The organism is Variovorax sp. Root318D1, assembly GCF_001424835.1.
Classification (GTDB): Bacteria; Pseudomonadota; Gammaproteobacteria; order Burkholderiales; family Burkholderiaceae_C; genus Variovorax.
Genome location: NZ_LMCQ01000011.1, coordinates 1 through 54840 on the forward strand (window position 1 = coordinate 1; position 54840 = coordinate 54840).

At 66.2% G+C, this 54840-nt stretch carries 48 protein-coding genes, 1 tRNA gene and 1 pseudogene; 30 read left to right on the top strand and 20 right to left on the bottom strand.

All coding sequences use genetic code 11. The features are described from left to right. The coding region (locus ASC78_RS10030) for a hypothetical protein (protein WP_235505044.1) at positions 1–565 on the top strand (565 nt) is incomplete at its 5' end. Between the two features lie 341 nt (positions 566–906). Here the strand turns inward: ASC78_RS10030 and ASC78_RS10035 are convergent. Continuing rightward, a complete protein-coding gene (locus ASC78_RS10035; protein ID WP_055800167.1) occupies positions 907–1779 on the bottom strand; it encodes a class I SAM-dependent methyltransferase in 873 nt (290 codons plus the stop codon). A gap of 109 nt (positions 1780–1888) precedes the next feature. On the opposite strand from ASC78_RS10035, the gene ASC78_RS10040 reads away from it, so the two are divergent. Continuing rightward, positions 1889–2578: a winged helix-turn-helix transcriptional regulator gene (locus ASC78_RS10040; RefSeq protein WP_200934291.1), complete on the top strand. Its 690-nt coding sequence runs from the start codon at positions 1889–1891 to the stop codon at positions 2576–2578. 30 nt (positions 2579–2608) lie between these two features. On the opposite strand, the gene ASC78_RS10045 is transcribed toward ASC78_RS10040, so the two are convergent. The 6 genes from ASC78_RS10045 to ASC78_RS10070 form a co-directional block, all read right to left on the bottom strand. Then, complete coding sequence (locus ASC78_RS10045; protein WP_235505045.1) at positions 2609–3226, bottom strand: SCO family protein; 618 nt, start codon at positions 3224–3226, stop codon at positions 2609–2611. After that, positions 3223–3666, bottom strand: coding sequence for a hypothetical protein (locus ASC78_RS10050; RefSeq protein WP_235505046.1), 444 nt, complete (start codon positions 3664–3666; stop codon positions 3223–3225). Before ASC78_RS10050 ends, ASC78_RS10045 begins: the two co-directional genes overlap by 4 nt. A 36-nt stretch (positions 3667–3702) precedes the next feature. Beyond that, positions 3703–5616, bottom strand: coding sequence for a galactose oxidase-like domain-containing protein (locus tag ASC78_RS10055; protein WP_055800173.1), 1914 nt, complete (start codon positions 5614–5616; stop codon positions 3703–3705). 80 nt (positions 5617–5696) lie between these two features. Beyond that, positions 5697–6935 (bottom strand): TIGR03862 family flavoprotein, encoded by a 1239-nt coding sequence (locus tag ASC78_RS10060; protein ID WP_055800176.1) that lies wholly within the window; start codon positions 6933–6935, stop codon positions 5697–5699. Beyond that, positions 6932–10195 (bottom strand): UvrD-helicase domain-containing protein, encoded by a 3264-nt coding sequence (locus ASC78_RS10065; protein WP_055800179.1) that lies wholly within the window; start codon positions 10193–10195, stop codon positions 6932–6934. Before ASC78_RS10065 ends, ASC78_RS10060 begins: the two co-directional genes overlap by 4 nt. Further along, entirely contained in the window at positions 10192–12783 is a 2592-nt protein-coding gene (locus ASC78_RS10070; protein ID WP_055800181.1) for a PD-(D/E)XK nuclease family protein, read from the bottom strand. The genes ASC78_RS10065 and ASC78_RS10070 overlap by 4 nt, the downstream gene beginning before the upstream one ends. A gap of 158 nt (positions 12784–12941) precedes the next feature. Here ASC78_RS10070 and trxA point away from each other — a divergent pair, with 158 nt between their 5' ends. Both trxA and rho read left to right on the top strand, forming a co-directional pair. Continuing rightward, positions 12942–13274 (top strand): thioredoxin TrxA, encoded by a 333-nt coding sequence (gene trxA, locus ASC78_RS10075; RefSeq protein WP_055800184.1) that lies wholly within the window; start codon positions 12942–12944, stop codon positions 13272–13274. Between the two features lie 182 nt (positions 13275–13456). Next, entirely contained in the window at positions 13457–14722 is a 1266-nt protein-coding gene (gene rho / locus ASC78_RS10080; RefSeq protein WP_012747432.1) for a transcription termination factor Rho, read from the top strand. Between the two features lie 58 nt (positions 14723–14780). Here the strand turns inward: rho and ASC78_RS10085 are convergent, their stop codons facing one another. Further along, a complete protein-coding gene (locus ASC78_RS10085; protein WP_055800188.1) occupies positions 14781–15839 on the bottom strand; it encodes an oxidoreductase in 1059 nt (352 codons plus the stop codon). A gap of 158 nt (positions 15840–15997) precedes the next feature. Between ASC78_RS10085 and ASC78_RS10090 the strand changes: the two genes are divergently transcribed. The 3 genes from ASC78_RS10090 (at position 15998) to ASC78_RS10100 (ending at position 19435) form a co-directional block, all read left to right on the top strand. Further along, positions 15998–16267, top strand: coding sequence for a type B 50S ribosomal protein L31 (locus tag ASC78_RS10090; protein ID WP_055800191.1), 270 nt, complete (start codon positions 15998–16000; stop codon positions 16265–16267). A gap of 81 nt (positions 16268–16348) precedes the next feature. Next, positions 16349–18088 (top strand): hypothetical protein, encoded by a 1740-nt coding sequence (locus ASC78_RS10095; RefSeq protein ID WP_055800194.1) that lies wholly within the window; start codon positions 16349–16351, stop codon positions 18086–18088. A 3-nt stretch (positions 18089–18091) separates the two neighbouring features. Next, complete coding sequence (locus ASC78_RS10100; RefSeq protein WP_055800198.1) at positions 18092–19435, top strand: MATE family efflux transporter; 1344 nt, start codon at positions 18092–18094, stop codon at positions 19433–19435. Here ASC78_RS10100 and phoR read toward each other — a convergent pair. From phoR to pstS, 7 genes are read right to left on the bottom strand one after another with little or no spacing between them, the layout of a single operon-like run. Beyond that, positions 19424–20761 carry a phosphate regulon sensor histidine kinase PhoR gene (gene phoR, locus ASC78_RS10105; protein WP_082517493.1) on the bottom strand — a complete coding sequence of 446 codons (1338 nt, stop codon included), beginning with the start codon at positions 20759–20761 and terminating at the stop codon, positions 19424–19426. The two genes, ASC78_RS10100 and phoR, sit on opposite strands and share 12 nt — an antisense overlap. Before the next feature lie 44 nt (positions 20762–20805). Beyond that, positions 20806–21498: a phosphate regulon transcriptional regulator PhoB gene (gene phoB, locus ASC78_RS10110; protein WP_055800201.1), complete on the bottom strand. Its 693-nt coding sequence runs from the start codon at positions 21496–21498 to the stop codon at positions 20806–20808. A gap of 27 nt (positions 21499–21525) precedes the next feature. Then, the gene (gene phoU, locus ASC78_RS10115; protein WP_055800204.1) at positions 21526–22227 is read right to left on the bottom strand and encodes a phosphate signaling complex protein PhoU; all 702 of its coding nucleotides are present in this window, start codon (positions 22225–22227) and stop codon (positions 21526–21528) included. Positions 22228–22243: 16 nt separating this feature from the next. Continuing rightward, entirely contained in the window at positions 22244–23023 is a 780-nt protein-coding gene (gene pstB / locus ASC78_RS10120; protein ID WP_055800207.1) for a phosphate ABC transporter ATP-binding protein PstB, read from the bottom strand. 14 nt (positions 23024–23037) lie between these two features. Next, positions 23038–23922, bottom strand: coding sequence for a phosphate ABC transporter permease PstA (gene pstA, locus ASC78_RS10125; RefSeq protein ID WP_082517494.1), 885 nt, complete (start codon positions 23920–23922; stop codon positions 23038–23040). Further along, complete coding sequence (pstC, locus tag ASC78_RS10130) at positions 23919–24998, bottom strand: phosphate ABC transporter permease subunit PstC (protein WP_157634426.1); 1080 nt, start codon at positions 24996–24998, stop codon at positions 23919–23921. The genes pstA and pstC overlap by 4 nt, the downstream gene beginning before the upstream one ends. A gap of 34 nt (positions 24999–25032) precedes the next feature. Continuing rightward, positions 25033–26070 (bottom strand): phosphate ABC transporter substrate-binding protein PstS, encoded by a 1038-nt coding sequence (gene pstS, locus ASC78_RS10135; RefSeq protein ID WP_055800211.1) that lies wholly within the window; start codon positions 26068–26070, stop codon positions 25033–25035. A 253-nt stretch (positions 26071–26323) separates the two neighbouring features. Here pstS and ASC78_RS10140 point away from each other — a divergent pair, with 253 nt between their 5' ends. Next, positions 26324–27844, top strand: coding sequence for a Ppx/GppA phosphatase family protein (locus ASC78_RS10140; RefSeq protein ID WP_055800213.1), 1521 nt, complete (start codon positions 26324–26326; stop codon positions 27842–27844). A gap of 6 nt (positions 27845–27850) precedes the next feature. Here the strand turns inward: ASC78_RS10140 and ASC78_RS10145 are convergent, their stop codons facing one another. The 5 genes from ASC78_RS10145 to ASC78_RS10165 form a co-directional block, all read right to left on the bottom strand. Further along, the gene (locus ASC78_RS10145) at positions 27851–28654 is read right to left on the bottom strand and encodes a hypothetical protein (RefSeq protein WP_235505047.1); all 804 of its coding nucleotides are present in this window, start codon (positions 28652–28654) and stop codon (positions 27851–27853) included. Between the two features lie 194 nt (positions 28655–28848). After that, the gene (locus tag ASC78_RS10150; RefSeq protein WP_055800216.1) at positions 28849–29715 is read right to left on the bottom strand and encodes a hypothetical protein; all 867 of its coding nucleotides are present in this window, start codon (positions 29713–29715) and stop codon (positions 28849–28851) included. Between the two features lie 223 nt (positions 29716–29938). Beyond that, positions 29939–30400, bottom strand: coding sequence for a SixA phosphatase family protein (locus ASC78_RS10155; RefSeq protein ID WP_055800219.1), 462 nt, complete (start codon positions 30398–30400; stop codon positions 29939–29941). A gap of 19 nt (positions 30401–30419) precedes the next feature. Then, positions 30420–32738 (bottom strand): polyphosphate kinase 1, encoded by a 2319-nt coding sequence (gene ppk1 / locus ASC78_RS10160; RefSeq protein ID WP_055800222.1) that lies wholly within the window; start codon positions 32736–32738, stop codon positions 30420–30422. Continuing rightward, positions 32735–33604, bottom strand: coding sequence for a GNAT family N-acetyltransferase (locus tag ASC78_RS10165; protein ID WP_055800225.1), 870 nt, complete (start codon positions 33602–33604; stop codon positions 32735–32737). Before ASC78_RS10165 ends, ppk1 begins: the two co-directional genes overlap by 4 nt. 164 nt (positions 33605–33768) lie before the next feature. On the opposite strand from ASC78_RS10165, the gene ASC78_RS10170 reads away from it, so the two are divergent. The 22 genes and pseudogenes from ASC78_RS10170 to ASC78_RS10275 all read left to right on the top strand — a co-directional run. Beyond that, on the top strand, positions 33769–35448 hold the full coding sequence (locus ASC78_RS10170) for an FAD-dependent oxidoreductase (protein WP_200934292.1): 1680 nt from the start codon (positions 33769–33771) through the stop codon (positions 35446–35448). Between the two features lie 115 nt (positions 35449–35563). After that, positions 35564–36268: a glutathione binding-like protein gene (locus tag ASC78_RS10175; RefSeq protein WP_055800228.1), complete on the top strand. Its 705-nt coding sequence runs from the start codon at positions 35564–35566 to the stop codon at positions 36266–36268. A 35-nt stretch (positions 36269–36303) separates the two neighbouring features. Continuing rightward, a tRNA-Pro gene (locus ASC78_RS10180) sits at positions 36304–36380 on the top strand. Positions 36381–36616: 236 nt separating this feature from the next. Continuing rightward, positions 36617–37858: a tyrosine-type recombinase/integrase gene (locus ASC78_RS10185; protein ID WP_055800231.1), complete on the top strand. Its 1242-nt coding sequence runs from the start codon at positions 36617–36619 to the stop codon at positions 37856–37858. A 189-nt stretch (positions 37859–38047) separates the two neighbouring features. Further along, on the top strand, positions 38048–38587 hold the full coding sequence (locus tag ASC78_RS10190; protein ID WP_055800234.1) for a hypothetical protein: 540 nt from the start codon (positions 38048–38050) through the stop codon (positions 38585–38587). A gap of 99 nt (positions 38588–38686) precedes the next feature. Then, positions 38687–38932 carry a helix-turn-helix transcriptional regulator gene (locus ASC78_RS10195; protein ID WP_055800236.1) on the top strand — a complete coding sequence of 82 codons (246 nt, stop codon included), beginning with the start codon at positions 38687–38689 and terminating at the stop codon, positions 38930–38932. A 9-nt stretch (positions 38933–38941) separates the two neighbouring features. Beyond that, positions 38942–39304 (top strand): hypothetical protein, encoded by a 363-nt coding sequence (locus tag ASC78_RS10200; protein WP_157634427.1) that lies wholly within the window; start codon positions 38942–38944, stop codon positions 39302–39304. Beyond that, positions 39291–39701 (top strand): hypothetical protein, encoded by a 411-nt coding sequence (locus ASC78_RS10205; protein WP_055800241.1) that lies wholly within the window; start codon positions 39291–39293, stop codon positions 39699–39701. The genes ASC78_RS10200 and ASC78_RS10205 overlap by 14 nt, the downstream gene beginning before the upstream one ends. Next, complete coding sequence (locus ASC78_RS10210; protein WP_055800242.1) at positions 39698–41221, top strand: YfjI family protein; 1524 nt, start codon at positions 39698–39700, stop codon at positions 41219–41221. Before ASC78_RS10205 ends, ASC78_RS10210 begins: the two co-directional genes overlap by 4 nt. Further along, entirely contained in the window at positions 41218–41712 is a 495-nt protein-coding gene (locus tag ASC78_RS10215) for a hypothetical protein (protein WP_055800245.1), read from the top strand. Before ASC78_RS10210 ends, ASC78_RS10215 begins: the two co-directional genes overlap by 4 nt. A gap of 977 nt (positions 41713–42689) precedes the next feature. After that, positions 42690–43046 carry a hypothetical protein gene (locus tag ASC78_RS10220; protein WP_235505049.1) on the top strand — a complete coding sequence of 119 codons (357 nt, stop codon included), beginning with the start codon at positions 42690–42692 and terminating at the stop codon, positions 43044–43046. A gap of 79 nt (positions 43047–43125) precedes the next feature. Next, complete coding sequence (locus ASC78_RS10225; protein WP_055800286.1) at positions 43126–44358, top strand: TolC family protein; 1233 nt, start codon at positions 43126–43128, stop codon at positions 44356–44358. Beyond that, complete coding sequence (locus tag ASC78_RS10230) at positions 44355–45866, top strand: efflux RND transporter periplasmic adaptor subunit (protein ID WP_055800248.1); 1512 nt, start codon at positions 44355–44357, stop codon at positions 45864–45866. Before ASC78_RS10225 ends, ASC78_RS10230 begins: the two co-directional genes overlap by 4 nt. Next, positions 45863–49039 carry an efflux RND transporter permease subunit gene (locus ASC78_RS10235; protein WP_055800250.1) on the top strand — a complete coding sequence of 1059 codons (3177 nt, stop codon included), beginning with the start codon at positions 45863–45865 and terminating at the stop codon, positions 49037–49039. Before ASC78_RS10230 ends, ASC78_RS10235 begins: the two co-directional genes overlap by 4 nt. After that, the gene (locus ASC78_RS10240) at positions 49036–49383 is read left to right on the top strand and encodes a copper-binding protein (RefSeq protein ID WP_055800252.1); all 348 of its coding nucleotides are present in this window, start codon (positions 49036–49038) and stop codon (positions 49381–49383) included. The genes ASC78_RS10235 and ASC78_RS10240 overlap by 4 nt, the downstream gene beginning before the upstream one ends. A gap of 335 nt (positions 49384–49718) precedes the next feature. Further along, positions 49719–50123: a hypothetical protein gene (locus tag ASC78_RS10245; protein WP_235505050.1), complete on the top strand. Its 405-nt coding sequence runs from the start codon at positions 49719–49721 to the stop codon at positions 50121–50123. A gap of 121 nt (positions 50124–50244) precedes the next feature. Continuing rightward, on the top strand, positions 50245–50565 hold the full coding sequence (locus ASC78_RS10250; protein ID WP_055800258.1) for a hypothetical protein: 321 nt from the start codon (positions 50245–50247) through the stop codon (positions 50563–50565). Then, a complete protein-coding gene (locus ASC78_RS10255; RefSeq protein ID WP_055800261.1) occupies positions 50562–51986 on the top strand; it encodes a TolC family protein in 1425 nt (474 codons plus the stop codon). Before ASC78_RS10250 ends, ASC78_RS10255 begins: the two co-directional genes overlap by 4 nt. Before the next feature lie 35 nt (positions 51987–52021). Further along, positions 52022–53437, top strand: a complete 1416-nt coding sequence (locus ASC78_RS10260; protein ID WP_055800289.1) for a multicopper oxidase family protein — start codon at positions 52022–52024, stop codon at positions 53435–53437. Positions 53438–53478: 41 nt separating this feature from the next. After that, on the top strand, positions 53479–53970 hold the full coding sequence (locus tag ASC78_RS10265) for a cupredoxin domain-containing protein (protein ID WP_055800264.1): 492 nt from the start codon (positions 53479–53481) through the stop codon (positions 53968–53970). A gap of 68 nt (positions 53971–54038) precedes the next feature. Further along, positions 54039–54410, top strand: coding sequence for a copper-binding protein (locus ASC78_RS10270; protein ID WP_055800266.1), 372 nt, complete (start codon positions 54039–54041; stop codon positions 54408–54410). Positions 54411–54461: 51 nt separating this feature from the next. Continuing rightward, positions 54462–54840: pseudogene (locus ASC78_RS10275) on the top strand (hypothetical protein); the annotation flags it as partial.

Here is a 54840-nt window from a genome sequence, read left to right on the forward strand (position 1 = left end):
GAAGCTGAGGCAAACTATTACCGGCAACTCGCCAGTCAGATCGCCACGGTGGTGGCATGACTTAAACCAACCGGCCTCCATGAAAGCCGGGGCGATTCAAACTGCATCTCCAACGCATCGGTTTATCGAAGCGATTGTCACGCTCAAGAACGCGGGCAACACCCAGATCGAGATGGATCTGAAGGAGCAAACGCTGTTCATAGCCGAGGTCAACATATTTGGGAGCAACTTGGTCGCCGACGAGACCCTTCTCCGCCTCTCGCACCTCACTACACTCAATTACAAATTCTCTACGCTTCCGCCGGGAAATACGATCCGGATCCCCTACCTCGCCAAAGTGGAAAAGCCGGGTCTGTACTTTGTCGAATTCAGACTGCCGTGGGAAAAAAGTTCCGATGCACTTGGAGGCGCAGTTAACCGAGTGGGCAGCGACTTCGAGCGCCGCCACTCTGTCACCTCTGCGTTCGTAAATGTTGAGGATCCAGCACGATCAGCCACTTCCACCGGCGCCAGATCCTCCACGTCTGTTGCCGCACAGCCTGCTTCAAGGCAGGTTCGGAAATAAATGCTCGCCTCCGACTTCGATCCTGGTGTGTGGCTCTCGCCGCCTCATCGTGCTCCCGCTGCGGCACCTTAGGATTCATCGAGTCGGATTACGCCGCGCTGGAACGCGCTCCCCGTGCGCCCCGCTTCCAAATCAACCCCTCGGTGTGCTGCCGATGCCCCGCATGTAGCCTGGAAGCAGAGTATCGGGGTGAGTCGAAGATTGCGTAAGTGCTTGATTAATTCTTGTCGTTCGACGGGCGGCGGTAAGGCTCGTCAACGTCAACCTAACATCAAAAAATCGCGAATTCTCAAGACAAGAACTTGCGCGTTGAAAGGGGGCTCCAGGCCCCTCTCCCACCCTCACGTGCTTCCCGCGCCAACGAGCATTTCGCACGGCCCGACGAAGCCATCGCTCCCTTCGAACTGGCGCAGCGCCTCTTCAATGGCATCCCAGGTGCTCGCACGCTCGACCTCGTCGAGCCCGACCATCATCTGGTGCAGCGCGCCGAAGGACTCGCGTTCGAAGCGCACGCATTCGGCCGCGCTCGCCAGCCGCACAGGCGACGGCACCCGGCGCACCTCGATGTCGTGCAAGCCGGCCTTGGCAAACGCGGCCTCGAGCGCGCCCTCGGCACCGAGCGAAAACGGTCCGGGCTGTCCTGGCAGCGGCGCGGGAAGCCTCGCGCGTTCGCGAATGATCTTCACGGGGATCGAGAAGAACGCATTGCGCTCGGGGGTCGAGTAGACGACCGCCGACACCCGCCCGCCCGGACGCAAGGCGCGCCGCATGCCGGCGAGCGCGCGCTGCTGGTCGGGGAAGTAGATCAGGCCCACGCGGCTGATTGCCGCGTCGAAACTGCCGGCGGGCAGCGTGTCGAGCGCCTCGCCGTCGAGTTCAAGGGTCTCGAGGTTCGACAGTCCCACGGCCTTGGCATCCGCCGCCGCGCGCTCGAGCAAGGCAGGCGCGATGTCGGTGGCAAGCACGTGGCCGCTGGCGCCTGCGCGCCGCGCGGCTCCGATCGACTGCTCTCCCGCGCCAGCCGCGACGTCGAGCACCCGGCTGCCGGGCCCGATGCGAGCCAGGTCGAACATCGTTTCCGTTGCGTCGCCCAGCCAGCGGCCGAGAAACGGCCCCCAGCGATGCCAGGCCTCGGCGGCAGCCTGCCACTGAGCGCGGGTGGTGGTCTTGAAGGCGGCGGCATTGAATGCCGGCGGGGCTGTGACGGTGGTCATGATGGGTCTCCATCGAGTGAGGGAGTCTCAAGAATGGCAGCGCGGCCCGAGGTTCGCCAGTCCAGAATTTGTACTGGCCTCGGCTCGCCTCAAGGACTAAATTGGCACCATGATCGACTACGGCCAGTTTTGTACCGTGGCGCGCGGCGCCGAGGTGCTGTGCGAGCGCTGGACGCCCCTGGTCGTGCGCGAGCTGCTGTGCGGCAGCACGCGCTTCAACGACATCCGGCGCGGCGTGCCGCGCATGTCGGGCTCGTTGTTGGCACAGCGCCTGCGCAAGCTGGAGGAAGTGGGTGTCGTCAAGCGGGTTCAGGGCGACGGCAGCACGGCCGAATATCACCTGACTGCGGCGGGTGAGGAGTTGCGCCCAATCGTGATGGCGCTGGGCCATTGGGGTGCGCGCTGGATCGGCAGCCGGCTCAAGCGCGACCAGCTGGACGCCGGCTTCCTGATGTGGGACGTCCGCCGCTTCGTGCGGATCGACGAGTGCCCGCGCGCGCGCTGCATCGTGATCCACTTCCGCTTCACCGACGCAGCCGAGGGCGAGCGGCGCTGGTGGCTGGTCGTCGACCAGGGCAGCGCCGACCTCTGCCGCGACAACCCCGGCGACGAACCGACGCTGATTGTCGAATCGACCGTGCGAACCCTGACCGAGATCTGGACCGGCGATCTCGATGCGGAGGCTGCGTTGCTCGAGCGGCGCCTGCGCGTCATCGGCACGGAATCCGATACCCGCGACCTCTGGCGCTGGCTCGGGCGCAGCGTTTTCGCCGACACCCGGGTCGCAGCGCGGCTCTGAGGCGTTCCCCGCCGCAGCCGCTGCATCCAACTAACCAATCTGCCGTAGTCCGGCCATGACCTCTTCGGTCGGCGGCAACTCGCTGGTTCGCCAGACCAGCCGGGCGTGACGATCGAACAGATAAACCTGGCCGGTATGGCGGTCGCCCGCTGCCGCGCCTCCCGTGAACAGCGAGAGCATCGACTCAAGTGCCTCGGGGGCGGGCGCCGCCGCGCTCCACGTTGGCCTTGCGCCGAAGCGCCGCAACCAGGCGCTCAGTGCAACAGGGTCGTCAGACAGCGGGTCGATGCTCAGCGACAGCAGGCGCACCGCCGTGTAGCGCTCCGACAGCAATGCCGCCTGCAGCGTCGAGAACAAGGCCCCCTGGATCGGGCAGACCGTGCTGCATCCGGTAAACATCAATTGAACGGCGGTTGGGGCGCCTCGCAACTGCGCCGCGAGCATCGGTGTGACGCCGTCGTGGCGCCGCAGCGGCAGGGCGGGAGCCGACACCGCCGGCAGCACCGGGCCGATGCTGGTGTTTGCGCGGGCCGGAGGCACACCCAGCCACGCCAGTGCTCCGGCGGCAAGCAGGCGCCGACGCCCGCGGGATGCAACCCGCGAGGGTATGAAGGGGCCCCGTGCGTTCATTGGGTTCATTGAGTTCATTGAGAAAGGGCTTGCGTCAGGTAGTCCCACAACGCCGCGCACTGCCCTTCGTCGGCATCGAAGCGCGGCATGGCTCGGGGCAGCGCGACATGGGCCGGGTCGATGCCGGTGCGCAGCGTGCGGCAAAAGGATGCGCGCTCGTACGCGACGGGCGGGCCGCCGCGGCGCGGGAGGACTTCGCGCAATTGGCGCCGGTCGAGCGGCGGCGCGAAACCGGAGACAGCGTCAGTGGATTTGCTGGGGCCCGCGTGGCACTGGATGCAGCGCGTCGCTGCGCCCGGCAGCGGCGCGCTGTGGCCGGACAGCGTGCCGGCGAGTGGCTCGGTGCCATCGAACAGGCGCGCGCCACGCGCCACCGAGGAAGGCACGGCGGCTTCAGGCTTTTCGGACCACGCCGGGCCAACGGCCAGTGCGGTTCCGAGCGCAAGCGCCAGCATCATCATCGAAAGCCTTGGCTTCGCGAAGCGCGCCGGCCGCTACCGGATGTTGATGGTGCGCGCCACGCTCGGCACGCCGCTGCTGTCGAGTGCGAACAGCATGTAGTTGCCCGGCAGCACCGTCCCCCGATCGGTCGGAATGCCCAACTGGTAGCTGCCTGCCGTGCCCGTGAATGACAGCGGGATGCGGCGCTGATCGGTGTTGACCGAGTGAGTGGCCGATGCCATGCGCACCAGCGCAAAGCGGGCCGCCGCGCGGTCGGTCGCCACGGCGATCTGGCTCCCCCATGTGGCGCTGGCCGGCGCGGCCGTGATGGCCGGGCGGGACGCCGGCGAACCGTCGCTCGTCAGCAGGTACGGTGGCGTGTAGATCTCCGCATCCGGGTGGTCGGCCGCACAGTCGCACAGCCCACCGCCGCCCGCCAGCACGCGTCCGTCCGGCAGCAGCAGGGCCACGCTGTGATAGTTGCGCGGTTTCTGCATTGGCGGCACCGTGATGAAGCTCTCCAGCTCCGGGCTCCACAGCTCGGCCGCCAGCACACTGTAGGAGTCGGAAAACGGAACGGGCTGCGTCTGTCCGCCTATCACGAACACCTCGCCGTTAGGCAGCACCACGCTGTTGACAAAGGTTCGGCCATAGGCCATCGGCGAAAGCTTGCGCACCGTGGGCGCCGTCGGCGCGCCCGCGCTGATGTCGATGATGTAGGCGGTCTTGAAGGCGTTGCCGCTGTCGTGGTTGGGCGCGCCGCCGAGCTTGAGGATCTTGCCGATGTCGTACATCACGGCGCTGGCGGTCATGGCATAGGGGTCGTCGCTGCGTAGCCCGGCCTGCAGGATGGCGCCGCTGCCGCGCGTGTCGATCCAATGCATTGCGGCAGCAGGCCCGGCGTGGAATACCCAGCCGTTGGCGGCGCCGAACAGCCACATGTGGTTGTCGCCCCGGTAGACCCCGGCCGCGTCCGGGCCGGCCAGCGGCGGGTTCGAGACATTGCTCGCATCGGGCATGTTGGCCGGTACGCCGGACAGCGTGCGCCAGGTCTTGGTGGCGGCCGACCACACCTCGCCGTACTTGCCGCCCTGCCCGCCGTTCCACGACCCGCCGACTGTGAACACGGAGCCGTCGGACATCGTCGTGCTCGACTGGTAGGCACGTGCAATGCCGAGTTGCGCACCCGTCACCCAGCCGCCCAGCGCCGGGTCGTAGATCGAGGTCTTCGTCGCATCGCTGCCGCCGCTGACCAGCACGCTGCCATCGGCCAGCATGCTCAGCCCAGGGCAGAACATCTGATGGCCGGTGGCCGTGACCACCAGCGGGCTGGAGCTTCGCGTGACGGGATCGAACACCGAGGTGTAGGTGTACGCCTCGCTGCTGCTCGTGCTGAAGCTGGTGGGCGAGCGGGCTGCCCACAGCAGCAGCTTGCCGTCGGGGAGGTTGGCGGCCGATGCGGGCACGAGTGGCAGCGCGATCAGATCGGACCAGGGCTTCACCGCGGCGGTCGATTGCGCCGCGGTGTATCCGGCTGCCGTGAACAGGTACTCGTTGGCCGGCAGCCACTTCCCCTTGAATCGGGAGCGCAGCCGGACCACGAGCCCCGCGCCGTCTATGGGAAGGTTTGTCACCGTCAGCGTTGTCGCATTTGTCGATGTGTCCACCACGGGTGTCGCCGAAGAGGCCGACAGGATCGTCAAGCCGTACTGGTTGGCACCCGTGTTGTTCCAGACGAAGGTCACGCTGCGGCTGGCGAACTTGGTGCCGGGGGACGGACTGGTGAGGGACGCCGGTTGTCCGTCTGGTGGCGCCGGCTTGTTTGCCGATGCGGACGTGCCCGCCAGCGTCGGATTTGCGCCCTGCGCGCGGGCGCCGCCTCCTGCGTCACCGCCGGACCAAACCAGGAACACCAGGGATGCATAAGCAAGCCCGCGCGCGGCGCGCGGCGATGGAACGCTGGTCATCGCTGCTCCTTTATTTTTGTCTGATAGCAGCTTATTCCTTGCGCGCGCAACAAACAATACAAAAGTATTCAGTTATACCCTCAAAGGCCCAACCGCCTGATCGCCCCGCGCGCCGCGGCCGCGCCGCTGGCCATGGATGCCGTCAGCAGATAGCCGCCGGTCGGCGCCTCCCAATCGAGCATTTCTCCCGCGACGAACACGCCCGGCAACGCGCTGGACATCAGCCGCTCGTCGAGCGCGTCGAAGCGCACGCCACCCGCGGTGCTGATGGCTTCGTCAATGGGGCGTGCCGCGACCAACCGCAACGGCACAGCCTTGATCGTTGTCGCCAGTTGCTCGGCGTCTTGCATGGCTTCCCGGCTCAATGCCTCATGCAGCACGCCGGCCTTGATGCCCTCCAGGCCCAGCCGGCTCTTGAGGTGGCTGCTGAGCGACCGTGCGCCGCGCGGATGCTTGACGGCGGCCAGCACCTGCTCGGCGCTGCGGTCGGGCAACAGATCGAGCAGCAGCGTCGCGCTGCCGTGCGCGGCGACTTCGTCGCGCAGCAATGCCGAAGCCGCATAGATGAGGCTGCCCTCGATGCCTGTTGCGGTCGCCACGAACTCGCCCTTGCGCGCAAAGCGGCGTCCCTGGCTGTCGGTGAATGAGATTGCGACAGACTTGAAGGGTTGGCCCGCGAATCGGCTGGAGAAATGCTCGCTCCACCCTGCCCCGTCGAAGCCGCAATTGGCAGGCAGCAGCGGCGCGATATCGACACCACGCTCTTGCAGCCATGGCGCCCATGCGCCATCGGATCCGAGTCGTGCCCAGCTCGCACCGCCGAGCGCAAGCACCACCGCATCGGCCTTGACTGTGGCCTCGCCGGTTGGCGTGGTGAACCGCAACGATGCGGCGTCGAATGGCGCATCGCCAAGCCAGCGATGGCGCATGTGAAACTGCACGCCCGCCGCGCGCAACCGGTGCAGCCAGGCACGCAGCAAAGGCGCGGCCTTCATGTCGGTCGGAAACACACGGCCCGACGTGCCCACGAAGGTCTCGATGCCGAGGCCGGCGGCCCATTCGCGTATCTGCTGTGGACCGAATTGCGTGAGCAGGGGTTCGAGCTCTGCGCGGCGCTCGCCGAAGCGGCTCATGAACACATCGAAGGGCTCGGAGTGCGTGAGGTTGAGCCCGCCGCGGCCGGCCAGCAGGAACTTGCGGCCCACCGAGGGCATGGCGTCATAAACGTGTACCTGCGCGCCGGACGCGCTCAGGACTTCAGCCGCCATCAGGCCGGCAGGTCCGCCGCCGATCACGGCAACGGTATGGGAAAGAGTCATTCGAGATTTACCAGTTCGCCCTGCCCGGTCAGGAACGCGACGCGTACCGAAGCACCGGGATAGGCATGTTGCACGGCCGCGCGATAGCGCTGCATCTGTGCGATCAACTCCGCGTCCCGCTCGGGGCGCGCGGCAGATTTGTAGTCGAGGATCCACCACGCACCGCTGGCGCGCTCGCGCACCAGCCGGTCGATGCGCAGCGTTTCGCCTTCGTGGACCAGGGTCACTTCGTTGCCGTGCCAGTCGATCATGCGCTCATCCCACGCCCATGCACCGGCGCCAGCACGAATGCGCTCGGCCAGCACGGCGGCGCCGCGCGCCTGTTGCGCATCGAGCATGAATTCGCGGGCCGCAGCGCGAACGTGCGCAGGTGGCAGCGCCTCGCCCGGCACGGCCCATTCGAGCAGCCGGTGCATCGCCTGGCCGAACGCGGCAGCCCGTGCGTCGACCGTTGCGGCAACGGCCTTCTTGACGGCCACAGGTTCTTTGGCCGCTGGCGCGAGCACAGGCATCTTCTTCATCGAGAAACTGCCAGCTACCGATTCCGTTGGCGTCACGACCAGCGGTTCGTCCGCTTCCGTTGGTTGGCACATCGACTCGAGCCGCGACCACCAGCTGCTCTCGTTGGCACGGGCAGGCTGCACCGACGACAGCACCAGCCGCTCGCGCGCCCGGGTGGTCGCGACATAGAGCCCGTTGAGCTCTTCGCGATGGCGCGCCCGTTGCTCTTCTTCGAGCAGCGTGGCCGCGCAGCCAGGCGGCGTTTTCTCGCTCGCCATGAACACGAAACGCGTCGGTGCGCTGTCGCTGCCCTTCCATTCGACCAACACGCCCATGGTCTGCGCGCGCGGCGGCGGCGCGTCGCAATCGAGCATGAGCACGGTGTCGGCCTCGAGGCCCTTGGCGCCGTGCACCGTCAGGAGCTGCACCGCATCGGGCACGGCGACGGATGGCGCGCGTACGCCGCCTGCTCGCAATGCACGCACCAGCGCGTAGGGCGTGGCAAAGCGCGCACCCTCGATGTCGAGCGATGCCGCAACCAGCCCGCGCAGATTGGCCAGCGCGCTCTGCCGCATGGGGGCAGGCACCGCGGCGCCGAACCTGGCCAGCACATCGCCGTCATGAAAAATCGCGTCCAGCGCGTCGTGCGGCGGCAATGCCGCGAGCCAGCGCTGCCACTGCTTGAGCCTGGTGCCGGCTTTGACCAACTCCGCTGGCAAGCCCTCGCCTTTCTGGATCAACCCGAACCAGCTCAGGGAAGGTTGCTCGCGCTGTCGCAGCGCCAGTTGCACCAGCGCATCGTCGCCAATGCCGAACAGCGGCGACTTGAGTGCACGTGCCAGCGAAAGATCGTGCGCGGGTGACACCAGTGCATCGATCAGCGCCACCACGTCCTGCACCTCGGGTGCATCATGCAGTTCGTTCTTCTCGGGTTGCTGCACGGGAATATGGCGCTGGCGCAACGCGTCCTGCATGGCGGCCAGCCGGTTGCGGCGGCGCGCCAGCACCATGATCTGCCGCGGCGGCGTGCCGTCGGCAATGCGCTGCGCGACCCAGCGCGCAGCCTGCTCGCATTCCTTTTGCAGCAATTGCTCTTCGGGCAGCACGCGCGGGGTCACGAGGCTGTCGCGCCAATGCAGCATGCCGTCGTCGGCTGGAGCGGCGTGGGCGACGGTGTTGAGGGCATCGCGGTCGATGGCGGGCAGCTTGAGCAGTTCGCCTTCGTCGTTGCGCTCCGTGGTGTGGGCGCGGTAGCCGTCGAACTCGCCGGCCTCTTGCGCAGCCAGCATGGCCTGGTTCACCAGCCCGACCACAGCGCGCGCATTGCGATGGGTGTGGTCGCAGTTGAGCAGCTCGCCACCCAACCCTTCGCGCACGAACTTCTTCGCCGCAATGAACACCTGCGGCTCGGCGCGGCGAAAGCGGTAGATGCTCTGCTTCGGGTCGCCCACGATGAAGACGCGCGGCGCGCTGCCGCCCGCGCCGGTGTAGGCGCTAAGCCAGCCGTAGAGCGCCTGCCATTGCAGCGGGTTGGTGTCCTGGAATTCGTCGATCAGCAGGTGCGCGATGCGTGCGTCGAGCCGCTCCTGCACCCATCCCGACAACGCAGACTGGCCGAGCAGCAGCTGCGCAGCCTGCTCGACATCGTTCATGTCGACCCAGCCATGCGCGCGCTTGACCTCGGCAAAGGCGGAGATGAGGATGCGCGTGAGCCGCGTCATGCGCTGCTGGTAGAGCCAGGCCGCGTGCTGCGCCTGTGCTGCACACAGGGTCTGGAGCTCGGCCTCCGCCTCTTGCGCGGCGGGGTATTTCTGCAGATTCTTCGTAAGCCTGTCTTCGGCGGCGACGAAGAAGTTCTTGCGCAGGTGCGCCAGCGCGGCGGCGCGCGACTCGCTCGGCGGCTCACCGGTGCCGAACACGTCGATGATCGCCTCGGCCGCCTTCTGCGGCGTCTTGTTGGCTTCACGGCCGAGCGCGGCGGCACGATCGAGCCAGCGGCGCCTGACCGCTTCTCCGCTCAAGGCATCGGTCGGATCGTCCATGCCTTCGAGCGCGGGATGCATGGCGCTGAAATGCTGCACGGCGGAGGCCGGATCGGACAGCACGAACTCGACGCGGCGCGTGAGCGCTTCGCCCAGCGCCTTGGCGGTCTGCGACCGGCCATAGGTGGCGACGACGGCGTAGTAGTCGGCCAGAGCCTCTTTGTCGGAGGTCACGGCTTCGAAGAAGGGCCGCCAGGTGCGTGCGCGCGCCTCGGCATCGTCCTCGAGCAGTTCGTAGTTCGCGGGCAGGCCGAGTTCGCGCAGCACTGCCAGGGGTGCGTTGCGCAGCAAGCCCGCGAACCAGGCGTGGAAGGTGCGGAACTGCACAGGCCGTCCGCCTTCGAGCAAGCGCCGGTAGAGGCCTTGCAGGCGCGGTACGGCGGCAAGTGCGGCATCGGGTCTCACGCCGCGCATCACAAGTTCGCGCACCAGCTCTTCGGGGCTGCGCTCGGCGAATTGCTCCAGCCACTGATCGAGCCGCTCGCGCATCTCGCCGGCGGCCTTCTTGGTGAAGGTGATTGCCAGGATCTCGTGCGGCTCGCAGGCGGAGTCGCCCTCTTCGAGCAACGCGCGCAAGATGCGCGACACCAGCATCCAGGTCTTGCCCGCGCCGGCGCAGGCCTCGACGGCAACCGATCGCCGCGGATCGCAGGCAACGGTGTAGAAGGCCTCGCGCGAGACGTGCCGGCCGTTGTGTTCGTAGGCGGCGCCGTTCATTTCGCCAATGCTCCAGCCACCATCGAAACCGGGGGTCTCTCGACCTCCCAGAAGTCTTTGCGGCAGAGGCCGCGCGCCGCGCAGTAGTCGCAAATTGCGCCTTCCCCGAGCGGAGGCAGCGCCGCGCCTCGTGCAATCCGGGCAAAGTCATCGAGGATGCCCGCCACCAGCGCATCGCGCGCCTCCACCACCACGGGCTGTTCGACGGTCTGCGTGCCGGACGACTTCTCGCCGACGTTGACGTAGGCGGCGCGCAGCGTGTCGTCGGCCACCAGCGCGGCATAGAAGGCCAGCTGCGTGTCCTCGGTCGGGTCCTTCACTCGCTCCTTGGTCACCGCGGCGGATTCGGTCTTGTAGTCGATCACGAAGGCTTGGCCGTCGGGCATGCGGTCGATTCGGTCCAGCCGGCCGACCAGTTGCAGGTTGCCCAGCGGCTGCTCCTTCCACGGCTCCGACTCGACGAAGACGGCGCCGCTTGCCTCGTGCCCCGCAAGCCATAGCAGGTAGCCGTCGCGCACGGCCGGCCACGCCGCGGCGAACGGCAAAAATTCGGCATCGGACAGCGCGAACTCGCGGGTGGCATCCTCGGCCGCCGCGCTCATGAGGGCCATGCGCTCGGCAACGTCGTAGGTCGGCTGCTCTTTAAGCGCTTCATGAAAATAACCCAGCACGGCGTGCAGCCAGTTGCCGAAGTCGCGCTTGTCGACCTCGGCATCGAGCTCGTCCGCGCTGCGCAAGCCCAGTTGCCGCAAGGCAAAGAAGCGGTAAGGACAGCGACGCAGGTCCTCATAGACGGTGGTCGAGATGTTCCGCAGCGGTAGCAGCGCGCCGGAAGGCGTTGGATACATCGTCGGCTGCAGAGCCACCTCACGCGGCGTGCGCGGATCTGTCGCAAGCTGCAGGGCATGGTCGAGCTGCAGCGCCTGCACCAGCGGGCTCGGGCGGACGGGCTCGCCGCTGGCATCGGACTGCCGCCACAGAATTTCGCAGCACGGGTTGCACAGCGCCGCGGCCCAGGCTGCGCGTTGCGCGGCCTCTAGGGTTTCGCGCGCGGGCAGGCCCAGTTCGGCGCGCTGGGCGGCACTCCAGTTGCCCGGCGGCTCGGGAGAGGCCGGCAGGCGTCGGTCGTCGCAGCCGGGAATGACCACGGCGCCGAACGCGCGGCCCAACAACTGGTGCAGCGGCAACACCACCACCTGGGGCGTGTCGCTGCCGGCGGGCGGCACGAAGCTGGCGTCTTCCAGCACATCGCGCACCCAGGCCGTGAACTCGGCCAGCGTGTGGCGTCCGCCGGGAAAGTCGTCGTCGTCGCCGTGCGCATCGGCATCGAGCCACAGCGCGCCGATCACCTTGGCGCCGGCCATGTCGGCTGCGAGCGGCTCCCATTGGGCACCGGCCTCCAGCAGTTCGCGTAGCGCGCGGAGCCAGTCGGCCAGCGGCCTCGACTTGGCCATCGCCATGCGGCGGCCTTCGATGGCCTCGGTGAACGGGAGCAGCGCAATGTCTTGCGGCTTTTCGCTGCGCGCGACCTGCCCGCACCAGGCGGACCACTCGCGCACACCTTCGCGGCGCAGCCGAGCCTCCAGCGCCTGGACAGCCATGGCATCGCCGTCGGCGCCGCTCTTGAGCCAATCGAGCACCTGGTCGCTGCCGGCGTCGTGCGCAGAGGCGCGCAGCCCGCTCATCACGGTGGCGGCGGCTCGTGTGGTGGAAAGCTTCCAGCCGGTTTCATCGTGCGCCGTGATCCCCTCGGCCTGGAGCTGCGCACCGATGCGCCGCGTAAGCGCGCGGTCGGTGGTGATCAGCGCGACCGGCGCGCGGCCCTCGGCCAGGTGCCGCAGCACGCAGGCGGCCGCCAGTTCCGCCTCGTCCTCGGGGTCGGCGGCGACATGGGCGCTGGCGGCCGCGGCTGGCGAGGCCGTCGGAACCAGCGAAAGATGAATCGCGCGATCGCCCCACAAGGTGCAAAGCGTCTGCGTCAGCGGATCGGTCTGGAAGCCTTCGAGCACGATGAGCGCATCGACCTGCGCGCGCACGTTCTCGCGCAGCAGCACATCGGTGGCGTAGCCGGAGTTGGCGGCCCAGGCCACCGCCACGCGGATCAGCGCGCTTTCGGTGCGAAACCATTCCGACTCGCTGCCCGCCTCGGCCACGTGAGCCGCCCGCTGCGCCCACTCGCTGCCCCGCTCTTCGGGGAGCGCGGCAGCCGCCAGGGGCGCAAGTTGGTATGCCAGCTCGACCACGCGCCCGGCCAGCGCAAAGCGCTCGGCGGTAAAGCCGGCCTGCGACAGCAGTGCCTGGGCCGTGACCAGGTCGTGTGCCATGTCGAATGCGATGTCGTAGCCCGAGGGAAGGAACCCACCCGCGCTGCGCGCCCAGTTGCGCGTGGTTTCGAAACGCGGCACGAAGCCCGGGGTCCCGCATCGCGCCCACATGCTGCGCCCCACGCCCATCAATTGCGCATACGGCACCAGCACCACGGTGCGCGCCGCGTGCAGCTGGCGCTGTGCAATGGCGCCGGCAATGCGTGCCACCACGCCGTCGGCGGGGTCGCACCACAGGGCCTGGACGGGGTGGCCTTCGTTCATGTTCTATCGAGGGGTTGGGGGGCGTGGAGGCGCGACGCGCAAAGGGCTTTTGCTATCGGTGTCATAGCGTTCCCGCATGGCACCCCACCCCTTGGTTTCTGTCACAATGACCAGCACTTTAGCTGCACCGAAACTCTCCGCGCACAAGGACACATCTCATGGCCAGCGACCTGATCAAACACATCTCCGATTCTTCCTTCGAAGCCGACGTGCTCAAGTCCAGCCAGCCGGTGCTGGTCGACTACTGGGCCGAATGGTGCGGTCCCTGCAAGATGATTGCGCCCATCCTCGATGAAGTGTCGGCCGCCTACGAAGGCAAGCTGCAGATCGCCAAGCTCAATGTGGACGAGAACCGCGACATCCCGGCCAAGTTCGGCATCCGCGGCATCCCCACGCTCATGCTGTTCAAGGACGGCCAGTTGGCCGCCACCAAGGTGGGCGCCATGAGCAAGGCGCAACTCACCGCCTTCATCGACCAGCAGCTCGCCTGAGGCATTTCAACCGGCCAGCGCGCAATGCGTTGGCCGGACGATTTTTTGCTGTCATAATCTCCCACAGATCACCGGCCCCTTCGAGGTAACCGGTTCGAGTTCCCCGGTTTGTGAAGCAGCTCTCGCTTCACACTAAACCTCCCCCCGTTTTTCCGATCGATTGCCCCGCAAGGGGTCATTCCATGCACTTAAACGAACTCAAGGCACTCCACGTGTCTGAAGTCCTCAAGCAGGCTGAAGCGCTTGAGATCGAAAACGTCGGCCGCATGCGCAAGCAAGAGCTGATGTTCGCGATCATCAAGAAGCGCGCCAAGGCCGGCGAGCAGGTCTTTGCCGACGGCGTGCTCGAAATCCTGCCCGACGGCTTCGGCTTTCTGCGCAGCCCCGACACCAGCTTCACCGCCAGCACCGACGACATCTACATTTCGCCGAGCCAGGTGCGCCGCTTCAACCTGCACACCGGCGACATGATCGAAGGCGAAGTGCGCACGCCCAAGGACGGCGAGCGCTACTTCGCGCTGACCAAGCTCGACAAGGTCAACGACGGTCCGCCCGAGCAGAACAAGCACAAGGTGATGTTCGAGAACTTGACGCCGCTGTTCCCCAAGGAACAGATGAAGCTCGAGCGCGACGGCATCAAGAGCGACGAGAACATCACGGGCCGCATCATCGACATCATCGCCCCCATCGGCAAGGGCCAGCGCGCCCTGCTGGTGGCGCCGCCCAAGAGCGGCAAGACGGTGATGATGCAGCACATCGCCCACGCCATCAGCGCCAACTACCCCGAAGTGCACATGATGGTGCTGCTGGTGGACGAGCGGCCTGAAGAAGTGACCGAAATGCAGCGCACCGTGAAGGGCGAGGTCATTGCCTCGACCTTCGACGAACCCGCGGCTCGCCACGTGCACGTGGCCGAAATGGTGATCGAGCGCGCCAAGCGCCTGGTCGAGCTCAAGAAGGACGTGGTGATCCTGCTGGACTCGATCACCCGCCTCGCCCGCGCCTACAACAACGTCGTGCCCTCGTCGGGCAAGGTGCTGACCGGCGGTGTCGACTCCAACGCGCTGCAGCGCCCCAAGCGCTTCCTGGGCGCGGCTCGCAACGTGGAAGAAGGCGGCTCGCTCACCATCATCGGCACTGCGCTGATCGACACCGGCAGCCGCATGGACGAAGTGATCTTCGAAGAGTTCAAGGGCACCGGCAACTCCGAAATCCACCTGGACCGCCGCCTGTACGAAAAGCGCGTGTTCCCGTCGATCCAGCTCAACCGCAGCGGCACCCGTCGCGAAGAACTGCTGCTCGCCCCCGAGATCCTGCAAAAGACCCGCATCCTGCGCCAGCTCATGTACAACATGGACGAGATCGAGTCGATGGAACTCATGCTCAAGAACATGAAGGCGACGAAGACCAATGTCGAGTTCTTCGACATGATGCGCCGAGGCGGCTGAGCCCCCTCGCGATCGTCGCCCGAAAGCGCGTCGTCCCCATTGGGGCGACGCGCTTTTTTCATGGCGCCAAGGCCCGGCCCTCTTGTGCGCTGCGGGTACCCAGGTCGAGCAGTTCCATGAGCGCCACCGCCTCTGCCGGCGGCACTGGGTTGAGTCCGATGCCGAGGATCGCGTCGCGCACCGCGGCGTAGTAGTCGACGTAGTTGCCGCGGCGGTTGGGCACCGTGCTCTCGCGCACCCAGTTCTCGACCGCCACCGTCTTCAGCTCACCCGGCAACGGGTCCACACCCCAGTCGTCGCCGCCCGGGCGGCCACCAGCGCGGAGCGCGTCTTCCTGCGGATCGACGCCGCGCTTCACATAGCTGCCGCGTGTGCCATGCAGGATGTAGCGCGGCGCGGCATGGGCGGCCAGGGTGGTGGCGTGCAGCACCACGCGCAGCGGCGCATGAGGACCGCTTTCATAGCGCAGCACGGCATGAAAATAGTCCTCGACCTGCGCGCCCTCTCGAAGCACCGCGGTGTCGAGCTGCAGCGTGTCGGGCTTGCCGAACAGCTGAACCGCCTGGTCGACCAGATGGGCGCCCAGGTCGACCCAAAGACCAGACCCGGGCACTTTCTGCTCGCGCCAGCGGTCGCGCACCTCGGGACGGAAGCGGTCGAAATGCGACTCCAGGTACACCGGCCGGCCCACTTCGCCGCTGGCCAGCAAATCTTTGAGCGTGAGGTAGTCGGCGTCGAAACGGCGATTCTGGTAAACCGAGAGCACGCGATTGTTGCGCTCGGCCAACAACTCGAGTTCGCGAGCTTCGGCGGCATCGAGCGTGAAAGGCTTGTCCACCACGACGTGCTTGCCGGCTTCCAAGGCTGCCCTGGCGACCGGAAAATGCTGGGCATTTGGCGTGGCAACCACCACCAAGTCGATGTCCGCCCGCGCCACAAGCGCGTCGACGTCGGGCACCACGGCCACGCCGGGCCATTCGGCATGGACCTTGTGCGGCTGCGAGCTTGCCACCGCTGCCAATTCGAGCCCTGGAACGGCCGAAAGCACCGGCGCGTGGAAAGTCTGGCCGGCAAAGCCGTAGCCGACGAGGCCGGCACGCAACGTTCTGGAGGTCATCTGAGAGGCCGCCTTTCGCTCAAAACGGCCAGTATGCGATAATCGCTGGCTCCGCGAAAAGTGCGGCTGGGCGTTTTGCCCGGCGATTCCCCACCCGGAATGGCTTGCCCCTCTGTAGGCACGCTTGTGGCTCTCGCATCGACCCCAAAGGAAAGACCATGGCAAAAGAAGGCATCCACCCGAATTACCGCGACGTTCTGTTCGTCGACATGTCGAACGGCTTCAAGTTCGTGACCCGTTCGTGCGCGAACACCAAGGAAATGGGCAAGACCGACGACGGCCGCGAACTGCCGCTGTTCAAGCTCGACACCACGAGCGAATCGCATCCGTTCTACACCGGCACCCAGAAGTCGGTCGACAACATGGGCGGTCGCGTCGAGAAGTTCCGCAACCGCTTCGGCAAGACCACCGGCGCTGCTTCCAAGTAAAGCACGCGCTTTCGCATCGAGGGCAGCCCGGTTTACCGCGCTGCCCTTTTTCTTTCCCAAGACTGCCGTCCGAACCACCTTGTGAACCAGCCCACCCCAGCGATCGTTGCCCAAAGCGCCGTGCGCCGGTTGCCGCGCATCGCATTGCTGCTGTTATGCGCCGCCTACCTTCTGCCGGGCCTTGTGGGCCGCGGCCCATGGAAAAGCGCGGACATTACCTCGTTCGGCTACATGGCCGAGCTGGCGCGCAACACCGAGGGCATCTCTCGCTGGTTCGACCCCCTGCTCCTGGGCCTTCGGCCCGAAACGCCGGCGCTCATCCCGTACTGGATCGGTGCCTGGGCGATCAAGATCGCGCCCTCGTGGCTGCACCCCGACCTGGCCGTGCGCATCGTCTTTGCGCTGTTGCTCTGGGGCACGTTCACCGCCACCTGGTACGCGGTCTACTACCTTGCCCGCACCTCGCGGGCCCAGCCGGTGGCATTCGCCTTCGGCGGCGAGGCGCGCCCGACCGACTACGCCCGCGCGATTGCCGACGGCGGGCTGCTGGCACTGATCGCCTGCCTGGGCCTGGCCCAACTCGGCCATGAAACCACGCCGGCACTGGCACAGTTGTACTTTGCCTCGCATCTTTTCTACGGCGTCGCCGCGTTGCCGTACCGACGGCTGGGCCCGGTCATCGCGCTGATGGTTGGCACCATCGGCATGACGTTGAGCGGCGGCCCCACGGTCGGCCTGGCGTTGGCGGTAGGCAGTGCCCTCTTCATGGCCTATGAGCGGCGCACTGCCAAGGCCGAGGCAAACACCACCGCCGACGAAAGTCCCGGCTATAGCAAAGATGCTCTGGCCACAATGATTGCCGTCGCGCTGGTGGCGGCGGCGCTGGCCACCGGCCTGGGCCTGCTGCAGTGGAAGATTCAGCTGCCCGGCCATCATCCGAGCAGCACTTCCGTGCTGAGCGACGTCCGCAGCCAGGCCAAGCTGCTGGTGTGGTTCACCTGGCCCGTCTGGCCCCTCGCTCTCTGGACGCTCTGGCGCTGGCGCCGGCTGCTCACCGCGCGCCACGTGGCGCTGCCGTTCTGGTTCGCGCTGGTGCCGCTGGCTGCCACCTGGACTACCGACTATTCCGACCGGTCGCTGCTGCTGGCGCTGCCCGCCCTCGCCACGCTGGCGGCATTCGCGCTGCCCACGTTCCGGCGCAGCGTGGCGGCGCTGATCGACTGGTTCAACGTGCTGTTCTTCAGCGGCCTGGCGGTGCTGGGGTGGATCTACTGGGTTGCCATGCAGACCGGCGTGCCGCCCAAGCCGGCGGCCAGCGTGGCGCGGCTGGTGCCCGGCTTCGTGCCCGAGTTCTCGGCAATTCCCTTCGTGCTGGCCCTGGCCGCAAGCATCGCCTGGTGCTGGCTGGTGCGCTGGCGCACCGGGCGCCACCGCGCGGCGCTCTGGAAAACGCTGGTGCTTCCGGCCGGAGGCACCGCCCTGTGCTGGATGCTGCTGATGACGCTCTGGCTGCCTTCCATCGATTACGCACGCAGCTATGTGCCGCAGGTGCGCGCGGTGGCCGAGCGCGTCGGCCAGCCAAGCTGCATCGCCGAGCTGGCGCTCAGCCGGGCGCACATTGCGGCCCTGCAGCACCACGGCCGTTTCAACTTGCAGCCGCTGCTGCTCGGCACCAACTGCCCCTGGCTGCTGGTGAGCCCCGACACCATCGAGCGGCTTCACCTCATCATTCCGCTGGAGAAATGGCGCTTCAACGGCACCCTCCGCCGGCCCAGCAGTGCAACCGACGACCTGCTGCTCTACCAGAAGATCGCGCCGTAGCAAGTGATTGGCGAACGAGGCCTGATCGCGCGGCACGCCGGCACGGTGCTGGTCGGCCAGTTGGCCGTGATGGCGTTCGGCGTAACCGACACCATCGTGGCCGGCCGCTATGCAGAGAGCGCGCTGGCCGCGCTGTCGGTGGGCGCGGCCATCTTCATCAGCGTGTTCGTTTCGCTGATGGGCGTGCTGCAGGCGTTGCTGCCGGTCTGGGCCGAACTGCACGGCGCCGACCGCAGGAGTGAAGTGGGCCGCTCCGTGCGACAGTCGCTCTACCTGAGCGGCATCACCATCGCCATCGGCATGGCCGTGCTGCTGTTCCCCGGCGCGGTGTTGCGCTGGACCCAGGTGCCTCCCGAGATGCGCGCCGGCGTGGAGGCATACCTCGCGGTGCTCGCCTTCGCGCTTCCGCCCGCCCTTCTCTTCCGTCTTTTCAGCACGCTAAACCAGAGCCTCGGCAAGCCGCAAGTCGTGACCTGGCTTCAGCTGGGTTCGCTGTTCGTGAAGCTGCCGCTGTCGATCTGGTTCACCTTCGGCGGTGCCGGCCTGCCGGCCATGGGGCTGGTGGGCTGCGCCTGGGCCACGCTGTGCGTGAACTGGAGCATGCTGGCCTGCGCAGTCTGGCTCCTGCGCAGCAGCTCCTTCTACAAGGACTACCGGCTCTGGGAGCGCATCGAAGCACCCGACTGGCGGCAGATTCGCCAGTTCGCGAGCCTGGGCATTCCGGGCGGCCTCGCGGTGCTGGTGGAAGTGACTTCATTCACGCTGATGGCGCTCTTCATCGCTCGCCTGGGCACGGCCGCGGCCGCCGCGCACCAGATCGCCTCGAACCTGCTGGCGGTCGCCTACATGGTGCCGCTCTCGCTCGGCATTGCCACCAGCGCGCGGGTGAGCTTCTGGCTCGGTGCCGGACAGTCTGCCAAGGCCCGCCGCGCCTGCCGCATGGGCTTTGAGCTCACTGCGCTTTGTGCCCTGTTCTTCGCGGGCGCGCTGGTGGCGCTGCGCTTCCAACTGGCGCATGTGTATTCCGACAACCCAGCCGTGATTGCCCTTGCCGCGGCGCTGCTGCTGGTGGTCGCGGCCTACCACTTTGCCGATGCTCTGCAAACGCTCTGCGTTTTCGTGCTGCGCTGCTACCGGGTCACGCTGGTGCCGCTGGTCATCTATTGCACACTGCTTTGGGGGTTCGGGCTCGGCGGGAGCTACCTCTTGGCCTACCGCGGGCTCGGCCCCTGGCCCGCGATGCAGTCGCCCTTGGCGTTCTGGCTCATGAGCACGGGCGCGCTCGCGGTCACAGCCGTGCTGTTCGGCGCGCTGCTGCGGTGGACGATGCGGCGCTCACTTCGCTAGCACCCGCGCTTCACGCACCCGGGTGGCCGGGAACACCAGCGCAAAGCGAGAGCCCTTGCCCACCGTGCTCTGGATGCGCAACTCGGCGCCATGCCGCTGCGCGATGTGCTTCACGATCGCAAGGCCCAGCCCGGTTCCGCCGGTCTCGCGCGAGCGGCTGCGGTCGATGCGATAGAAGCGCTCGGTCAGCCGTGGAATGTGCTCCGCGGCAATGCCTGGGCCGGTGTCGCGCACTGCGTATTCGCCACGTCCGTCAGGCAGAAGCCGCCAGCTCACCGCCACCTCGCCGCCACCTGGCGTGTAGCGGATGGCATTGCTCAGCAGGTTCGACATGGCGCTCTGGAGTTCGGTCGGCGCACCGGAGATTTCGGACTCGGCCTCGATGTCGAACGAAAGGCGATGGCCCTGCGGCGCCAGCCGGCCCGACAGCCCGCGCGCCTCGTCCTCGCAATGCGCCATGAGCGCACGAATGCGGATCCACTGGTTGCCGGACGGCGCCGCACTGCCCTCCAGCCGCGAGAGCGTCAGCAGGTCGTTCACCAGCGTTTCCATGCGGTGCGACTGCTGGCTCATCAGCGAGAGATACCGTGCGCGCTCGTCGGCATCGAGCGGCAGGTTCTGCAGGGTTTCGACGAAGCCTGCCAACACCGTGAGCGGCGTGCGAATCTCGTGCGAAACGTTGGCGACGAAATCGCGCCGCATGGCTTCGGCCTGCTCCAGCGCCGTGATGTCGCGCGTCAGCAGCATGCGGCGATTGCCCGCATACGGATGCACCTGCACCGACAGACGCACCGGATGGCTGCGGTGCTGCGCCTGCCCTTGGCCGGAAGCGTCAATGACGACGTCGCGGCTGTAGTTCCACGACGCAAGGTAGGCCACGAAGGCCGGGTCGCGCACCAGGTTGGCAAGATGCTGCAGGAGATCGCGCTCGGCATCGATGCCGAACTGGCTGGCCGCCGTCTGGTTGCACCATTCGATGCGGCCCTGTTCGTCCAGCAGGATCACGCCGTTGGGCGAGGCCTGGATGGCCGCCAGGAACTCCTGCAGCCGGTCTTCGGCCTGCCGTGTCTGCTGCTCGCGTTCGCGCAGCAGCTTGCGGATGCGCTCGGAGAGTTCGCCCCAAACACCGGCTCCGCGCGTCGGCAGGCCCGCCGCGTTGTTGCGCAGCACCTGCAGAAGGCGCTCGGCCCGCCATGCATCGAGAGCGAGCCACAGCGCCGCGCCCAGCCAGGCGCCCAGCCATCCGAACTTCCAGCCAAAAATAGCGCCAGCGCCCACACCTATTGCAATGGACGCTATGAGAAATGTAGCAATACGGAAAGGCATGGCGGGCGATTATCCGCGCCCGCGGACCATGAAAGCCGGCGCGATCAAACCGTGACTTGGGCCGTCAGGCGATAGCCGGCTCCGCGAACCGTTTCAACCATGGGCGAAGCGGCGCCCAGCGATTCGCGCAGGCGCTTGACGTGCACGTCAACCGTGCGCTCCTCGATGTAGACGTGGTCACCCCAGACCTTGTCGAGCAGCTGCGCGCGGCTGTGCACGCGCTCCGCGTGCTGCATCAGATAGGCCAGCAGCTTGAACTCAGTCGGCCCCACCTTGAGCGCATTGCCCTGCCAGGTAACGCGGTGCGTGGCGGTGTCGAGCGCAAGCTCGCCGATTTCCACGCGCTCCGTGACCACCTCGGGCGCGCGGCGGCGCAGCACGGCGCGGATGCGCGCGAGCATTTCCTGCGTGGAGAACGGCTTGGTGATGTAGTCGTCGGCGCCCGCATCCAGGCCCGCCACCTTGTCGGGTTCGTCGCCTCGCGCCGTCAGCATCAGGATGGGGATCGCCTTGGTGCGCGCATCCTTGCGCCACTGGCGTGCGAGCTGCAGGCCGCTCTGGCCCGGCAGCATCCAGTCGAGCAGGATCAGATCCGGCAAGAAGGCGTCGATCTCGCGCTGCGCAGCCGCGCCATCCTCCGACCAGATCGGCTCGAAGCCGTTGTGGCGCAGGTTGACGGCGATCAGCTCGGCGATCGACGACTCGTCTTCTACGATCAGGACTCGGGGTTTCTTCATGCTTTCTTGGGAGTCTGGCGCTCGTTGTTACTTCAGCGCCGATTCGATCTCTTGCATCGAAGTGTGCCGCACATCGGCGCCCTTGACGATGTAGATGATGAACTCGGCGATGTTCTTGGCGTGGTCGCCGATGCGCTCGATGGCCTTGGCCAGGAACAGCAAGTCGAGGCTGGCCGAGATCGTGCGCGGGTCTTCCATCATGTAGGTGACCAGCTTGCGCACGAAGCCGTCGAACTCCTTGTCGATCAGGTCGTCGTCCTTCAGGATCGACAGCGCGGCGGCCGTGTCCAGGCGCGCGAACGCGTCGAGCGCGGTGCGCAGCAGACCCGAGGCCAGGTCGGCGGCAATGCGCAGTTCGTTCGAGGGCAGAGCGCGGGCGGAGCCGCTCTCGATGATCGACTTGACCATGCGTGCGATCTTGTTGGCCTCGTCGCCCACGCGCTCCAGATTGGCGGTGGTCTTGGAGATGGCGATCAAGAGGCGCAGGTCGCGCGCCGTCGGCTGGCGCCGCGCGATGATCGACGACAACTCGCGGTCGATCTCGATCTCCATCGCGTTGACGCGGTGCTCGGTTTCCATCACGCGGTCGGCCGCTTCGGGGTCGAACTGCAGCAGCGCATACACGGCTTGGTGGATCTGCGCCTCGACCATGCCGCCGAGCTCCATCACGCGCGACGAAACGCCGTTGAGTTCGCTGTCGAACTGGCTGGAGAGATGTTTTTCAGTCATGTGTGCCTCCTTGTCATCAGCCGAAACGGCCAGTGATGTAGTCCTCGGTCTCCTTGCGCTGCGGCTTGAAGAACATCTGTTCCGTCGCGCCGAACTCGATCAGGTCGCCCAGGTACATGTAGGCGGTGTAGTCGCTGCAGCGTGCGGCCTGCTGCATGTTGTGCGTCACGATGACCACGGTGTACTCGTTTTTCAGCTCGGCAATCAACTCCTCGATCTTCGCGGTCGAGATCGGGTCGAGTGCGGAGCAGGGTTCGTCGAGCAGCAGCACTTCAGGCTTGATGGCAATGCCGCGGGCAATGCACAGGCGCTGCTGCTGACCGCCGGAAAGCCCCGAGCCGCTTTGCTGCAGCTTGTCGCGCACCTCGGTCCAAAGAGCGGCCTTCTTCAGGGCCCACTCGACGCGGTCGTCCATTTCGCTCGCGCTCAGGTTCTCGAACAGCTTCACGCCGAAGGCGATGTTGTCGTAGATCGACATCGGGAACGGCGTAGGCTTCTGGAACACCATGCCGATCTTTGCGCGAATCAGCGCCACGTCCTGTTTGGACGTGAGCAGGTTCTCGCCGTCCAGGGCAATGGTGCCCTCGGCGCGCTGCTCGGGATAGAGCTCGAACATGCGATTGAAGGTGCGCAGCAGGGTCGACTTGCCGCAGCCCGACGGACCGATGAAGGCAGTGACCTTGTTCTCGGGGATCTCGAGGTTGATGCCCTTGAGCGCGTGGAATTTGCCGTAGTAGAAGTTCAGGTCCTTGACCGAGATCTTCGAGCGCGACGGTTGTGCGACGGTAGTTGGCATGGGTGACTTCTTCTTCAGTGTTTGTTGCGCGTCAGCACACGCGCCAGGATATTGAGGGCGAGCACGGCGACGGTGATCAGGAACACGCCGGCCCACGCCAGCTGTTGCCAGTTCTCGTACGGGCTCATCGCGAACTTGAAAATCGTGACCGGCAGGCTGGCCATTGGCTGGCTGATGTCGGCGGTCCAGAACTGGTTGTTCAGCGCGGTGAAGAGCAGCGGCGCGGTTTCGCCGGCGATGCGCGCCACGGCAAGCAGCACGCCTGTGACCACACCAGCGCGTGCGGCGCGCAGCGTGATGCTCAGGATGACCTTCCACTTCGGCGCGCCGAGGGCGTAGGCCGCTTCGCGCAGCCCCGGCGGCACCAGCTGCAGCATGTTCTCGGTGGTGCGAATCACCACCGGGATCACGATCAGCGCCAGCGACAGTGCACCCGCAAGACCCGAGAAGGTCTTGAAATAGGCCACCACCACGGCGTAGACGAACAGGCCGATCACGATCGAGGGCGCCGACAGCAGGATGTCGTTGACGAAGCGCGTGACCGAGGCGAGCCAGCCCTTGGTGTTGTATTCGGCCAGGTAGATGCCGGCCATGATGCCGATCGGCGTGCCCACGAAGGTGGCAAGCCCCACCATCACGAACGAGCCGAAGATCGCGTTGGCGATGCCGCCAACTTCGTTCGGCGGAGGCGTCATTTCGGTGAAGGTGGCGAGCGCCAGGCCGCCGATGCCCAGGCGCAGCGTTTCCCACAAGATCCAGACCAGCCAGAACACGCCGAACACCATTGCCGCGAGCGACAGCGTGAGCGCGATCTTGTTGACGCGGTTGCGCGCGGCAAACTTGGCCTGGCGGGTTTCGGCGAGCGCCTTCGCGCTCAAGAGGCTTTCAGCAGTGCTCACGACTTCGTCCCTTCGCTCTTCTTCATCTGGGCCAGCAGCACCTTCGAGAGCGTCAGCACGACGAAGGTGATGAAGAACAGCACCAGGCCGAGATACATCAGCGCAGCCTGGTGCAGGCCCGCGCCGGCTTCGGCAAACTCATTGGCAAGTGCCGAGGTGATGCTGTTGGCAGCCTCGAACACGGAAAGCGAATTGAGCTGGTTCATGTTGCCGATGACGAAGGTGACCGCCATCGTTTCACCCAACGCACGGCCAAGGCCGAGCATGATGCCGCCGATCACGCCGGCCTTGGTGTAGGGCAGCACGACCTTCGAGACCACTTCCCACGTCGTGGAGCCGAGACCATAGGCCGACTCCTTGAGCAGCGGCGGCGTCACTTCGAACACGTCGCGCATCACCGAGGCGATGAACGGAATGATCATGATCGCGAGGATGATGCCGGCCGACAGAATGCCGATGCCCACCGGCGGGCCGGACACCAGCGCGCCGAGGTATGGCACGCCGGCAAGCAGCTTCTGCAGCGGCTGCTGCACCCAGGTGGAGAGAATCGGGCCGAACACCAGCAGGCCCCACATGCCGTACACGATGGACGGCACGGCAGCGAGCAGTTCGATGGCCGTACCCAGCGGGCGCTTGAGCCAGTTGGGCGAAAGTTCAGTCAGGAACAGCGCAATGCCGAAGCTCACCGGCACTGCGATCACCAGCGCGATGATCGACGTGGCCAGCGTGCCGTAGATCATGACCAGGCCGCCGTACTCGTTCTGCACCGGGTCCCACACGCTGCTGGTGAGAAAGCCGAGGCCGTACTTCGAAATGGCGGGCCATGCGCCGGCGATCAGCGACAGCAGGATGCCGATCAGCATCGCGAGCGTGAGCAACGCGGCGCCCTTGGCGGCCCAGCCGAAGATGCGGTCGGCCATGGGGCCGGAACGCGGAGCCTTGGCGGGCGGTGGAGCAGTGGCGCGGCCGCGCTCTGACGCGAGGTCGAGCGTGGATGCGGAAGCAGGATAAGTGGATGACACGGGTCGCTCCGGCAATGACGAAGGCGGCGCATCCTTGAGCGAAGTGCTGCTCATGAATGCGCCGTTCCTGGCTTGATGGGTGGGTTGCTTACTTGAACGCGACCGGCTTGCCCGATGCGTCCTTCACCTCGCCCCATGACTTGGCAATCGTGGCCTTGACGCTGTCGGGCATCGGCACGTAGTCGAGGTCGTCGGCGGTCTTGTCGCCACCCTTGTAAGCCCAGTCGAAGAACTTGAGCACGGTGGTCGCGTTGGCGGGCTTGTCCTGCACCTTGTGCAGCAGGATGAAGGTGGCGCCGGTGATGGGCCATGCGCCCTTGTCGGCCTGGTTGGTCAGCACCTGGTAGAAGCTCTTGTTCCAGTCGGCGGCGGCGGCAGCGGCCTTGAAGGCGCTGTCGTCGGGCGAGACGAAGTTGCCGGCCGCGTTCTGCAGCTGGGCGTAGGTCATCTTGTTCTGCTTGACGTAGGCGTACTCGACGTAGCCGATCGAATTGGGCAGGCGGTTCACGAAAGCGGCGACGCCTTCATTGCCCTTGCCGCCCGCACCGGTCGGCCAGTTCACGGCCGTGCCTTCGCCGACCTTGGTCTTCCACTCGGCGTTGACCTTGCTCAGGTAATTGGTGAACAGGAAGCTGGTGCCCGAGCCGTCGGCGCGACGAACCGGCGCAATGGCGGCGTCCGGCAGGGCCAGCGAGCCGTTCAGCGCCTTGATGGCGGGGTCGTTCCACTTGGTGATCTTGCCCAGGTAGATGTCGCCCAGCACCTGGCCGTTGAGCTTCAGCTCGCCGGGCTTGATGCCGGGAATGTTCACCACGGGAATAACGCCACCGATGACGGTGGGGAACTGCATCAGGCCCTTGGACTGGAGTTCTTCGTCCTTCAGGGGCGCATCGGAAGCACCGAAATCGACCGTCTTGGCTTCGATCTGCTTCAGGCCGGCACCCGAGCCGACCGACTGGTAGTTGATCTTGACGCCGGTGGCCTTGTTGAAATCGGAGGCCCACTTGGCGTACAGCGGTGCCGGGAAGCTGGCGCCGGCGCCGGTCACGTCTTGTGCGAAAGCGGGAACATGGGCGAAGACCGCGGCGACGAGGCCGGCGGCTGCAAATTTGAAAGTCGTTTTCATATGGCTTCCGTTTAGAAGTAAGAAGTAGTCCCTTTCGGGCTTGGAACGGACTCTAGGAAGCTTGTGTGACATCGGTGTGACACCCGGCCGTCGAGGGAAAATGGCGCTGCTCCCTCTCGGCGTTTGTGACGCTGTCACACAAACGTCATTCGCCGCGCCTAGCCTTTCGAACCTCGCCACCGGCGAATCGCGGGGGGCGGCGCACCTGTCACGGCGCTACGATCAGAGATACCGCCCTCTTCACTACAACTACATGCAAAACGGCACCCGCCTCGCCGCAGTCGATCTCGGCTCCAACAGCTTCAGGCTCGAGATCGGCCAGGTCGACCACGGCCAGATCCACCGCACCGAATACCTGAAAGAAACGGTGCGCCAGGGCAATGGCCTGGACAGCGCCCGCAATCTCACGCCGGAAGCCATGCAGCGCGGCTGGGACGCGCTCGCCCGTTTTGGCGAGCGGCTGGCCGGGTTCAAGCGCTCGCAGGTGCGCGCCGTGGCCACTCAAACGCTGCGCGAGGCGCGCAACCGCGAAGAATTCTTGTTGCGCGCGCGCACCATCCTGGGGTTTGGCATCGACGTGATTCCGGGCCGGGAAGAAGCCCGCCTGATCTACCAGGGCGTGGCGCACATGCTGCCGCACACCGACGCCTCCGACCGGGAACGCCGGCTGGTGGTGGACATCGGCGGGCGCTCCACGGAAATGATCATCGGCCGCGCAATGGACGCCGAGCTGATGGAGTCCTACCGCGTCGGCAGCGTCGCCTGGTCGATGAAGCACTTCGCGGAAGGCCTCTTCACCCCGGCGGCATTCCGGGCCGCCGAGGTGGCAGCCAAGGCCGTCCTGGACGACGCACTATCGAGTTACACCCGCGACCAGTGGGACGTGGCCTATGGCGCATCAGGGACCATCGGCGCGGTGGGCGACGTGCTGGCCGCGGCAGGCGGCGAGCCGGGCCTGATCACCCGCGACGGCCTCGACTGGCTGGTCGACCGCCTGTTGAAGGCCGGCAGCACCGACAAGCTGCGAATCGACGGCATGCGCGAAGACCGCAAGCCCGTCATCGGCGGCGGCGTGAGCGTGCTGCGGGCGGTGTTCGACCTGCTCGGCATCGACGAAATGAAGGTGGCCCAGGGTGCGCTGCGCCACGGCGTGCTCTACGAATTGCTGGAACGCGACGAAGGCGTGGCCGACATGCGCACCGCCACCGTGGCGCGGCTGGCCAGCCGGTTCGCTGTCGACACGGCCCAAGCCCGGCGGGTGGGAGAAACAGCCGCGGCACTGTTCGCGCAGCTCGCACCTGCCGCGCGCGGCGGCAGCTCCGGCAGCCGCGCCGGTCGCGCGATGCGCAAGCTCGGCTGGGCGGCCCAGCTGCACGAGATCGGCACACTGGTTTCGCACAGCGACTATCACAAGCACGGTGCCTACATCCTGGACAACACCGACGCGCCCGGCTTTGCCGTCAACGAACTGCACGCGCTGGGCCAGCTGGTGCTGGGGCAGCGCGGCAAGCTGCGCAAGCTCGACGCCGCGCTGGACGACGAGACCTTCGTGATGCAGCTGCTGTCGCTGCGCCTTGCGGTGATCCTGTGCCACGCCCGCCGCGACCCCGATCCGCAGGCACTGCATCTCGCGGCGCTGGGCGCCAGGGCATTCACGATCGCCTGCGCGCCCGACTGGGCCGACGCCTATCCGCAGTCCGCGCACCTGCTGCGCGAAGAAGTGCTGGCCTGGCAGAAGACCAGCAGCTGGCGCGTGGAACTCAGCGGCTGCTGAGGCGCTTCACTTCACGTCGCTTTGCGTTGAAGCTGCGTCGAGGCCGGCCGTACGCGTGGGCTCGGCGGTGGCAGCAAGACGCGGCTCGTCGGCGCCGAACATCACCAAATAAGCCGGCTGCACCGCCTGTGCAAAGCCCTGCCTGAGCCCTTCACGGGCTCCTTTGGAATCCTGGAGGAGGCCCTCATACATGAAGTAGGCCGGTTGCGCCAGGTCGGCGGTGTGGGTTGCCTGGTACACCACCGACTGCTGCTCGTCCCGCAGCACCTGCTCGACCGCGACGAAGGGCTTGAAGCTCGACGTGGAGTCGGGTGCGCCGTACGCCGCCGTGATCCGCATCGTCAACGTGCCGTAGCCGGGCGTGGGCCGATGTCCGAGCGCCCGCATCTCGGCAACTGGTCCGTTCACGCGGTAGGCAGGTGTCAGCTTCACTTCGCGGCCGCTCTCCCGCAGTCGCGCCGCAAAATTTTCCGCGAACTGCCTGCTGAGTGACGGCGCGGCCGTGCTGTCGTTCTTCAGGGCCGCCATGAATTCCTTGCTGCGCCGCGCGTTGCGCTCGCCCAGGTTCGCCCGGCTGCCCACTTCGAAGCCAAGCGACACCAGCGTGCCGACGGGTCCCAGAAACCCGGCCAAGCCCACAATGGCGGAACCGCCGCCGTCCACCACGGTGAACTGGTCTTCTTCGTTGTAGAGGAGTTCGATCTTTGCCAGCGATCGAGTGGCCTCAGGCCGTGCCTGCAGCTCGGGCTGGTGTGTCGCACATCCGGCCAGGAGGGCCGCGGCTGCAAGCAGGAATACAAGCGTTTTCATGGCGACTGCGGGGAAGGACCGTTGCGGCAGCGTTCGCCGCCCACTTTGTAAGTTATCGATGCTATTTGTGACTAAATGCATCTGGCCCGGGCAGTATGCCAGCCTGGCCTCGTTCCGGCCCTTGAGATTTCGTTAAAAAGTTCTCGTCCGGCGCAGATTTAACGCACTAAGTTCTCATGCATTGCGCCAAGAACTCAGCGGGCTTGCGCAGCTTCAGTTGAGCTCGAGGCAGCTGTCTGGGTCGAGGCCGCCCGAACCGTGCGCGGCTCCTCGTCCCCGAACATGCCTGCATAGGCCGGCTGCACGACCCGGTCGAGCCCCTGCTTCAGCCCTTGATGGGCACCTGCGGTGTCCTTGAGCAAGCCGTCGTACATGAAGTAGGTCGGCTCAGTCACATCAGCGAAGCTGGACGCCTGATGAATGACTGCCTGCTGCTCGTTGCGGAGCAGCTGCTCGACCAGCACGAACGGTTTGAAGCTCGACGTCGCATCAGCGGCGCTGTACGCCGTCGTGATTCGCAGGATCAGCGTGCTGTAGCCGGGCGTGGGACGGAGTTCGGGCACCTGCATCTCGGCGAGCTGTCCGGTCGCGCGCATGAAAGGCGTCACTTTCACCTCGCGGCCGCTGCTGCGCAGGCGCGTTGCCAGTTGCTCCGCGAATTGTCTGTTGAGTGTCATGGCCGCGCCGCTGCTCTTCAAAGCCGCTGTGAACTCCTTGCTGCGCTGGTCGGTGCGTGCGGCCATGCCCATCCGGCTGCTGGTGTCAACGGTCAGAGCCAATATCGCGCCGATGGGCCCCAGGAGCCCCGCGAAGCCCGTCAACCCGGAGCCACCGCCGTCCGTGACGATGAGCTGGTCTTCCTCGTTGTAGATGAGTTCGACCTTCTCGATCGAGCGGGCAGCTTCGTAGCGGGCCTTCAGCACAGGCTGGGAGGTGTTCGTCGCACAGCCCGACAGGAGGGCTGCGGCAACGAGCAGAAGCGTCAGCATATTCAACGACATGCAGGCGTCTCGGCGCAGCATGTTCGTGAGGCTTTTTGGCAGCGGGTGGAGCAGTTTCATGCGTGTTCCCCAGTGAATTGGCCGGCTGGAACCGCTTCTTCCCCTCATCGGGGCAAGGCGTCTTGCCGTGGAGTCACTGTAGAAATTGCGCTGCGTGCGCACATGAGCGGTGCGCACCTTCTCCCGGGAGACAAGCGCCCCGCCGCCTCCGGCTGGCCCCATGACAAAGCGCCTGCCCGAAAGAGGCGGTCAAAGGTTGCCGCCGCGAAGACGGCTATGGGAGCTAGAGAAGCTCGGGCGACTGCACGGTGACGACCACGGTCTGCACGTCGCCGTCGCGTTCGCGGGTCCGGATCCACCACAGGGAACCCTTGCGAACCGGGCAGCTGTCCTGCTTCAAGCCTAGAAGCAGAGAAATGGCCTGCCCCACCGATGGCTGATGACCGACCATCAGCACCACCGACTTGCCATTCGGCCAGCCGGCCGCGCCCAGCATGGCCTCGGGCGTGGTGTCCGGCGCGAGTTCGGAGCGCAGCTTGTATTTGCGGCCGAGGGCGAGCACGGTCTGCTCGCAGCGCCGTGCAGGGCTGCAGATGATGCGCGTGCCATCGGGCAGTTGCCGGTCGAGCCAGCTGGCCATGCGCTTGGCCTGCTTTTCACCGCGCCCGGTAAGGGAGCGCTGCAGGTCGTCGCAGCCCTCGGTCCAGTCCTCGGCCTCGGCATGGCGCCAGAAGATCAAGTCCATGCTTGTGGTCTTTCGGTCGTCAGTTGCTGGATGCATCGGAGTGGTGGCCTCGCAATGCATATCGGTTCATCAGCGCGGTCTGTGCGCCATGCGCTTCGATGACGCGCGAGGCGCCCGCCTCGCCCGGATGGGTGTCGCGGTCGACGCGCGTATAGATGCCGTCGCCTCCCAGGTCCCAGGCATCGCGCCCGTCGTGCAGGTAAGCCACCAGGCATTCGTCGATCAGGCGCTGGCGAAGGCTGGGATCGGTCACGGGCCAAGCCAGCTCGATGCGCCGCATCATGTTGCGGTTCATCCAGTCGGCGCTTGAAAGGTAGAGCGATTCTTCCTCGCCGCTGCGAAAGTAGAAGACCCGCGAGTGTTCGAGAAAACGGCCGATCACCGAACGCACGCGGATGTTGTCGGTCAGCCCCGGCACCTGCGCCGGCAAGGTGCAAGCGCCGCGCACGATGAGGTCGATCTTCACCCCGCTCTGGCCCGCCCGCATGAGTGCGGCCACCAGTTGCTCGTCGGTGAGCGCGTTCATCTTGGCGACGATGCGCGTGGGCTCGCCAGTGGCGGCGGCCAGGCTCAGGGCGTCGATCTGCAAGATGAGATTCTTGTGCAGGTCGAACGGCGCCAGCCACATGCGGTTGAGCTTGGGCAGCCGGCTCTGGCTGGCAAGATGGACGAACACCGCTTCCATGTCGGCCGTCAGCAGCGGATCGGCCGTCAGGTGGCTGATGTCGGTGTAGAGCCTGGCGGTGCGCGGGTTGTAGTTGCCGGTGGAGAGATGGCCGTAGCGGCGCATCTGCTTGCCTTCGCGGCGCGTCACCAGCAGCATCTTGGCGTGGGTCTTGAGGCCGACCACGCCATACACCACCTGCGCGCCAATCGACTCCAGCATTTCGGCCCAGTTGATGTTGGCCTCTTCGTCGAAGCGGGCCTTGAGCTCCACCACCACGGTCACTTCCTTGCCGCGGCGCACGGCTTCGCGCAGCAGGTCCATCAGTTCGGAATCGGCGCCCGTGCGGTAGATGGTCTGCTTGATGGCCAGCACCTGCGGGTCTTGCACCGCTTCGCGCAAGAACGCGAGCACGCCATCGAAGCTCTCGAAGGGCTGGTGGATCAGCACGTCGCCGCGCTGCAGCCGCTCGAAGAACGACTGCGCAGGAGACAGCGTGACGGGATACGACGCGGCGTAAGGCGGGAAGAGCAGCTGCGGCTCCTCCAGCAGATCGATCAATTGGGTCAGCCGCGCCAGATTGACCGGTCCGTGCACGCGGTAGAGCGCCTGCGCCGGCAGATTGAACTGCGCCAGCAGAAAGCTCGCGAGCGATTCGGCGCAGCTGGCCGACACCTCGAGCCGCACGGCTTGCCCGTAGTGCCGGTGCTGCAGCCCCTGGCGCAATGCGGTGCGCAGGTTCTTGACGTCTTCCTCGTCGACCGCAAGATCGGAATGCCGGGTAACGCGGAACTGCGAGAAGTCGCCCACCTCGCGCCCCGGGAACATGCCGGACAGGTGCGCGCGCACCACGCTCGAAAGCGCCACGAACAGCGTCTTGCCGTCGGACACCTTGGCCGGCATGCGGATCACGCGCGGCAGCACACGCGGCACCTTGACGATCTGGATCGGGTTTTCGCGTCCGAAGGCGTCCTTGCCACCGAGCCGCACGATGAAGTTGAGCGACTTGTTGGCCACCTGCGGAAACGGGTGTGCCGGATCCAATCCGACCGGGATCAGGAGCGGGCGCACTTCGCGCTCAAAATATTCGCTGACCCATTTACGCTGCGCCGCATTGCGTTCGCCGTGCGAAATGATGTGGATGCCGTGCTTTGCAAAGGTCGGCATCAGTTCGTCGTTGTAAAGCGCGTACTGGCGCGCCACCAGCGTATGGGCTGCCTCGGCCAGGCGCTCGAACGATTCGATGGTGTAGCTGCCCTTCTGGTCGCCGGCACTGCTGGCAATCAGGTGCGGCGCGGCACGCACTTCGAAGAACTCGTCGAGGTTAGAGGAAACGATGCACAGGTAGCGAAGACGCTCGATCAGCGGGACCTCGGGCCGATGGGCCCAGTCGAGCACGCGCTCGTTGAAAGACAGGATGCTGTGGTCGCGGTCGAGCAGCGTGAAAGCCGATGCCGCGGACGACAGCGTCCGGTCAGCGGGAGCAGATTGCATGGGCACTGATTCTGGAGCAAGCGGCACGGGAGCACATGTAGGCGGAAATATGACAGTGTCGCCCTCGTTTGTGACGTTTCCGTGACGCTCCTGTGACGCCGGCTGGCCAACGCCCGGCTCCTCCACGCTGGACGAAGAGGCGGATGGCCTGGCAGCGGGCCGGGCAACCGCCGGTTTCATGCGCCGAGAAAGTGCTTGCGGTAGCGTGCCGGCAGGTCGTCGATGCGCATCAGCATCGGCAGGTCCGCGGTGTTGAAGTCGGGATCCCAGGCCGGCGCGCCCAGCACCTTGGCGCCCAGGCGCAGGTAACCCTTGATGAGCGCGGGCGGCTCCACGTCGAGCGCGCCATCCAGCCTTTCGATCGGCAGCGCCAGCCGGGGCTGCACCTGGTACTGGATCGGCGCCATGTGGCTGGCCGACAGCTGGCGCCAGATGCTGGCTGCCGCATCACCGCTGGTCACGCCGTTGTGCGACATGGGAATGCTGGCGCAGCCGATCATCGTGTCGAGCTTGTTGCGATGCATGAACCCGGCCAGGGCACCCCACAGCGCGAGGATCACGCCGCCCTGGCGATGGGCCGGATGCACGCAGCTGCGGCCCAGCTCGACCATGCGCTCGCGCAGGTCGCGCAGGCGGGTCAGGTCGAACTCGGTGTCGCTGTAGGTGCTGCCCACGCGACGGGCCTGGGCCGGCGTGAGTACGCGGTAAGTACCAATCACTTGCTGCGTGAGTTCTTCGCGCACCAGCAGATGCTCGCAGAAGTCGTCGAACAGGTCGATGTCGTGGCCCGCCAGCGGCGTGCTCACACGCGCGCCCATTTCGCCGACGAACACCTGGTAGCGCAGGCGTTGCGCCGCACGCACCTCGTCCAGGTGGCGCGCCCAGCTCACGGTGATACCTTGCTTGGCATCGACGACGACCGGCGGCACCGGCACGGCAGCGGGCGCCTCGGGTACCGCTGTGCGCGCGGCGGCCGGAGCCGGCCACCAGGCGGCGCGCAGGCCGATCTGCGACAGCGGAAACGTCGGGTTGGGCAGTTCTTTCATGGGGAACCCTTTCTGCCGATGGAGTCTCTGCACCTGCGGTGAAACCCGCATGTCAGCGGCATTGCATTTGCATGACGCGGGTTACAGCGTGTTCGACGGGCATGCGCATGAGAGGGCCGCTTGGTTGTCTAATGCGTGGGGTTCGCGACAAGGAGCTTCTGTACATGGCCACAGCCGCAAGCAGCAATTTCGACAACCGTCTTCACCAGACCTTTCCCGTTCTGAGCGACGCCGAGATCGCGCGCATTGCGCACTTCGGAACCGTGCAGCGCTTTGCACGCGGGGAGCGGCTGTTCACCGCTGGCGAGACGAGTCCCGGCATGTTCGTTCTGCTCAAGGGCGTGGTGGCGGTCACGCAGCGCGACGGCCTGGGGCACGTGGTGCCAATCGTGCGACAAGGCCCGGGCGAATTTCTTGCCGAAGTAGGCCAGTTGAGCGGCCGCCCTTCCCTGGTCGATGGCCATGCCGACGAAGAAGTCGAAGCGCTGATCGTCCCGCCGGCACAGCTGCGCGCGCTTCTCGTGGCCGAGGCCGATCTTGGCGAGCGCATCACCCGTGCGCTGATCCTGCGACGCGTGGCGCTGATCGAATCCGGCGCCAGCGGGCCGGTGCTGATCGGCCAGCCGCAGTCGCCGGACATGGCGCGGCTGGAGAACTTTCTTCGCCGCAACGGCCACCCCTATCACTTGGTCGATGCGGCAGAAGATCCTGATGCCGCGGCGCTGCTGGAACAGTACGGCACCTGCAAGTTGCTGGCCGTGTGCCCTGATGGCTCGGTACTGGTCAATCCGGCGGAGGATGCGCTGGCGCGCTGCTTGGGCATGGTCGACACGGAAGAGCGCGACGAGCTGTACGACGTGGCCGTGGTCGGTGCCGGCCCCGCCGGCCTTGCGACCGCAGTGTATGCGGCCTCCGAGGGGCTGCGCGTGATCGTGCTCGACTGCCGCGCCTTCGGCGGCCAGGCCGGTGCCAGCGCGCGCATCGAGAACTATCTGGGCTTTCCCACCGGCATCTCGGGCCAGGCGCTGGCGGGCCGCGCCTTCGTGCAGGCGCAGAAGTTCGGCGTGGAGATGCTGATCCCGGCCAAGGTCACGTCACTGGACTGTACGCGCGACAACCCGATTGGCAGCCTGCGCATCGCCCTTGCCGATGGCCGCACCATCAACGCGCGCACGGTGGTGATTGCGAGCGGTGCACGCTACCGCCGGCCCGATGTGCCGCGGCTCTCCGAATTCGAAGGGCGCGGCATCTGGTACTGGGCGTCGGCCATCGAAGCCAAGCTTTGTTCGCAGCAGGAGGTGGCGCTGGTCGGCGGCGGCAACTCGGCGGGCCAGGCTGCGGTGTTCCTGTCGCGCCATGCGGCCAAGGTCAACGTGCTGGTGCGCGGCCCTTCGCTCACGGCCAGCATGTCGCGCTACCTGATCGATCGCATCGAAGCTACGCCCAACATCGAACTGCATCCGCACACGCAGTTGGTGAAGCTGAACGGCGGCTCGGAGCAAGGCCTCACGGGTGCGACATGGCGCTGCCAGGACACCGGGCTCGAACACGACTGCGCGGCGCGCAATATCTTTCTTTTCGTCGGCGCCGAACCGGAGACCAGTTGGCTCGACGGCTGCGGTGTGTCGGTCGACAAGCACGGCTTCGTGCTGACGGGCAGCGCGGCCAGCAGCGGTTTTCCGGCGCGGCCGGCCACGGCGCTCGAAGCCAGCGTGCACGGTGTGTTTGCCGTGGGTGACGTGCGCTCCGGCTCGGTCAAGCGCGTGGGCGGCGCTATTGGCGAAGGCGCTGCCGTGGTCGCGCTGATCCACCAGCATCTGTCGTCCAATTCAGCCGTGGCCTGATCGGCTTCCCTGTTCGTCAGCCGCTTGGGGAAATTCCCGCGCCTGCGCGCGTTTGAATGGCCGCGTATATGCTGCCTGCCTCGAATCACACCGCTCACATTTGGAGCCCCGCGACATGCCTGCATCGCCTATCGAGGTCTATTCATGGCCCACGCCCAACGGCCACAAGATTCACATCATGTTGGAAGAGTGCGGCCTGCCGTACACCGCCCGGCCGATCAACATCGGCAAGGGCGACCAGTTCACCCCTGATTTTCTGCAGATCAGCCCCAACAACAAGATTCCGGCCATCACCGATCCCGACGGTCCCGATGGCAAGCCGATCTCGCTCTTCGAATCGGGTGCGATCCTCGTCTACCTGGCGGGCAAGACCGGCAAGCTGCTGCCCAAAAGCGACCGCGAGCGCTACGACGTGCTGCAGTGGCTCATGTTCCAGATGGGCGGCGTCGGCCCCATGCTTGGCCAAGCGCATCACTTTCGCATGTATGCGCCCGAGAAGATCGGCTATGCCATCGAGCGCTACAGCAATGAGGCCAAGCGCCTCTATGGCGTGATCGACAAGCAGCTGTCGAAGAACAAGTTCATCGCCGGCAAGACCTATTCGATTGCCGACATCGCCATCTTTCCGTGGCTGCGCAGTTGGGAAAACCAGGGCATCACCCTCACCGACTACCCGCACCTGAAGGCCTGGTTCGACGGCATTGCTGCGCGTCCAGCCGTGCAGCGCGGCGTGAAAGTGCTGGCCGACCTGCGCCAGCCGATCACCGGCGACAAGGAGCGCGAGATCCTTTTCGGCAAGACTCAATACGAGAAACGCTGAGAGGGCCAATATCCGGGCTAGAATAGAAGGCTTGTCGGGGTGTAGCGCAGCCTGGTAGCGCATCTGGTTTGGGACCAGAGGGTCGAAGGTTCGAATCCTTTCGCCCCGACCATAAGTAAAGACAAAGGCCGCTAGGTATATGTACCTAGCGGCCTTTTTCATTGGGAAATCCGTGACTTAGCGGACAGGGATGAACAGGGCGCTCCATTGACTGCCAGCGCCGGGTGGGGGTACAAATGGGGGTGCAAAGGGGTGATTTGGGGGTACGCAGAGCTCTGTACCCCCTCCCCCCAGCTGAAACGCCCCCGATCGCCCCCGCTGGAGCTGTACCCCTCGGAGTCGCCCCCCATGTTGACCGACGCCCAATGCAGGAACGCAACATGCCCGCCAGACCGGAGGCAGGCGCGCTTCAGCGATTCCGGCGGCCTGTACCTGCAGGTCAGCCCGGCAGGATCGCGGCGCTGGTTCTGGAAGTACCGGATTGCCGGCGCCGAGAAAGCGCTGGCGCTGGGACGGTACCCCGACGTGAGCCTGACGGCGGCGCGCAGGGCTCGCGACGCCGCCAGACTGCAAAAGGCCGGAGGCCGGGACCCGGTGGAGGCGCGCAAGATGGCCAAGCTGAAGGCCAAGGTGGTGGCGTCGGACACCTTCAAGGCCACCGCGCTGGAATGGTTCGGCAAGCACGAATCACGCTGGAGCACGCACTACGCCATCCGCGAAAAACGCAACCTCGAGAAAGACCTGTTCCCGCTCTTCGCGGCGCGGCGTATCGGCGAGATCGAGCCGATCGAATTGCTGGCCGCGCTGCGCCGGGTGGAGGAGCGCGGTGCGCTCGACGTGGCCCACCGGGTGCTGATGACCGCACGCGCCGTCTGGCGCTACGCCGTGGCCACGGCGCGGGCACCGCGTGACATCACCGGCGACCTCAAGGGCGCGCTCACGCCGCACAAGAAGCGCCACTTCGCGGCAATTACCGACCCTGTGAAGCTGGGCGAGCTGGTTCGGGTGATCCGGGCCTATCAAGGTGGCCCGATCGTGCGCGCTGCGTTGCAACTCGCTCCGATGCTTTTTCAGCGCCCGAACGAACTGCGTGGCGCAGCATGGTCAGAAATTGATCTCGACAAGGCCTTGTGGACCGTGCCGGCGGCGCGCATGAAGCGGCGCAAGGACGGCAAGGAACACGGCGACCCGCACCTGGTTCCGCTGCCGCGGCAGGCCATCGAAATTCTCCGCAACCTGCACCCGATCACCGGGCATGGCGCCATGGTGTTCCCCGGCGAGCGGAGTCACGATCGGCCTATCAGCGACAACACCCTGCGGGCCGCGCTGCTGACCCTGGGCTACGGCCCCACCGTGCAGACCGTGCATGGCTTCCGTGCCACGGCGCGCACGCTGCTGGCCGAAGTGCTGGAGGTTGAACCGCTGGTGATCGAGGCTCAGTTGGCCCATGCCGTCAAGGACGCGAACGGCCGGGCCTACAACCGCACCCAGTACGCAAAGCATCGGGCCGACATGATGCAGAAGTGGGCGGACTACCTGGACAAGCTTGCGGCAGGTGCGGACGTGATACCGATTGGCCGCGTGGCATGAAAACCAAGGACCCCCAACTAGGCAGGGTGACGTGTTGCCTGCCGTGCTGGCCAACTGGCCATCACTCTCAGCCGAGATAGGCCTCCACGCAGCGCCCTTCGGGCATGGTCAGGTATTTGCCCGGTTGAGGGTGACCTTCGAAAACTCGCTGGCCTCAAATGGGGTCGGCATCCTCACGTGAGCATTGTTATGGAAGAACCTTTTAAGCCCGCTTGGACCGATCTTCAAGCTGAGGCCCGTATTCAGCGCGAGATATTGGGTGAAGTCCACGACGCGCTCGAGGCTGCTTCATCGGGAAGTGAACTTGATCGACTGCGAGCGAACAGGGATCGCTGGCAGGCCTTGGCTTCGCTCTATGAAGTTCAAAATTCCGAACTGGAACGCGCGCTGTGGCGCGCCGAGCAAGAGGCGGTAAGCGCGTTGAACAGATTCCAACAGGCCACCAAGAAGCTCGGGCGCGGCCAGCGCCGCAATCCCGCCCCCACGCACGCAACACAGCTCTACGGCCTTGTGGAGCGGTACAGGTGGTATGCGGAGCTTGGCGGCAGGCCCTTCAACTTGACGCAGGCCGTGCGTCAAGTCACTGCAAGGCTCTATGCACAGGACGCGAGGGGCGTGCCGCTCCCCGCCGAGCGGCTGGCGAAACTGGTCAAGGATCGTCTGGCAGACAACCTCAGCGCCTATCGGAAGGTCAGGCGCCTCAGGGAGAGCCCCAGGGGGAGGGGCTGAAATCCCGATTTGTTGCCCTCTCCCCGAGAAGGTCTGGAAAAAGGACATTCGCTCCTATCTCACAACGGCAAACAAGGCCGAATACGAAGGAGCACAGAAATGCCGATTCTCAGAATCCCCTCCATCAAGGCAGAGATGGGGCACCGCTCAAACGCGAGCGTCTACAACGCTGTCCGCGCCGGCTTGCTCACCAAGCCGATCAAAATTGGTCAAAGGGCAGTGGGGCTGCCCGACTACGAGGTCTCGGCCATCAATGCCGCGCGCATCGCGGGCAAGTCCGATGCCGAGATTCGCGAGTTGGTGCATCGCCTGCACGCCAAGCGCGCCGAACTCGTGACGTTGTAAGGGGGCGCCATGACCCCCAAAACAAAAGCCGTCCGGATGCTGGACACATCCCGGACGGCCCTCAAGAAAAATCAGCGCTGCCAGTTTACCGGGTGCCTCTTTTCTGAGCAATCGATCAACACCGAGCGCCCTGGTAGCGTCAGCACAGGGGGGACTGACGTGAATGTGCCTCCCGAACACGACCAAAAGCGCTTCGCCACCCTGGCGGCCCAGTTCGCCATCGCTGGCCATGCGCTTGTTCGCAGCAGCCCCGCAGAGGGTGCTACCGCCTTTTACGCGATGCGGTGGGGCTGCATCAAGCCCCTTGCCAACCTCGACGCCTGCGAGCGCTTTTTGAATTTCATCGAAGGTGATCGCAATGTCGCCGATTGAGAACGTCTTGTTCCGCCTCGAACCCTACAAGAAATCCGGATCCGGTTTCTCCGCGCGCTGTCCGGTGCATGACGATCACAGCCCCTCGCTGTCGATCAAGGAAGGTGATGACGGCCGCGTGTTGGTGCACTGCCACGCGGGCTGCCCCCCTCAGGGGGTGGTCGCCGCCCTCGGGCTGACGATGCCCGACCTGTTCCCCGCGAACGGCAAGCCGCGCCGCCCCCCGCCTGCGCCTGGCGTCACCCGCACGGCACTGGGTGCGGCGCTCGAAATCGAGCAACAAGTGCTCTTCATCGTCGCGTACGACCGCGTGAAGGGCAAATCCATCAGCCCGACGGACGCAGCACGCGAGTGCCTTGCCAGGCAGCGGATCGAACTGGCGCGGAGGGCCGTATGAACGACCACAGCGACGTGTGGGCCGCGATGGCGGAGGCCGATGCCGCTGCGTCGGGCTGGCCCGACCCGACCCCTCTGCCTGACGCGCTGCCCCCCGTGCAGCCTTTCACTCCCGACCTGATGCCGGAGGCGCTGCGCGACTGGGTCGCCGACATCGCCTACAGGATGCAATGCCCCGCTGACTTCCCGGCGGTCGGCGCCGTGACGGCGCTTTCGAGCCTGGCGGGCGCGCGGGCGGTGGTGCAGCCCAAGGCGTACGACGACTGGCAGGTGGTCCCGAATCTCTGGGGCTTGATCGTGGGCCGCCCCGGCGTCATGAAGTCCCCCGCCCTGAGCGAGGTCCTGAAGCCGCTGCTCAAGCTGCAAGCCGCCGAGATTGAGCAGCACACAGCGGCGCGACTGGCGTGGGCGCTCGACAGCAAGCTGGCCGCATTGCAAAGTGCGGAGCGCGAGAAAAAGGCCAAGGGGCTCGCTGGCAAGGACCCGGCGGCGGCACGTTCGCTGCTGGAGCCGGTGGACACCGCGCCCGAGCCCGTCGCGCGGCGCTACACCGTGAACGACACCAGCGTCGAAAAGCTCGGCGAGATGCTGATGGCGAACCCGTGGGGCACCCTGATCTATCGGGATGAGTTGCACGGCCTGCTGACCGGCATGGACAAGCCGGGCCAGGAGGGATCGCGCGCCTTTTTTCTGCAGAGCTATGACGGGAATCAGGGCTACACCTTTGACCGTATCGGGCGCGGCACGGTGCACATTCCGCGCGTCTGCCTCGCCATGCTCGGCGGCATTCAGCCGGGCAGGCTCCAAGAGTATGTGCGCGGCGCGGTGTCGGGCGGCAGCGCCGACGATGGCCTGTTGCAGCGCTTCGCATTGACCGTGTGGCCGGACACGGCCGGCGAGTTCATCAACGTGGATCAATGGCCCGACACGCCCGCCAAGATGCGGGCATGGGCGGCGTTCGAGCGACTGGCATGCCTGCAGCCGGCAAGCGAGACCGAAGCCAGGGTCTGGCGGTTCGATGCCGTGGCGCAAGCCCTGTTCGCGGAGTGGCGCACGCCCTTCGAGCAAGAACTCAAACGCGGCGAGCTGCACCCGGCGATGGAAAGCCACCTCGCGAAGTACCGCAAGCTGATTCCGGCGCTGGCACTCTTGTTCGCGTTGATCGACACGCCCGACGCCGGCGTGATCGGCGAGCGTGAGCTGCTTCGCGCCCTGGCCTGGGGCGACTACCTGCGCAGCCACGCGCAGCGGCTGTACAGCGCAGCAGTGACGCCGTCGACGGGCGCGGCTGCGGTGCTGCTGAAAAAACTCAGGGGCGGGGCTCTGGGTGATTCATTCGCACCCCGCGAGGTGGCTGTGAAAGGATGGTCGGGCCTGCCGGATCCGGAGGCGGTGCGTAAGGCGGCAGACCTGCTGTGCGACTTCGACTGGCTGCGGCGCGTCGTGCTGCAGGGAGGTGTGATGGGCGGCAGGCCCAGCGAGCGCTACATCATCAACCCGGCGGCGAAGGGGGCGCCATGAGCTGGCTTGCCCGACTGAAAGATCAGAACGGCCCTGCGCCCCACCCTACAAAACCTACAAAAGGGGGTTTCGTAGGTTTCGTAGCCCCCTCCCAGGGGCAGATCGGGAATTTCGCAGAGACCGAGCCGCCCGAGGCGAACGGCACGGCCCTCGACCCTGATCGCGATTGCTGGCCCTGCAGTGATGCCATGACTGGCGCGGAGATCGACCGCTTCACCGCGCGGCTGGCGAGGTTCACCGACAAGGGGCTCTCTCTGATCGAGGCCGAGGCGCTGGCCGACCGCCTGGTGATCCGTGACCGGGACGGTGACGACCGGCGGCTGTGCCTGGAGTGCGCGCACCTCAGCGGCCGGCGCTGCGGCGCATGGCTACTGGCGGCAGTGGGCGGACCGATTGTGTCGACCGCCCTCCTCGAACTGCCCCAGCGATGCCCCGCGTTCGACTCGGGTCGGACAAAGGAGGATCTTGCGGCACACGCTCTGCGAACCTAGAACACCTTTGAGTCCGCTTGGACATGAAGGGTCGCGGCTTCGTAAACGCAGGTTTGTCCCAGGCTCAGCTCGCGGCGGATCAACTCGTTAGGCGCTCCGAATGGCCTGCAAAAAGACAGCTGCCTGCTTCGACAAGCTTGCGCCCCGTAGGCCTCTCTCCATGCGGGGTCCACCCCTCTCTTCACAGGGCACGAAAAGTAATCGCCGCGGTCCACCCTCTTCACGGGCGTTGAAGACGGCTGACCGAAGCCTTGATGATCCAGCGGTGAACCAATGCGGCCCGCACATGGTTCCGAATCACGCGACGCCGCCGTCCAATGCCGAAGGTTCGTTCTCGTTGATTTTTTCGGGGGCTGCCCGACGGCAGCGTTCGGCATGGGCTGCACATGGGCGCCCTGTCTAACCCCGCTTGGGAAGTTTGTCACTATCTCGTGAGCTACCGGACCGAGGCGGACGTCGGCTCATCATCGTGGCTGGCACGCGCGGCACCAACTGCAACGCAGGGGTGCAAACGGGAACGCAAGGGCGGGTATGTGGTTCATCTCTGCATCCGTGCGGGTTGCAGCGCATCCATCAATAGGCTTCATATGCTTAGCCCACGCAGGGCATGCGGCCTTCACGGAGGCCGCCGAGTTGTCCCGCCCTCGCGGCGTTCGATACCGGCTTTACCGCTACAGAGGGTGGAACACCATGAGCGAACGGGTCGCATGCTTGTCCTGCTCATGCATGTGCCAAGGCGGCGATTCGTTCGCTGAGAGGCATTTCTGATGCCTGCGAGTCGACGTGCTAATCCTTTTTTATGCAGTGCAAAAACTGAAAAAAACCCATTGAGGCGTAGCTCACACAACCAACTGCGCCCGTTCTCGTTCGTGCTGGCCGTGCCGGACGTTGAGCGGTTCGCCACCTACTTCAGGGATGCACAGGTCTGCAGCGCTACACTCCGTACCAGTATGGCTCGTCGCCCTCTCCATCGCTGCATGATCGCGCTCTTCGTGATCCTGTCGCTGCTGTTCTCGCAGCTGGCGCTGGCAAGTTACGTCTGTCCAGGCGTGCCGGATACGAATTCGATGGCCGAGATGATGGCGGCAGGTGCTCCGTGCGAAGGCATGGACATGGCTCAGCCGGTGTTGTGCTTCCAGCACGCCGCCGACATGTCGCTGTCCTTCGAGCCAGTGAAGCTGACCACCCCGTCTCTGCCCGCCATCGTGCAGGTCGTGGTCATGCCCTTGGTGCTGGTGTCGGACGGCCATGCCCTTCCGCAGCAGGCCGTGCCGGAGCGGCAACATCCGCCGCCCGATCCCGTTTTTCTCGCTACACGCAGACTTCGCGTCTGAAATCTCCGTCGACTGACCGGTGCTGGTGTTGCGGCTCGTCCGCTTGCCAGCGATCACCTCGTTCGTCTGCGGAGTTTTCATGTTCAACCTTTTCCCACGCGCAGCCGCATTGGCCGTTGCAATGCTGCCGTATCTTGCGGCGGCGGCCCCGCTGTCCCTCGATGCCGCGCTTCAGCTTGCCGCCCAGCGCTCCGAGACCACCCGCGCCGCCCGTGCCGGTGCATTGAGCGCCACGGAGGCGGCGCGCGCGGCCGCCCAAATGCCCGATCCCACGCTGCGCATCGGCGTCGACAACCTGCCGGCGACTGGGCCGGACCGCTTTCACACCACCCGCGACTCGATGACGATGAAGCGCATCGGCATCAGCCAGGAATGGCTGTCCGCCGACAAGCGTGCCGCCCGGCAGGCCGCCGCCGAGGCTTCGATCGGCCGGGAGGAGGTGCAAGTGCAGGCCGCTGCCGCCGACACCCGCCGGCAAACGGCGCTCGCCTATGTGGACGCCTTCTACGCGGGCGAGGGCCTGAAGCTCGCGAGGCTCATGGAGCACCATGCGCGCGAAGAGCTGGAGGCCTCGCGTGCGCGCCTGTCGTCGGCTGCGGGGAACAGCCAGGACGTGCTGGCATTGGCCGGTGCAAAAGGTGCTTCGGAAGACGAGACGGCCGACATCTTGCAGCAGCAAAGCGCCGCGTCTGCGGCTTTCCAACGGTGGGTCGGCGTGCCGCCCCACGAGCTGGTGCCACTTAATGCAATCGCGTTGCCGTCTGAAAGCACCTACGTGGCCGGGCACCCTACCGTCGCAGCAATGCAGCGCGACGTTGATGTGGCCAGGCACGCGGCAGCGGTCACCGCATCCAACCGCAAACCCAATTGGACCTGGGAGGTCGCCTACGGCCAGCGCACCGGCTATGCCGACATGGTGTCGGTGGGCGTGAGCATTCCGCTGCCCGTGGCGCCTGGCGAGCGGCAGGACCGCGACACGGCGGCCAAGTTGGCGCTGGTCGAGAAGGCGGAAGCCGACCTGGCTGAAGGGGTCCGTGCCGCCCGCACCGAGTACCGCGCGCTTGCCAGCGACGCCGAGCGCCTGCAGCAGCGCATCGAGCGCTATCGCGCCGGTGTCGTCGTCCCTGCCGGCCAAAGGACAGCCGCCGCGACCGCAGCCTACCAGTCCAACCAGGCCAGCCTCGCCGCCCTGTTCGAGGCCCGCCACGCAGAGGTCGAGGCGCAGCGCAAGCTGCTTGCGCTGCAGCGCGACCTTGCCAAGACCCACGTCCAACTGGCCTTCCGGCCGCTCACTGCCGAGGTGGCGCAATGAAACGCACACGCATGATCGGCGCCTCGCTGCTGGCCGCCCTGTTGCTCGCAGCTGGCGCCTTCTACCTGGGCCGCAAGACAGCACAGCCCGTGGACACGTCGACGACCGCGCCGGCGGCCATCTCCACCGATGGCCGCAAGGTCCTCTACTGGCATGACCCCATGGTGCCCGGCCCGCGCTTCGACAAGCCCGGGAAGTCGCCGTTCATGGACATGCAGCTGGTGCCCATGTATGCGGACAACGCGACCGGCACAGGCAGCGACGCGGGCGTGAAGATCAGCGCCGCCGTGCAGCAGAACCTCGGCATCCGGTATGCGAACGTGCGGCGCATCGACGCATCTTCCTCGTTCGAAGCCATCGGTTCCGTGCAGTTCGACGAGCGGCTCAATGTCGCGGTGCAGACCCGCGTGGCCGGCTACGTCGAGCGCCTCTCGGTCCGCGCGCCCATGGAGCGCGTGCGCAGGGGCCAGGCACTGGCCACCATCTTCGCGCCCGACTGGCTCGGGCCGCAGAACGAGTGGCTTGCGCTCAGGCGCTCAGGCGTTTCGTCCGATCTTGTTGCAGCGGCCCGCGAGCGCATGCGGGCCATGTCCATCCCCGCCGAGCTCATCCGGAGCAGCGAGGAGACCGGCACGGCGCAGGCGCGCTACGTGCTGACGTCGCCGGTCGATGGCGTGGTGGCTGAGCTGGGCGTGCGCGAAGGCGTCGCTGTTGCGCCGGGCACCACGCTGTTCCGCATCGCGGGTCTGCACAAGGTGTGGGCCGTGACCGAAATTCCGGAAGCGCAGGCGGTGCGCCTCGCGCGGGGCCAGAAGGCCAAGGCCGTTCTGCAAGCCGATACGTCGCAGTCGTTCGACGGAACGCTCGACGAAATCCTGCCCGAGATCAATGCAACCACTCGCACCTTGAAGGCCCGCTTCGAGGTCGACAACAGGAACGGAAAGCTCACCCCCGGCATGCTGCTGCGCCTTCAGGTGGCGGGACCGGCCAGCACGCGGCTTGTGGTGCCTTCGGAGGCCGTGATCCGGACCGGCCGGCGCGCCGTCGTCATCGTACGCAAGGCCGATGGCGCCTTCGAGCCGCGCGACGTGTCGCTGGGCGCAGACGTGGGAGACGACACCGAAGTCGTGTCGGGGCTTGCCGAGGGCGAGCAGGTGGTGGCGAGCGGCCAGTTCCTGATCGACTCGGAGGCCCGGCTGCGTTCCGTGCTGGGCACCATGGGGGCACCTGCGGCCACACCGGCCGCAAGCGCCTCGGCGCCGGCCGTGGTGACTCACCAGGCCGAAGGCAAGGTCGAGAGCGTGGCGCCCGACGGCATCACCATTTCGCACGGCCCGGTCGCAACGCTCCAGTGGCCCTCGATGACGATGGGTTTCGGCAAGGCATCGCCCAATGCATTCGCCGAGATCAAGGCGGGCGACACGGTGCGCTTCGACTTCAGGGAGGGCGGCCCCATGGGCTATGAGCTCGTCTCGGTGCAGCGTGTGCAACAGGGCGCGCAAAGATGATCGCCGCGCTCATCCGCTGGTCGATCGGCAATCGCTTCCTGGTGCTGATCGCCACCTTGTTCCTGGTGGCCGCAGGGTGGTGGTCGGTGGCCCGAACGCCGCTCGATGCCCTGCCCGATCTCTCGGACACCCAGGTCATCATCCGCACGCCCTATCCGGGCAAGGCGCCCCAGGTGGTGGAGGATCTGGTGACCTATCCGCTGACCACCACCATGCTCAGCGTGCCCGGCGCCAAGACCGTGCGCGGCTACTCGTTCTTCGGCGACTCCTTCGTCTACGTGCTGTTCGACGACAAGACCGATCCTTACTGGGCGCGCTCGCGCGTGGTGGAATACCTCAACCAGGTGCAGAGCCGGCTTCCTGCCGGGGCCGCCGCAGCGCTGGGCCCCGACGCCACCGGCGTGGGCTGGGTCTACGAGTACGCGCTGGTCGACCGCACGGGCACGCGCGACATCGGGCAGTTGCGCGCGCTCAACGACTGGTTCCTCCGGTTCGAACTCAAGACCGTCCCCGACGTGGCCGAGGTCGCCAGCATCGGCGGCATGGTGCGCCAGTACCAGGTGGTGCTCGACCCAGACCGCATGCGCGCGCTGGGCATCACGCAAGCGATGGTCGTGGAGGCCTTGCAGAAAGCCAACCAGGCCTCCGGCGGTTCGGTGGTGGAGCTCGCCGAGGCGGAGTACATGGTGCGTTCGCGCGGCTACCTGCGCACGCTGGACGACTTTCGAACCATACCGCTCTCGGTGGCGGGCACGACGCCCGTGCTGCTGCGCGACGTGGCCACCGTACAGGTCGGGCCCGAGATGCGCCGCGGCATCGCGGAACTCGATGGTGAGGGTGAAGTGGCCGGCGGCGTCGTCATCATGCGCTCGGGCAAAAACGCGCGCTCGACCATCGAGGCCGTCAAGGCCAGGCTCGAAGCGCTCAAGCCGGGCCTGCCGCCGGGTGTGGAGATCGTGCCCACCTACGACCGCTCATTGCTGATCGACCGTGCCGTGGAGAACCTTCGCGCCAAACTCATCGAGGAGTTCATCGTGGTGGCGCTGGTCTGCGCAGTCTTCCTGTTCCACCTGCGCTCGGCGCTCGTGGCCGTGGTGGCATTGCCCATTGGGGTGCTGGCGGCGTTTGTCGTCATGCACTGGCAGGGGGTCAACGCCAACATCATGTCGCTGGGCGGCATCGCGATCGCCATCGGCGCGATGGTGGACGGTGCCATCGTGATGGTCGAGAACGTGCACAAGCACCTCGAAGCCTTCGAGGCCGCGCAGGGACGGCCGCCCACGGTGGCCGAGCGTTGGCAGCTGGTGGCCGATGCGTCCGTGGAGGTCGGGCCCGCGTTGTTCTTCTCGCTGCTGGTGATTACGCTGTCCTTCGTGCCGGTGTTCTCGCTCGAGGCGCAGGAAGGCCGGCTGTTCTCGCCGCTGGCCTTCACCAAGACCTACGCCATGGCTGCCGCGGCGGGGCTTTCGGTCACGCTGATCCCGGTCCTCATGGGCTACCTGATCCGCGGGCGCATACCGCACGAAGCGGCCAATCCCGTCAACCGGGTCCTGATGGCGGCATACCGGCCGGTGCTGGAGCTGGTGCTGCGCTTTCCCAAGGGAACGCTGGCCGTGGCGGCCGTGCTGCTGGCGCTCACGGCGGTTCCGATCGCGCGCCTGGGCGGCGAGTTCATGCCGCCGCTGGACGAGGGCGACCTGCTCTACATGCCGTCCGCGCTGCCCGGCCTTTCGGTGTCGAAGGCGTCCGAACTGCTGCAGCAGACCGATAGGCTGATCAAGACCGTGCCCGAGGTCGAGCGCGTGTTCGGCAAGGCCGGCCGGGCAGACACCGCAACCGATCCGGCGCCGCTCGAGATGTTCGAGACCACCATCCAGTTCAAGCCCAGGGCGCAGTGGCGCGCGGGCATGACGGCCGACAGGCTGGTGGAGGAGCTGGACCGTGCCGTGAAGGTGCCGGGCCTCAGCAACGTGTGGGTGCCGCCGATCCGCAACCGCATCGACATGCTGGCCACGGGCATCAAGAGCCCTGTCGGCATCAAGGTGGCGGGCGCCGACCTGGCCACCATCGATGCGCTGACCACGCAGATCGAGACCGCGGTAAAAAAGGTTCCCGGCGTCTCGTCGGCGCTGGCGGAGCGGCTCACCGGCGGGCGCTACATCGACGTCGACGTCGACCGGCTCGCGGCGGCTCGCCATGGGCTCTCCGTGGCGGACGTGCAGGCCGTGGTGTCGACCGCGATCGGCGGCGAAAACGTCGGCGAGGTCATCCAGGGGCGAGAGCGCTATCCGATCAACGTGCGCTACCCGCGCGAGATCCGCGACTCGCTGGAGCGGCTTCGGCAGCTGCCGTTCGTGACGGCCCGAGGCGCGCAGCTGCTGCTGGGCGATGTCGCGAAGATCGCCATCGCCGACGGACCGCCGATGCTGCGCAGCGAGAACGCACGCCTTTCGGGCTGGGTCTACGTGGACGTGCGCGGTCGCGACCTGCGCTCCGCCGTCAATGACATGCAGGCGGCCGTCGGCCGGGCCGTGAAAATGCCTGCCGGGTACGCGGTCTCATGGTCCGGCCAGTTCGAATACCTGGAGCGCGCGACCGAGCGCCTGAAGCTGGTGGTGCCCGCGACGCTCGCGGTCATCTTCGTGCTGCTGTACCTGCTGTTCAGGTCCTTCGGCGACGCGGCCCTGGTGATGGCGGCCGTGCCGTTCTCGCTCATCGGCGGCTTCTGGCTCATCTGGGCGATGGGGCATTCGATCTCCGTGGCTACCGCCGTCGGCTTCATTGCACTGGCCGGCGTGGCGGCCGAGTTCGGTGTGGTGATGCTCGTGTATCTGAAGAACGCCCTGGCGCGGCGCCTGGAGGCCGGCGAACCGATGAACGATCAGACCCTGTTGGCCGCGATCCGCGAAGGCGCCGTGCTGCGGGTGCGGCCCAAGGCGATGACAGTGGCCGTCGTGATGGCGGGCCTGCTGCCCATCCTCTGGGGCAGTGGCACGGGCTCCGAGGTGATGACGCGCATTGCGGCGCCCATGGTGGGCGGCATGGTCACCGCGCCGCTCCTGAGCATGCTGGTCGTCCCGGCTGCCTGGTTTCTGCTGCGCCGGCGCGGCCTCGCCGCGCGTTCCAGTTTGTCTGCTGTTTCCACCCAACCCAACCAAGGAGTTGTTCAATGAAAGTCTTGCATTCCCTCGCATTTGCGCTAATCGCCGCATCGGCTGCTGGCGCCCAGGCCCAGACCTCGAAAGACGGCATGTCGTCCATGCAGCCGCCGGCCGCCGGCCAGCCGGCGGCAGTCATGATGACCGATGCGGTCGTTCAGAAAATCGACACCGCCAACGGCGTGATCGTACTCAAGCACGGCGACATTCCCAATCTGGCCATGCCGCCCATGACCATGGGCTTCGACGTGGCCGACAAGAAGATGCTCGATTCGGTCAAGCCAGGCGACAAGGTCCGGTTTCATGTGGAAGTCGTGAAGGGGAAGCCGACCGTGATGCATCTCGAGCCGGCGCGGTAAGTCGACAATCAGCGACTCGCTTCTGCCTGCGATTCTGTGACTTGGCGCCGTACTGCCAGCGCTGCATCCGATCGTCACAAGTTTCGCAATGCAATTCCCGTGACGGCGAACGGCAGATGACTCGCTTCCTTTGACATGCCAGCCGGGTGACTGGCATCGCCGGCACGATGACGAGTCCGGCAAGTTCAGACAGAGTGCGACTCGCCAGATCGAACAATTCGCTGAGGGAGACCTATTGTCCAAGGCCCGCGTACAGACGCAGCCCTGAGCGTCCAGCATAGGACTGGATACACACACAGTCCACCTGACACACTGCTCCATTTAGAATTCGCCGCATGCACCGGGTTCGCCTGTTCGTTCTTTGGATCGTGATGTTCGCCGTGCCCTTCCAGGGGTACGCTGCGGCAGCCATGGCCTTTTGCGATCCGGGCCATGGCGGCGCCCATACCGCTGCTCATGCCGACGCAACGGCCTCCGCCGGGCACCAGCACGGTGACGGGCACGCGGACCATCATCAAGAAGCCAAGCAGACCGCGGATGACAGCGCCGGCAAATCCGCCAGCGCCGAACCCGACGCAATGCACAAGTGCGGCACCTGCGGCGCCTGCCATGGCACCGCCCTGATCAGCACGCTGGAACTCGCGGTGTTCCAGGGCCTTCCCCGCGCCGACCTGACCGAGCCCGCCAGCACGGTGGCCACGGTCCCGCCGCGCCTTCTCGACAAACCTCCTCGCGCCTGAAGCGTTCGTGCGCCTGCGTGCGGCCCGGTCACGGGCTGCCGCGAGCGCGCATGCATCGCCTGCGTCATGCCTGCCCCGGGGGCAGCTTCGACGCACCCGTTCATGAATTCGCGAGGACGCCATGTTCCATTCATTGCCGGCCGCTTGGCTGGCCGCACTTTCCGCTTTCGCGGCGCTTTCCGCCGCGGCGCAACCCGCGCCCACCGTCCTGGACTACAAGTCCGCGCTGGAGGGCTACCGGCCCTTTGCCGACGTAAAGCCGATCCCGTGGAAGGAGGCCAATGAGACGGTCTACCGCCGCGGCGGCTGGCAGGCCTACGCCAAGGAGGCCGCCGAAAGCACCCCGCCCGCTGCGGCCGAACCGCCCAAGGGCGCAGCCGCTGAACCTCACGCGCAGCCAGGCCATGCGATGCCGATGCCCGCGGCCAAGGAGAAGCCATGACGCGCGCCTTGCGCCTGACGGCCGTCGCCGTTGCGGCCGCTTTCCTGGCCGGCTGCGCTTCGGTGGGCATCGACGACGCCCTGCAGGACACGAACACCCAGGCGCAGCAGTTCACCGCCGGCAAGCTCGAACTCAGCCGCACGCAAGAGCAGCGGGACCGCCGCGCGGCGCTGGCGCAGGAGCTGCTGTCCAGGCCGCTCTCGCAGAGCGACGCGGTGCAGCTCGCGCTGGCCAACAGCCCGGCCGTGCAGGCGCTGGTCGCCCAGAGCTGGGGCGACATGGCCGCGGCCGACCAGACGGGCCGGCCGCCCAACCCGGTCTTCAGCTTCGAGCGCATGCGCATGAACAGCGAGCTCGAGATCGGGCGGCTGCTCTCCTTCGGACTCGTCGATCTCATCCTGCTGCCGCAGCGCCTGTCCATTTCGCGCAGCCAATCGACCCAGGCCAAGGTGCAGCTCACCGGCGCCGTGGTCGACCAGGTGACGCAGGTGCGTCAAGCGTGGGTCCGCGCCGTCGCCACGCAGCAGATGTTGCAGTACGCCGAGCAGGTCAACCGCTCGGCCGAGGCCAGCGCGGAACTCGCGCGGCGCATGCAGCAGATCGGCAACTTCAGCAAGCTCCAGCGCGCGCGCCAGCAGGTCTTCTATGCCGACGCGACCACGCAGCTCGCGTCGGCCCGGCATGCCGCCACCGCCGCCCGTGAGGAGCTGGTCCGCGCCCTGGGCCTCGACGATGCGCAAGCCACCCGGCTGGCCTTGCCGGATCGGCTGCCCGACCTGCCGAAGGCACCGCGCGAAGCCGGTGAAGTGGCCGCCACCGCGACCGAGCAGCGCCTGGACGTGCAGCTTGCGCGTGCGCAGCTGGACGTGGCGGGCAAGTCGCAAGGCATCAACCGGCTGTCGACCTTCATCGACGTGGAGGTGGGCGGCCGGCGCGACACGGTGTTCGACAACGCCGAAGGCACGAAGAGCACGCGGCGCGGGTTCGAGCTCGACATCCGGCTGCCGCTGTTCGACTGGGGCTCGGCGCAGCGCGATGCGCTGAACGCGCAGTCGCTGGCCGCGGCCAACCGCTACGACGTGGCGGTGCGCGGCGCCTCGTCGCAGTTGCGCGAAGGCTACTCGGCGTACCGCACGGCCTACGACATCGCGCGGCATTACCGCGACGAGATCGTGCCGCTGCGACAGTCCATGGCCGACGAGAACGTGCTTCGTTACAACGGCATGCTGATCGGCGTCTTCGAACTCTTGGCCGAAGCGCGCGACCAGATCGCGAGCGTGAGCAACGCCATCAATGCCCAGCAGCAGTTCTGGCTGGCCGATGCCGCGCTGGCGGCCTCGGTGATCGGCAAGCCCACGGCCATGGGTGCTTCGACCGCCAGCGTGGGTGGCGAAGCCGCCTCCGCCGGCGCCGCCCACTGAGCGCATTGCCTGTGCCCATCAACGATTTGAACGACATGACCAACAGACGTAATTTTCTGAGCGGCGCGGGTGCCATCACTGGTGCCATTGCCGCCGCGAGCGTGAGCAAGGTGGCGACGGCCGCCTTGCCCGAGCCTGTCACGCAGACCACGCCCAACACCATGTCGCCGCTCGTGCCTTCGAGCGGGCGGCCCTACAACCCCGTGGTCACGCTCAACGGCTGGACGCTGCCTTGGCGCATGAACAACGGCGTGAAGGAGTTCCACCTCGTGGCCGAGCCCGTGGTGCGCGAAATGGCCCCTGGCTTCAAGGCCAACCTCTGGGGCTACAACGGCCAGTCGCCCGGCCCCACCATCGAGGTGGTGGAAGGCGACAGGGTCCGGATCTTCGTGACCAACAAGCTGCCCGAGCACACCAGCGTGCACTGGCACGGGCAGCGCCTGCCCAACGGCATGGACGGCGTCACGGGCCTCACGCAGCCGCCGATCCGGCCCGGCAAGACCTTCGTCTACGAGTTCGTCGCGCGCCGGCCCGGCACCTTCATGTACCACCCGCATGCCGACGAGATGACGCAGATGGCCATGGGGATGATGGGCTTCTGGGTGACGCATCCGAAGGCCGAGCATCCGCTGATCGACAAGGTGGACCGCGACTTCGTCTTCTTGCTCAACGCCTACGACGTGGAGCCCGGGAGCGCCACGCCCAAGATCATGACGATGCTGGACTTCAACCTCTGGTCCTGGAACAGCCGGGTCTTTCCAGGCATCGATTCGCTCAACGTCAGGCTGAACGACAAGGTGCGCATCCGCATCGGCAACCTGACGATGACGAACCATCCGATGCATCTGCACGGGCATGAATTCCTCGTCACCGGCACCGATGGCGGACCGACGCCCAAGAGCACGCGCCACTACGAGGTGACCACCGACGTGGCGGTCGGCCAGATGCGCCAGCTGGAGTTCGTGGCCGACGAGGAAGGCGACTGGGCCTTTCACTGCCACAAGAGCCATCACACGATGAATGCGATGGGCCACGACGTGCCCACGCTGATCGGCCTCGACCACAAGGACGTGGTCAAGCAGATCACGAACCTGGTGCCCGACTACATGGTGATGGGCGAGCGCGGCATGGCCGACATGGGCGAGATGGAGATGCCGATTCCCGACAACACCGCGCGAATGATGACCGGCGAAGGACCGTTCGGCTCGGTCGAGATGGGCGGCATGTTCAGCGTGGTGAAGGTGCGCAAGAACCAGAAGCCCGGGGACTATTCGAACCCCGGCTGGTTCAGGCATCCCAAGGGCACCGTGGCCTACGAGTTCGACGGCTCGCCGCCCGAAACCGCGCGCCGGCGTGATGCCGGCGCGGCCGCGATGCCCGCGCAGAACATGCCGGCCAAGAACATCGAAGTGCAGGTTCGCAAGCCGGGCAGCGGCCACGCGGGGCACTGATCTTTCTCCCACCCTCCGACCCCCACCCTCAAAGGAACCACATGAAACATACTTTGCGCAACACCGCATTCGCGACTCTGGTGGCCTTGGCTGCCGCCGGTGTCTCCGCGGCGGGCAACCACGCTGGCGGTCACGGCCACGATGCCGACGAAGCCATCGGCAAGCCAGGCGTGGCCGCCAAAGCGACACGGACCATCCACGTCGACATGACCGACGGCATGCGCTTCAACCCTGCCAGCATCAGCGTGAAGCAGGGCGAGACCGTTCGCTTCGTCGTCAAGAACTCAGGACAGCTGAAGCACGAACTCGTGCTCGGTACCGAGAAGGAACTCAAGGAGCATTACGAAGCCATGAAGAAGAACCCCGAGATGGAACACGCCGATCCGAACATGGTGACTTTGGCCGCCGGCAAGAGCGGCGAGATCGTGTGGCAGTTCACCAAGGCCGGCAAGGTCGATTTCGCATGCCTGCAGCCGGGCCACTACGACGCCGGCATGAAGGGCGCCGTGACGGTGACCAGATCCGGAAAGTAGGCGCAATTCGCGGCGACCTCTCGGGGCGACGCGGGACTCTAAATTCAGTTCATTCTCAGGAGATACGCATGTTGAACATCCGCATAGCACCCATGGCATTCATTGCCGCCCTTTCGTTTGCTGGCGCCGCTGGCGCGCAGTCCTCAAAGTCCATGTCGGACATGCCCAGCATGACCAATAAAGCGCCTTCGGCGAGCGGTTCTGAAGCCGTAACCGCGGAGCTTGCCGATGGCGAGGTCCGCAAGGTGGACAAGGAAAACAAGAAGCTCACGATCAAGCACGGGCCGCTCAAGAATCTCGACATGCCTGGCATGACGATGGTGTTCGGGGTCAACGACGATGCCATGCTCGACAAGGTCGAGACCGGCGCCAAGGTCCGCTTCCAGGCGGAAAAGATCGATGGCAAGATTGTTGTCACCAGAATCGAAGCGGCCCGCTAACGCCTCGGCAATTGGCAGGCACCGATCATCAAAATAATGAGGCAAAAAGGAATGGCTTACTCCAGTGCTTCACAAGTCGTCCGGGACTTTCTGGAAGGGCCGGTCACCCGGCCAGCGCTGCAACGCTGGCGGCGCCAGCGGTTCTTTTCCGAGGCGGGATTCGGCAGCTACTTCGGTCTGTTCACCAGCTTTGCCGAAGCGCGCAATTGGCTGCCTGCCAGTCCTGAATTCGACCACGCGGCCTTGGCGGAGGAGTACGTGAATGTCCGTACGAAGAAAGTGTTTCCGTACGACTATCCGGTGATGTGGTGGCTCGAGCGCGCATTCCGCGACGGCGCCACCAGGGTGCTCGACATCGGCGGTTCGGTGGGCGTGCACTTCTATGCCTACCGTCGCTACTTCGACATGCCGAAGGATCTGTCGTGGCGGG

Excerpts from the sequence above, each read along its gene's own strand:
- ASC78_RS10035 (WP_055800167.1), bottom strand. The coding sequence starts at position 1,779 with ATGACCACCGTCACAGCCCCGCCGGCATTCAATGCCGCCGCCTTCAAG.
- ASC78_RS10040 (WP_200934291.1), top strand. The coding sequence starts at position 1,889 with ATGATCGACTACGGCCAGTTTTGTACCGTGGCGCGCGGCGCCGAGGTG.
- ASC78_RS10045 (WP_235505045.1), bottom strand. The coding sequence starts at position 3,226 with ATGAACTCAATGAACCCAATGAACGCACGGGGCCCCTTCATACCCTCG.
- ASC78_RS10050 (WP_235505046.1), bottom strand. The coding sequence starts at position 3,666 with ATGATGCTGGCGCTTGCGCTCGGAACCGCACTGGCCGTTGGCCCGGCG.
- ASC78_RS10055 (WP_055800173.1), bottom strand. The coding sequence starts at position 5,616 with ATGACCAGCGTTCCATCGCCGCGCGCCGCGCGCGGGCTTGCTTATGCA.
- ASC78_RS10060 (WP_055800176.1), bottom strand. The coding sequence starts at position 6,935 with ATGACTCTTTCCCATACCGTTGCCGTGATCGGCGGCGGACCTGCCGGC.
- ASC78_RS10065 (WP_055800179.1), bottom strand. The coding sequence starts at position 10,195 with ATGAACGGCGCCGCCTACGAACACAACGGCCGGCACGTCTCGCGCGAG.
- ASC78_RS10070 (WP_055800181.1), bottom strand. The coding sequence starts at position 12,783 with ATGAACGAAGGCCACCCCGTCCAGGCCCTGTGGTGCGACCCCGCCGAC.
- trxA (WP_055800184.1), top strand. The coding sequence starts at position 12,942 with ATGGCCAGCGACCTGATCAAACACATCTCCGATTCTTCCTTCGAAGCC.
- rho (WP_012747432.1), top strand. The coding sequence starts at position 13,457 with ATGCACTTAAACGAACTCAAGGCACTCCACGTGTCTGAAGTCCTCAAG.
- ASC78_RS10085 (WP_055800188.1), bottom strand. The coding sequence starts at position 15,839 with ATGACCTCCAGAACGTTGCGTGCCGGCCTCGTCGGCTACGGCTTTGCC.
- ASC78_RS10090 (WP_055800191.1), top strand. The coding sequence starts at position 15,998 with ATGGCAAAAGAAGGCATCCACCCGAATTACCGCGACGTTCTGTTCGTC.
- phoR (WP_082517493.1), bottom strand. The coding sequence starts at position 20,761 with ATGCCTTTCCGTATTGCTACATTTCTCATAGCGTCCATTGCAATAGGT.
- phoB (WP_055800201.1), bottom strand. The coding sequence starts at position 21,498 with ATGAAGAAACCCCGAGTCCTGATCGTAGAAGACGAGTCGTCGATCGCC.
- phoU (WP_055800204.1), bottom strand. The coding sequence starts at position 22,227 with ATGACTGAAAAACATCTCTCCAGCCAGTTCGACAGCGAACTCAACGGC.
- pstB (WP_055800207.1), bottom strand. The coding sequence starts at position 23,023 with ATGCCAACTACCGTCGCACAACCGTCGCGCTCGAAGATCTCGGTCAAG.
- pstC (WP_157634426.1), bottom strand. The coding sequence starts at position 24,998 with ATGAGCAGCACTTCGCTCAAGGATGCGCCGCCTTCGTCATTGCCGGAG.
- pstS (WP_055800211.1), bottom strand. The coding sequence starts at position 26,070 with ATGAAAACGACTTTCAAATTTGCAGCCGCCGGCCTCGTCGCCGCGGTC.
- ASC78_RS10140 (WP_055800213.1), top strand. The coding sequence starts at position 26,324 with ATGCAAAACGGCACCCGCCTCGCCGCAGTCGATCTCGGCTCCAACAGC.
- ASC78_RS10145 (WP_235505047.1), bottom strand. The coding sequence starts at position 28,654 with ATGAAAACGCTTGTATTCCTGCTTGCAGCCGCGGCCCTCCTGGCCGGA.
- ASC78_RS10150 (WP_055800216.1), bottom strand. The coding sequence starts at position 29,715 with ATGAAACTGCTCCACCCGCTGCCAAAAAGCCTCACGAACATGCTGCGC.
- ASC78_RS10155 (WP_055800219.1), bottom strand. The coding sequence starts at position 30,400 with ATGGACTTGATCTTCTGGCGCCATGCCGAGGCCGAGGACTGGACCGAG.
- ppk1 (WP_055800222.1), bottom strand. The coding sequence starts at position 32,738 with ATGAAACCGGCGGTTGCCCGGCCCGCTGCCAGGCCATCCGCCTCTTCG.
- ASC78_RS10165 (WP_055800225.1), bottom strand. The coding sequence starts at position 33,604 with ATGAAAGAACTGCCCAACCCGACGTTTCCGCTGTCGCAGATCGGCCTG.
- ASC78_RS10170 (WP_200934292.1), top strand. The coding sequence starts at position 33,769 with ATGGCCACAGCCGCAAGCAGCAATTTCGACAACCGTCTTCACCAGACC.
- ASC78_RS10175 (WP_055800228.1), top strand. The coding sequence starts at position 35,564 with ATGCCTGCATCGCCTATCGAGGTCTATTCATGGCCCACGCCCAACGGC.
- ASC78_RS10185 (WP_055800231.1), top strand. The coding sequence starts at position 36,617 with ATGTTGACCGACGCCCAATGCAGGAACGCAACATGCCCGCCAGACCGG.
- ASC78_RS10190 (WP_055800234.1), top strand. The coding sequence starts at position 38,048 with ATGGAAGAACCTTTTAAGCCCGCTTGGACCGATCTTCAAGCTGAGGCC.
- ASC78_RS10195 (WP_055800236.1), top strand. The coding sequence starts at position 38,687 with ATGCCGATTCTCAGAATCCCCTCCATCAAGGCAGAGATGGGGCACCGC.
- ASC78_RS10200 (WP_157634427.1), top strand. The coding sequence starts at position 38,942 with ATGACCCCCAAAACAAAAGCCGTCCGGATGCTGGACACATCCCGGACG.
- ASC78_RS10205 (WP_055800241.1), top strand. The coding sequence starts at position 39,291 with ATGTCGCCGATTGAGAACGTCTTGTTCCGCCTCGAACCCTACAAGAAA.
- ASC78_RS10210 (WP_055800242.1), top strand. The coding sequence starts at position 39,698 with ATGAACGACCACAGCGACGTGTGGGCCGCGATGGCGGAGGCCGATGCC.
- ASC78_RS10215 (WP_055800245.1), top strand. The coding sequence starts at position 41,218 with ATGAGCTGGCTTGCCCGACTGAAAGATCAGAACGGCCCTGCGCCCCAC.
- ASC78_RS10220 (WP_235505049.1), top strand. The coding sequence starts at position 42,690 with ATGATCGCGCTCTTCGTGATCCTGTCGCTGCTGTTCTCGCAGCTGGCG.
- ASC78_RS10225 (WP_055800286.1), top strand. The coding sequence starts at position 43,126 with ATGTTCAACCTTTTCCCACGCGCAGCCGCATTGGCCGTTGCAATGCTG.
- ASC78_RS10230 (WP_055800248.1), top strand. The coding sequence starts at position 44,355 with ATGAAACGCACACGCATGATCGGCGCCTCGCTGCTGGCCGCCCTGTTG.
- ASC78_RS10235 (WP_055800250.1), top strand. The coding sequence starts at position 45,863 with ATGATCGCCGCGCTCATCCGCTGGTCGATCGGCAATCGCTTCCTGGTG.
- ASC78_RS10240 (WP_055800252.1), top strand. The coding sequence starts at position 49,036 with ATGAAAGTCTTGCATTCCCTCGCATTTGCGCTAATCGCCGCATCGGCT.
- ASC78_RS10245 (WP_235505050.1), top strand. The coding sequence starts at position 49,719 with ATGCACCGGGTTCGCCTGTTCGTTCTTTGGATCGTGATGTTCGCCGTG.
- ASC78_RS10250 (WP_055800258.1), top strand. The coding sequence starts at position 50,245 with ATGTTCCATTCATTGCCGGCCGCTTGGCTGGCCGCACTTTCCGCTTTC.
- ASC78_RS10255 (WP_055800261.1), top strand. The coding sequence starts at position 50,562 with ATGACGCGCGCCTTGCGCCTGACGGCCGTCGCCGTTGCGGCCGCTTTC.
- ASC78_RS10260 (WP_055800289.1), top strand. The coding sequence starts at position 52,022 with ATGACCAACAGACGTAATTTTCTGAGCGGCGCGGGTGCCATCACTGGT.
- ASC78_RS10265 (WP_055800264.1), top strand. The coding sequence starts at position 53,479 with ATGAAACATACTTTGCGCAACACCGCATTCGCGACTCTGGTGGCCTTG.
- ASC78_RS10270 (WP_055800266.1), top strand. The coding sequence starts at position 54,039 with ATGTTGAACATCCGCATAGCACCCATGGCATTCATTGCCGCCCTTTCG.